Below are 57671 nucleotides of genomic sequence, written 5' to 3'. Positions count from 1 at the left end.
CTGTGTTAATTGCTAATAACTAGTGACTGACAACTAGGAAGTAGACACTTTATTAACGAGCCAATTTCAATCTATAAGTTGCAGGGACCTATGACTAACTTTCGAATTTCAGCGCTTTTACTTGCGCTATCCCCTCTTTGGGTATCTGCATCGGTATCAGCTGAAGAACTGAATCAAGTCGATCCTGTTTCAGCTATCGATGCAAAGCTAACAGAGAAAAACTCAGATATTGAGCGTATTTCAGCAACCAAAGTATCGGCGACTGAAAACCTAAAACAACTACAGAACAAAAACAGTAAGTTGTTACGCGAAGGTGAAGAACTTAAGGCAAAACGTAACAGAGCTAAGTCTGTACTCGACAAACAGTACAGTCGCTTACTTGAAGATCCCGAAACAGATTTGGTCTCTTTCCAGAAAAGTTACCAAGATGCCTGGGCTGCGGTTAAAGATAATCAATCGGCTCAGCTAGACAATGAACAAGCAATCAACGAGAGCGAAATTCACCTTTCTCAAATCAAACAAAAGCAAGCTCGCCTAAACAATGAGCTGGCTAATTTGAGAGAATCAAAAGTTGAAGCTCGTGTTAAACGTATTGCAACAGAACTGCGTGAAAGTGCGGTTCTTGAAACCAGCTACACCACTACATGTGCATCAACAATGACACTGGGTGAGTGTACTGCTCAAGGTAAATACCTAACCAATCAAAAAGCCGTGCAGACGTTCAAGAGTCAGTTACTTGAGCAGCTCACAGAAAGTACGTTGGCGAAGCAAAACTTGCAGGGTGTTCAATTGAATATCCATGTTCAAGACAGCCAAGCAATCAAGAGTGGCTTCTCTGGTAACAACTCTTACTTCATGCAAATGCAGGCTCAGCTTCAAGCAAAACCTGAAGCGGTTGCTGCGTGTAACTTATTGAACGTTTCAACGCGCTACTGTTTAACGGGCAGTGACGCAGCAGTCGTTAAGAAGAGTGACAAACAGTGGGCTAACGTGACGGTACGTTCTGATCAGTACAACGACTCAGTAACGATCAACGGAATTAAATATGGCAGTACACCTCTTGAGGTTGCGCTACCAAGTGGTCGTCACCAAGTAACCATTTCAAAACAAGGTTACGAGTCTTACAACCGCACAGTTACCATCAACGGCAGCGACACGATTTGGGTTAAGCTTCTTCCTAGCAAGGAAAGCTAAACACCCTTTCTACATAGAGCTGAGACGATACAAAACGCTCAGTGCTATATCAGATAGCCGTGCCTATTTCACAAAGTTGAATGAATACTCGCCATTTTGTTGATAGTTATAGAAAGTAGCTGCAGACGAAATGGCGTTTTCGTTTAGAATATTCGATTAACCTAAATTACGATTGAAGTAGCCCATCATGCGCCAAGGTCTTCCTACTCTACTATTTGCACTTGCTCCCTGCCTAATGACTCCTGCTGTTTTCGCTGAGGCAACACCGCCAGCGATCGCGTCTTCTGTCACCGACATTGAAAGCTCACTATTCGAAAAGCATGCCGACTTAACGGCTGTTAAGAAGAAACTGGCTGACAAACAAAATGAAGTCGACAATCAGACGCAGCAAATGGCACGTCTAGCGAAGTTATCCGCTCAAGCAGAGCAGACACTCGCAAAGGCGAAAGCGAGTCTAGAGCAAGATTATACACGCATGATTGATGAGCCTGACTTTGATATCTCGCCAGCTCAAATTCAATTCCAAGACGCTTGGAAAACCGTAAAAGAGAGCAAGCTTACGATTTCAGGATCAGAACAGAAGCAGCAAGGCTTGGTGATGGAACTTGAGGCTATCCTGGCCGAAAAAGCGGCGGTACAAGCTTCAATCGCAAACCTGAACCAAGACAAGCTAAGAGCAAGGGCAGAGCGACTAAGAAACGAGATCACTCAGACGGAAGAGCAGACCGTTAGTTTTACTAACCGTTGCAGCAGCGATATGACACTGGCGCAGTGTTCAGATCAAACGGTGACCTTAGCACTTCAAAAAGCGGTAAAACAGTTCCAGCACAGCTTGGTAGACAACGCGACTGAATCGAACACAGTGAAAGAGCACCTTGCGTCTGCTTCTCTGAATATTCACGTTCTGCAACACAAAGTAAAATCCTCTGGCTTCTCTGAAGATAACCGTTACCGAGCGGTAATTGCGGCGAACCTAGAAACTCGCCCAGATAAGAACACTCCTTGCCGGCTACTTGGTATTCAGTCATCAAACTGTTTCACGCAAAGCGAGCAACAAACCAACGACCAGCAAAAAGAAGTCGCTTGGGTTAACTTGGTGGTGCGTTCAAATCAATACAACGACAATGTTTCTATCAACGGCGTGAACTATGGCAGCACACCGGTTGAAGTGATGTTACCTACGGGCCAACACATGGTCACGATCGAAAAAGAAGGCTACCTTTCTTTCCACCAAGAGTTGAAGATAGCCCGCGATCACAACCTACGAGCGGTATTACAAGCCAAGCAGAACTCATTGAATGTCGGTACCAAGTTTGCCGATCCAATGGGGGGCGACATTCAGAGCCCTGAAATGATTGTTGTCGGCTCTGGTCGCTACCTACTCGGTGAAAACAATGCACAACAAGTGACGATCAAACAGCCGTTTGCATTAGCAGCAACACCAACCCGTGTTCAAGACTTTAGAGCATTTATTAAAAGCACAGGCTACCAGACAGACGCAGAGCTGATGAACACCTGCGATACGTTCGTCAATGCAGAAATCACAACTGTTTCAGACAATGACTGGCAAAACCCTGGCTTTAAACAAGCAGATAGCTCACCCGTTGTATGTGTCAGCCAGAACGATGCAAAAGCTTATACTCGTTGGTTGTCTAAAAACACAGGTTTCACTTACCGTTTACCAACGCCACAAGAGTGGGAAGCCGCAGCAAGAGCTGGCCAAAACACCAATTTCTGGTGGGGCAACGAATTCAGCTCTGGCAAAGCCAATACAGGTTGGGCAGGCACACCTTGGTCAAACGTAAGCACCTCCCCGGTTAAGTCATTCTTACCAACCCCTACTGGTTTCTACGACATGGTGGGTAATGTATGGGAATGGACAACCATTCAGAAAGGCCTAGCGAAGGGTGGCGCGTGGAGCTTCTCTCCAGAAGAAGCGAAAGTGTATAACGAACTGAACGTTGCACCTTCAACCGCAGCCAACTACCTAGGATTCCGAGTATTGCGAGAGCTGTAAGCTCTCCATTAGGTTCTGAAATTTTGAAATATTTACTCTAGGTTCTCAATTCTCACATTGAGCAGCATTTATAGGGGAATTCCCCCCTTATGCATTAGCATTCCTAGGAGTAGATTCGTCGATAGAGTAGTAAGTCACTCTGGGTATCAAATTGATGCCTCAGTTTAATTTACCTGACCCTCGTAAATTAGACTGAAAATCTTCTACATGTCGACAAGGCATATCTTGTCTTTAGCCAGCCCCTCTTCAGGCTGGCTTTTTTTTGCCTATTTATCACTCTTTATGCCTACCCATCCTACGTAATTGAAGTAGTTCGTCAGCAATCCGTTTAACTGTCATTCACCCCTTATTTTTCGCACGGACTACAAACTCTAATTGCCATTGCAGCACTATAAGAAACTGATATCATTACCATACCTCAGCTTACGAGATAAAAAATTGCCCGAACCACTCAACTCCATACATCGTTCTTTATTCGAACAACTTCCAGGCTGCTGGGGCTGCAAAGATACTGACTCGGTCTTTGTGTACGCCAATCTTGCTTACAACCAGTTAATTGGCTTAAAACCCGATGAGACTTGTACTGGCTTGACCGACTTCGATATGCCCAGTCAAACTATTGAATGTGCACAGGATTTCAGAGCCCAAGACAAACATGTGATGGATACACACAGCACCCTTAAGATCCTCGATATTCACCCTTATCCAGACGGACGCTGGCATGCCCATATTTTTACCAAAACCCCTTGGCTTGATGATAATGACAATGTCCAAGGCACTATCTTCTATGGGCAAGAGCTCACTGATACTGCAATCTTAGAGGTCGGTCATTGGGTTTGTCAGGCAACAGGAGCGAAAGGTAATCAAGCATCACTTGCGGGATCAGAGCCGCGTGTGTCTAAGCTGCAAAAGCGGCTGACCTCTAGAGAATCAGAAGTGCTGTTCTTACTGCTTTACGGAAAAAAACCTCAATACATAGCGTCTACGTTAAACATTTCAATCAAAACGGTCGAAGGTCATGTCGCGAGATTGAAGCAGAAATTCGACGCTCGCAGTAAAAGCCAATTGATTGAATATGCATTGGACTCGGGGTTAGGCTCAGTGATCCCAGAAACTCTGCTCAAAAAACAGATCTCCGTTGTTCTGCACAGTGACTAGTTAAGTAATTGAAGGCCCGTTGGTTATTGGTTTGACAAGAGTGCAGACAAAAAAATGCCGTTGATTAGATAAGTATCATCAACGGCACTTTTGGATCTATTAAGCAGCTAAGCGATCAAGCAACCTAAGGCGCTAGTCGATCAATATCCCAGCTGTCGTCTTGGCGTGAGAACAAGAAACGGTCGTGCAAGCGGTGTTCGCCACCCTGCCAAAACTCAATGCTATCCACACGTACGCGAAAGCCACCCCAGAAAGAAGGCACAGGAATCTCGCCTTTGGCAAACTTCTGTTTAAGCTCTAGATACTTACCTTCTAGAATCCCACGCGCTGAGATGCGGCTACTCTGCTTACTTGCAATCGCGGCCAACTGGCTCTCTTTTGGACGTGACGAGAAATACTTCATATTTTCCATAGCTGTCAGCTTTTCAGCCGTGCCCGTAATATGAACTTGTCGCTCAAGTGGATGCCAAGGGAAGTGCAAACTGATTTTGCTGTTGTGCTGAAGCTGGTGCGCTTTACGGCTACCTAGGTTGGTGTAAAAAACGAAACCGTCTTTATCAACATTCTTCAGCAGAACAATTCGTTGGAATGGCTGACCATTTTCATCAACCGTAGCAACTGTCATGGCAGTAGGGTCCGTCAACTTCGCTTCAATGGCTTGCTCTAGCCATAGATTGAATTGCTCAATCGGGTCTGCGGCCAAGTCTTTGCGTCTCAATCCACCCTTAGCGTATTCGCGACGAATATCTGTCAGTTCCATTTGGTTGCTCCTTTCAATTTTTTTGTGATTTTGCGCTGTAATCCTTTGAAACACAAGTCTCAGTCATAGTTTTGTCTCACTGAAGATGCTCTGTGTTAACAAGATCTCGGTACTCTCTCCATCATATTGATAATCTTTACACAAACCGATGACAAGCTGAGAACCGAGTGACCAAAATACTGCCTAACCTAATGACTCCCTTTGTTTTATTCTCATTGCTATTGGGAGCAGCAGGACTGACTGCTACTCATTTTTTGGCCGGTCAATTCCAAGAAAAAATCGTCACTCAGCAACTCAATGAAGCAGCTAATAAAGCCAATCTACAAATCGATTCTGAACTGGATAAATTCAAACAGATCCCTGATTTACTCAGTCATGACCCGCGCCTACTCTCTTATTTTGACTCCTCACCAAAAGCAGACAAAATTTCCGCTGCGCAGCTCAATCAATTGCTGTTTGAGTGGTCGAATCAAAGCCAGGCCGACACCATCTATATTCATGACCCAAGCGGGACTGTGATCGCATCAAGTAATTACCAAAAGCCACGTACCTTTGTTGGTCAAAATTTCTCGTTTCGTCCCTATTTTGCTTCTGCAATTCAAGGCAATAACACGCACTATGTCGCGCTGGGTGCCCGATCTAATGTACGCGGTTACTTTTTATCGTCACCGTTGTATCTAGAAAGTGATATTGTCGGGGTGATCACCGTAAAAGTAAGCCTAGAGAACCTTGAAAACATCCTAACCAGCGACGACTTTGAGATCGTGGTACTCGACTCTAACCAAGTGGTGTTTCTATCAAGCCAAGCTCCGTGGCTTTACCATTCATTGTTGCCATTAACTCAGCAGCAACAAACAGATATCGCACTTCAACGCCAATACGGTCAGAGCAAAATTTCGATCATCGAAGCCTTTCGTTCTTCAAGCTCTCAGTCAGAAGCTAGCAACGCCAATCAACCTAATACAAATCGATCTAGCAACCTTCAATCAAACGAAATCCGAAAAGAACTCACCGCTAACCAATTATTTAAACTCGGGACTTTTAATCTTTACCCTGCAACGGTCAGCAACAACCAGTACCAAGTCGTCGCCCTAAAAGAGACCAGAGCTGAGCTTATTAAGGTCTTGCAGATCGATGTCATCTTCGTGGTGATTTACAGCTTGGTGATGCTCATCGCTTGGTCGTGGCGCCAGACTTATCTCGCGAAAGTGGCGTTGACCCGACTCAACCAAAACCTAGAGCAAACCGTTGATAAACGTACTCACTACTTGAAGCAATCCAATCAACAGCTGCAACAAACCATCTTTCAATACCAAGAGTCGCAGTTGAAGTTGAAACAGACAGAACAAGAGCTGACACAAACCGCGAAACTAGCGGTACTCGGTGAGCTGTCAGCCAGCATTAACCACGAAATCAACCAACCACTTGCAGCGCTGCGAACCTACAGTGAGAACAGCTTAAAACTACTTGATATGGAACGAACCGATTTGGTGAAGAACAATCTTGAGAAAATGATTGGCCTCAACAACACCATTACCGACATCATCGCGCGACTCAAAGTCTTTACTCGCAAAGTCACTAAACAAGAACATCATGTGGCCAACCTACACCAAGCGGTCAACAATGCTACCAGTATTCTCAGTGCGCTGATGATCAAGCAAGGCATTACACTTAGGTTAAGCACGGTGCCCGATGACATCAACATTGCGATTCATCCAACCGAACTTGAGCAAGTACTGGTCAATCTGATTCACAACGCGATTCAAGCGCTTCAACAGCAAGTTCTTGAACAGAAAATCTTGCAGGAGCAACAAAACCTGGAAAACGTTGACCAACAAGCTAGCCCACAGATAGGCATCGAATGGCAACTGCATCATAACTCTTGTCAGCTGATCATTTGGGACAACGGAATTGGCATGCAGGATGACAAACTAGAACAGCTGTTCGACCCGTTTTTTACGACTAAACCGGAAGGCTTAGGGTTAGGGCTTTCAATATCGAAACGGATTATTGAAGCGTATCACGGCACGATCAGCGCAAACCGGTTAGAGCCTTCAGGCATGGTATTCTCGCTAAACATCCCGTTATATAACGATAAAAGCTAACGCGCCATTGTTAACATTGATTAGAAAATGAATTTCACATACTGCTAAGGACTCGACTTTTGCACTCTATGCCTAAACTCTATTTTGTCGACGATGAACCTGCGATTCGCGACTCAGTAGAACAAGCCATGCTCATTGAAGGCATCGATATCGTCTGCTTTCCCAACGCTATTGAGGCATTAAAGAAAATAGATACGTCGCAAGCCGGAATTGTCATCACCGATATTCACATGCCGGTGATGGATGGCATTCAATTAACGCAAAAATTACTGAGCCAACATCCTCATTTTCAGGTCATCGTACTTACCGGGCATGGTGACGTACAAACAGCGGTATCTGCGATGAAAGCCGGCGCTTATGACTTTCTAGAAAAGCCATTTGTGGTCGATGCCCTACTCACTGCCGTTAAGAAAGCCGCGGATAAACTCGCACTGGTTGAAGAGAACAACCTATTGCGTAAAGAGTTGGCAATGCAAAATCAAGTTGGCCCAAAACTGATTGGTCAATCACCATCAATGCAGGCATTACGCCGAGAGTTGATCACCCTAGATACCAAAACCAACCCACTTTTATTATTTGTTGGTGATTTAGGAACGGGGAAAAGGGTCACAGCACAATACACCCATGATCTACACAGTCATCAAACTGCGGAGCTTTGCCCTGTCGCAGCATTTAATTTGCCTCGCAGTGACGAAGCGACATTTCATCAATTTGTTTTGCAACTGTTTTTGAAGCATCAAGGTGGAACACTCTATATCCATGAGACAGAAGCATTAACTCAGGATCAATGGCTGTGGTTCGCCAATCTAAAACCGACTCTACTTCGTGAAAACTCATGCAAGACCAATGCAACTTGTATCATTATCGCAAGCACAATAGTTCCTACTACAATTATAAGTGAGTTCCGCCGATTTGATTTACTCACCTTGGCGCAACGAACCGAAGATATTGGCTCTTTGTTTAAGCACTTTGCTCGTGGTGCAGCAAGTCGATATCAACTACCTCCGCCCGTCATTACAGAAAAAGAGATTCAACGACTCATCGCGACTCATTGGACAGAGAACATTCGTCAGCTTCGCCAACATGCCGAACTCAGAGTGCTGACTCAAATCAAACAGCCATCACTCGATAGCGATACTAATGAGCAGAGCGACGAAAATGAACTTGATGTGAGCATTGAGGTACAACAACTATCGTTAAACCAACGTACCGATAGCTTTGAACAAATTATCTTGATTGAGGCACTACATCGCCATCAAGGTCGTTTAAAAGAAGTACAACAAGAGCTGCAGGTGTCGCGAAAAACACTGTATGACAAACTAAGAAAGCACCAGCTCGATAAAACCGATTTCAAAAACCGATAAGTCTTAAAAAATATATAAATTCAAAGATTTAAAGGAACAAAATCTTAACATTTATCAGAAGTAAGAATACACTCAATAGGCTTGCACTTTTATTTAGCGAACAAGGACTGTTATGAGTCAGAAAAATTTCAGCAAATTGAACGAGACCGAGCTTGAGTATGTCGATGATAAAACAGCGGCACTGCTCCTCAATACGCCCACCAGTGCGCGTATTATGTTGTGGGTAATCGTTCTGTTTTTTGTTGCTGCTATTGGGTGGTCTGCTTGGGCTGAGATCGACAAAGTCACTGTTGGTCAAGGCAAAGTGATCCCTTCCTCTCAAATCCAAGTGGTGCAAAACCTTGAAGGGGGATTGGTTAAAGAGATCTTGGTTAAAGAAGGTCAACGCGTTCAAAAAGGGCAACAGCTACTGTTAATCGATGACACTCGTTTTCGCTCGGATTTTCGCGAACGTGAGCAACAAGTGGCCAACTTAACCGCCAGCGTCTTAATGCTTTCAGCCTCATTAACCAGTGTTGTTATCGACGAAGATTTCTCTGTAGCAGAGTGGAAAAAAAGTGTCTTACTCGACTACGGTAAACTGGCTTTCCCTCCAAAATTTTACGAGCTTCAACCAAAACTGGTGAATCGCCAGAAAGCAGAATATCGTCAGGATCTTAATAATCTAAAAAACCAACTTTCCGTTTTTGATCAACAAGTTGAGCAGAAACAGCAAGACCTTATCGAAATTAAAGCACGTGTTCGGAACCTAAAACAAAGCTACAAGTTTGCTCGCCAAGAACTGGATATCACCAAACCTCTTGCCGATGAAGGGGTGGTACCAAGAATTGAGTTGCTCAAGCTTCAAAGACAGGTCAACGACACTCGCCGAGAAATGACCTCAAGCGAACTCAAAATACCTCTTCTACGCTCGGCAATCAAAGAAGCTATGCTCAGCCGTATTGATGCCGCACTGAACTTCCGCTCAGAACAACAAGAAAAACTCAACCAAGCACAAGATAAGCTCTCTGCAATGACCGAATCGGCGGTTGGCCTTGAAGACCGAGTAAACCGTACTGTGGTGGTTTCTCCAGTAACTGGCACCGTAAAAACACTTGGTATTAATACTGTCGGTGGTGTTATCCAACCGGGTATGGATATCGTTGAAATTGTACCGACCGAAGACTCGCTATTGGTTGAAGCCAAAATCGCCCCGCAAGATATCGCTTTCCTACGCCCAGAATTGACTGCGATCGTTAAATTCAGTGCCTATGACTTCACTAAATACGGTGGCCTAGAAGGCGTGTTAGAGCACATCAGTGCCGATACCACTCAGGATGAAGAAGGCAACAGCTTCTACATCGTGCGCGTGCGCACCGAAAAACACAATTTTGGACAGAACGAAGAGTTGCCAATCATTCCGGGTATGACCGCCTCTGTCGATATCATCACGGGTAAAAGAACCGTGCTGGAGTACATGTTGAAGCCACTATTAAGCGCTCAAAACAACGCACTAAAAGAGTAAGGACGTTTGATGCTTGATGACGCCTTTCAATACACAGCAAACAGACGAGAGCAGAGGCTATGAGATCTCGGATTTCTCTATTGCTGCTGGTCCTCACCTCTTTTACCTCTATGGCGCTCAATAAGAGCGACCAACGATGGATAGACGCGGTTACTGCAACCTACGGGGAAAGAGCAGGAAAACGAGTAGCAACATGGCGCTCAAATATGACGTCATACGAAGGGTTAAGTGAAAAAGAGAAGTTAGATTCGGTAAATCGATTCTTCAACCAAATGTACTTTGTCGATGACAACATACTGTGGGGAAAAAACGACTACTGGGCAACACCACTGGAGTTTCTAGGCAGTAACGCCGGTGACTGTGAAGATTTTACTATCGCAAAATACTTCTCTTTGCTTGAACTGGGCGTCCCAGATAAGAAATTACGATTAGTGTACGTAAAAGCACTTGAGTTAAACCAATTCCACATGGTGTTGGCTTACTACTCAACACCCAGTGCAGAGCCACTAATTTTAGACAACTTAAACCCTGAAATAAAACGCGGTTCTAAGCGCGGAGATCTGCGACCGATATACAGTTTCAATGGTAAAAACCTTTGGCTGATCAAGTCGGCAGCAGGCAGCGGTAAGTTAGCAGGGAAATCATCAAGACTGAGCTTATGGAACGACCTACGTTCTCGTGAGCGCAATCTAAAACTAAACAAACCCATTATCAATTACGATGAGTAGGTACAATGACTTTATATAAACAGCTTGTGGTCGGGATGGTTGCGGTATTCATACTGCTGATGACGTCAGTTTTTATGATCGAATTCAATACCACCCGTGGATACTTAGAAGAGCAGCAACGCTCTGAGGTAAGTAATACCATCAATACTGTTGGACTGGCTCTCGCCCCTTACCTAGAAGAAAAGGATAAGGTGGCAGTGGAGTCTGTTATCAACGCCCTGTTTGATGGCAGCTCTTACTCCGTCGTTCGATTGATCTTTCTTGACAGCGGTGAAGACATTCTTCGCTCATACCCTGTAAAGCCAACCGGCGTACCACAGTGGTTTACCAACCTTAACTTGTTTGAGCCTGTTCATGACCGCCGCGTAATCACCAGTGGCTGGATGCAGCTAGCAGAGGTTGAGATTGTGAGCCACCCAGGTCCGGCCTACGACCAACTTTGGCAAGCATTCATCCGCTTATTAACCATCTTTGGCACGATCTTCTTGTTAGGTTTAGTGTCTATATCTTGGATCCTCAAACGTGCCTTACGTCCGCTCTCGTTGATCATTACTAAGATGGATCAGATCGCTAAAAATCAGTTTGGCGAACCACTGGCTCGTCCGAAAACAAAAGATCTAACTTTAGTTGTCGATGGTATCAACCACATGTCGACTCAAGTTGAACTGGCATTTAAGAACCAAGCGAAAGAAGCTCAAAAGTTACGTGAAAGAGCGTATATCGACCCAGTATCTCAGCTAGGTAACCGTGCTTACTATATGTCTCAGTTAACTCAGTGGTTAGAAGAGTCCAGCTTAGGTGGTTTAGCGGTACTTAAAGCCGAGTTTATTAGTGAAGAGTACGATGAAAAAGGCTATCAAGAGGGTGATGCCTTGGTTCATCAGCTAGCTGAGCAGCTGCAAGCTTCAATTTCATCACCTGATATCACTATCGCCCGCATTTCTAGTGACGAGTTCGGCTTCATTATGCCAAACATTGATGAGAGCGAGCTTAAACTTGTCGCGAGCAGCATCGTAAACTGTATACAAAGCCTAGGTTCAGACCCAACAGGCACTGCAAATCCACATATTGCTCTGGGTGTGACCTACAGCAACAAGCGTAAGACCAGTACTGAAATCATGTCGCTGGTGGATAACGCTCTTTCAAGTGCCAAGGCGAACCGAGAGCTTTCTTACGGCTACGTAACTGCAGACGATCACGGCGCTGTTATGGGCAAACAACAATGGCGCATGTTGGTCGAAGAAGCGATCATCAACGACCTCATTACCTTCCGTCTTCAAGCTGCAAACAATTCCTTTGGCAAAACCTATCACCAAGAGGTGTTCTCTGCGATTGAAAAAGATGGCGTACGTTACGGTGCCAACCAGTACTTATACGCACTAGAACAGCTTGAAATGAGCCACATTCTCGACCAATACGTTATCGAGAAGATGATTGAAAAGCTTAATACAAAAGAAGTAACGAGCCCTGTTGCTATCAACATCTCACCAAGCAGTATTTCTCAACCAAGCTTCATTCGCTGGATTGGTAAAACACTTGAACAAAACGCTTCAATCGCTCACCTATTGCACTTTGAGATTCCTGAAAACTGTTTCATCAACGTTCCGCACTACACGGCACTGTTGTGTAACACCATTCGCAACGCCCAAGCGGTGTTTGGTGTCGATAACTACGGACGTAATTTCCAATCTCTGGATTACATCAACGAATACCGCCCAAGCTATGTGAAGCTAGATTACCTATTCACACATAACCTTGATGACGAAAAACAGAAGTTCACCTTAACGTCGATCTCTAGAACCGCTCACAACCTAGGCGTCACCACCATCGCGTCTCGAATAGAAACTCAGACTCAGCTGGATATCCTGTCTGATAACTACGTAGAAGTGTTCCAAGGCTTCATTGTTGATAAATAGTTGTAAGGGTTATATCACATGCAAGATCCACTATTGAACTCACTGATCTACGTTAGCCGGTATTACGGGCTAGCTAACTCGCCCGAAGCGTTGATCAATGGGCTACCACTATCTGATGGAAAGCTAACCCCTTTCCTATTCCCTCGTTCTGCGGAGCGAGCGGGATTAGTGGCGAAAGAAAACCGTTCCGACTTAGAAAAGATCCCTCACCTGATACTGCCTGCGGTTTTACTGCTTAAACAGGGCGAAGCGTGCGTTCTCAACAGTATCGATTTAGAAAAACAAGAAGCGGAAATCATTACAGCGGAAAGCGGAATGGTGCCAATCATCATTCCTGTCGAAGAGCTGAAAGAACAATTCATCGGCCGCTACTTCTTGGTAAAAAAACAGTTCCGTTATGATGAACGTTCACCAGAGGTTCTAAAAACTCGTAAAGGTCACTGGTTTTGGAGCACCATTTGGGAATCGAAAAACATCTACCGAGATGTGTTGATTGCCTCCATTTTAATCAACATCTTCGCTATTGCCGCGCCCATGTTCACACGTTTGGTGTATGACAAAGTTGTACCGAACCTCGCCTTTGAAACCTTGTGGGTGCTAGCCAGTGGTATCTTTGTGGTGTTCCTATTCGATTTGCTGCTCAAATTGATGCGAAGCTACTTCATTGATGTTGCCGGTAAGAAATCCGATATCCTCATTTCATCCAAACTGTTCAGCAAAGTTCTGGGCATTCGTATGGAAGCAAAACCTGCTTCTGTCGGTGCTTTTGCCAAAAACTTGCAAGAGTTCGAATCAATCCGTGAGTTCTTTACCTCTGCAACCATCGGCTCGTTAATCGACCTGCCCTTCGCACTGATGTTCTTAGCGCTCATTTGGTTAATGGCCGGAAACCTTGTATTTGTTCCTGTTGTCGGCGTGGTCATTCTGATCATCTATGCACTGTTAATCCAAGGGCCACTGCGTCGTACTATTGAAGAAGGCTCGCGTCTTGCTTCTCAAAAGTACGCGAACTTAATTGAGAGTTTAGCTGGTTTAGAAACCGTTAAACTGTTCAGTGCGCAAAGTCAGTTCCAATTCCGTTGGGAAGAAGCGGTTGCTCACATGGCGAATTGGAATATCAAAAGTCGTCGTATTACCGACAGCATCCAAAACACCGCCGGCTTTGTTCAGCAAAGTACTAATGTAGGTATGATCATCTTTGGTGTGTACCTAATAGCGGAAGGCGAGCTTACGATGGGTGGCTTGATTGCCGCAACCATGCTGAGCGGCCGAGCTATTGGCCCTCTTGTTCAACTGTCTTTGCTTTCTACACGTTACAACCAAGCGAAGTCGTCGATGACTCTGATTGAACAAGTAATGTCGATGCCAGATGAACAAGAAGAAGGCAAACGCTACATTCACCGCCCGATTATTCAAGGTCATATCGCGTTAGACAAAGTGACGTTCCACTACCCTGACTCGCCAGTCGCTTCTATCAGAGACTTAACGCTGCATATTAAACCTGGTGAAAAGGTGGCGATCATAGGCCGAATTGGTTCAGGTAAAACAACTCTAGAGCGCCTGATTATGGGCCTGTACAAGCCTACAGAAGGCCATGTTCGCATTGATGACACCGACATGGAGCAACTGCATCATGTCGACGTACGACGCAATATAGGCTGTGTTCCGCAAGACAGTAACCTGTTCTACGGCTCAGTAAGAGACAACATTACCTTGGGTCGTCCATTGGTCGATGACCGTGATGTAATGGATGCAGCGAACCGTGCAGGTGTTACCGCTTTTACTCAGCAAGATCCAGCAGGCTTAGAACGACAAGTGGGCGAAGGCGGTGGTTTGCTGTCTGGTGGTCAACGCCAGTCGATTGCTATTGCTAGAGCCTTCCTAGGCCGCCCTCCGGTGTTATTGATGGATGAGCCGACCAGTGCCATGGATAATCGCTCAGAGATGCACATCAAGCACCAGCTTAACCAATTGCTACCAAGTGAGACGTTAATTCTGATTACACATAAAACGTCGATGTTGGACATTGTAGACAGAGTGATAGTGATGGAGAAAGGCAGCATTATTGCCGACGGACCAAAAGCGCAAGTTCTATCAGACTTGAAGCAAGGTAAGGTAAGAGCTGCAAGTTAAAGCGCTCATGTGACTTAAAGAATCTAACTAAATCAATATCAGTAAAAAGCAAAGGGGGAGCATCAGCTCCCCCTTTTTGTTTATTCGAATATATAGAATACGGTTCGAACCGATCTAGTCAGAATCATTCAGTTTGAGAGTCTTTCAATCACAATGAGATATCTTCTTGTTCCATCTTGAATGAACATTGAATCTCGTATTGATTGAATGAGAAAACACTGCCGCCGTGAGTTCGCTTCGTCGTGACCGTCTCATCACCAAACTGAATCGTCACTCGGGTATACACCTTTTCGTGTGCCTCGACGGTGGACTCGACAAGGTTAGTTTCAAACTCAGCTTCGAGTGTATCTAACTGCGACTTAGTATTTTCAATCGCAAGGTTGTTCTTTTCTCGTTGCTGATCAATTTCCAACGCTTGCTCTTCGCTTCTCTCCGCTTTTGGTCGCTTCTTAAATTCGAGCTCTTGGCGAATCACATCCATGGTTTGCTCTTGAGCGTGTTTATAGATTTCTTTTAGCTCGGCTATCTTTTGTCGGTAGCCGTCGTAGCGGGCAAAACCATGCACCTTGGTTACGGTATCTCCCTCAACACCTAAGAATACACATTCTACTTTTCCACCGACTTTGGCTTCACCACCGCTGAGCGTACCATGCTTCTTCATGGTATCCATCACAATAAGATTATTACCACAACGAATTTCGTTTCCCATACTGTGTACACCAAGTCGAAGATCGTTGGCCGTTTGTAGCTCGGCATTCTGTGCGTAGCTTGCTGTGATAGAGCCTTTGCTAAATACCTTACAACTTTTTGCCTCGCCCTCTTTGGTCGTATGGCCGATAATCCCTTTGGCGACTTTGATATCACCCTGAGCTTGAACTTCTGCCGATTCGATAAAGCCACCAACCGTAACACTACCGGTCGCTTTGACGATCATTCCCGGTTCGATGTTGCCAGAGACAAATACATTGCCTTTGAATTTAACGTGCCCAGTTGAGACATCGACGTTACTAACACACAAGGCATCATCCACTTCAATGGTTCGATCTTTAATGATGGGTAGTCCAGGATATGAGGCGAGTAGTAAGTTAGGGTCGTCAGGGGAGATATAGGTGCCTTTGCCAGGCTTAATTAAACTATCTTGTCCGGGAAGAGGAGGGATAATTCGACCTTGGACGGTAAAGCCAGCGATACCTTTGGTTGCGGGAGTACGTTTCATTAAGTGGTCATTTTGGCCAACGGTAATGGTTTGTCCCAAGTCTCGCATATCGATCTTGCCTTCGTCTTTACTACGAGGCTTCAAGACTTGGCGAGTAATGTCTTCAACCAAGGCGGCAAACTTAGCGTCTTTACCCTTTACTGGTTGTGTCCCCTTAGCGACTGGCTGAATAAACTTTTCGCCAGGCTTAAGTTTGCTACTCATCATCAGAACTTTTCTGAGCGCTAACTTATTAATTCCTTTTGTTATTTGAGCTTGGGATAAACAATGGATGATGTCGCTGCCACGCAGTGGACGTCCATTATATGGACCAGTGACTACAAGACTCGCGAGCATCTCATCATCCGACAGTTCGACCGTAACACTGGCATTTCGAACTTCGGCAATCAAGATTCCTTCATAAGCTTCACCTTTACCTTCTTTAGCAAGAGTGACGAAACGCAAAACCTCTTCTTCGAAAAGAAAATAGTTTGATGCATTCAAAGCTTCCAAGGTTGGTGGCAGTGTCTTATTATCAAAGCTTGTGTCGACCACAAACCCAGTAGGCAGACATGCCATCACTTGTTGCTTGTCTTCCGACAATGTAACGATGTTATCCCACATTCGAATTGAGTATCCCTAATGACTCAGTTGTTATTCAGTCTATATAATTCGTTCTGCGCTTAGAATCACATTATTGGAATAATCAGCGTCACATCACTTACTTTCGATTCTGCAAACATGACTCATAAATAAGACTGACACATTTTATGATCGGCTTCACCTTTACAAATACATTGGTGAATTTTCCAAAATATTTCGTGCGATTAAATGTTGATTCAAGGTTGGGCCAAATAGTAAAGGCGAATAGGTTTGAAAGATTAGAGGCTGTCATGGAGAGATAAAACAGAAAGGATAAAACAGGTAATGCGGGTACAACAGATTTAAATATTGTGCTTCAGTTTACAGTGTAAATCCAAGATTCTAATTTACACTGTAAATCTAGTTCGTAGCGGTAAGTTTATTAAAATGATGGTCTGTCTATTTACACTGTAAATTTGCTAACAAAGCATCGACATCTTTACGAAACTGAATCTCTGCTTGTTTACGGCCAACGAGATTAAACTGTTCGACACAGGCAACCCACTCTTTCTGCTGGACCACCTTTGCGATAAGTAAGTCAGAAATACTGGCTTCTCGAGCGTTACTGAGCAAAATCAAATTCAATACACTGAAGCTAATCGCATCATAACTGTTGCCGCCATTCACATAACTTCTGACTAACTGAATTTCAAACTCGCTAACGGCTTGTACACTATTTGGCAGCAGTACGCGCACCATGTCGGTTTCAAGGGAAGCCAAAGAACCAGAAACAAGAAAACAGAAACTACGCTCAAAATGATTTTGAATTTGTTTCAGCCAGCTTTGAGGGGATGAGTTAAGCGCCTTAACCATAAGAACCGAGTGACAACCACTCGCCTGATCTCGCTGGTGGCCGATATGCACAGCTTGGAATTCACTACCATTCCAAAAAGAAATCAATTCGCTGGTCGCGCCAAAGCTTGTCGCCAAATAATCTGCTTGCTCTGTTTGTACAGCTTCCTCAGATAACCGCTCTAACATCCAACGGCCAATACCTAAACCTTGACGGCGTATCGAGACAGCAATGCGCATCACTCGAAGACAACGGCTAGTTGCCGCTTCAACAGAACCGAGCTGGTTAGCTAAAAGGACTGGAGCTAGGTGACCTTGCGGCCTGCGCTTTCCAGTTTGAATTTGAGCAATCAACTCGCTATCTAAACCGCCCTCCTCCGTCACCAACATACAACCAAGACATTCATCTTTCTGCCAAGCTGCATATAAATGGATAGCTGGATTATTTAAGAACTGCATTAAGTCGTTCGGCGACGTCTGATAATGCGCATCAACGAGAAGAGAAAAACATTGCTGTAGCTGCTCAGGATTAGCCAAGCATTCTGCTTTTGACAACTCGACCAAGTTTAATTGGTTGCTTTCTTCAGCAGAAAAGCTATCTAACTCATGGACTGCGGAGTCACTTAGCGATACGTCGTTACCAAGCAGGAAGCAATCAAACAACCAAGCTTCTAGTGGATCGTTGTTATTCCAACGAATCGGTTGTTCGAGCTTAAAGCCTTTCCATCCAGGGCGGTGCTCAGCAAGCCAAGCTTCAAACTTAATTCCAAAACCTCGTCCACTGCCTTCGTAACCATGAACTGTGGTTGAAAAAACCATGCGATGATAACTACCGACCATAGATTTAAGCATTGGGATTGGAATGGCAGCGGCTTCATCAACCAACAACAGATCGCAATCAGGCTTAGATTTAAGTAATTCATCTGGCGCGACAAATCTTAAACTTCCACCTTGATAACCAATGTGAGTCGCGTTAATTACTTCACACGTATCGAGTCGCTGTAACGCATGAGAAAATACGGGCTCAATCGCTTTCAAAGACGGAGCGGTAACAATAATATTTAAGCCCTGTCGCTCTGCCAAAAGCTGAGCAGCTGCAATACCCAGAGTTGAGCTCTTACCTCGTCCTCGGTCTGCAGTTAAAATCAGTGGGCGTTTTCGATGTCCCGTGACGACTTTCTTAACTAACTCAATCGCCGTTTTTTGCTGTTCAAATCGGTCAGTCAAATTGTCGTCATTAAGTTTTTGAGGAAGCGAATTAACCGCTTCAATCACACCCGCCTGTTCGTCACTTTGCGAAACAGAAAGTAGTTTATCAAAATGTAGCTTTAACCAACGTTGACCAAAGCTCGCGCTATTTTTAGAGTCATCAACTTTTGGCGGCAACACCAACAACAGCCCGCCACCTACTAATGAACCCAGCGCGGCGCTAAAACCATTTGCATCGAACTGCTCTCTAAAATCACAAACAAGAAGTTGGCATTCGCGACCAAGAAGTTGCTGGCCCTTTTTTACTGGCGCGTAAATCGCCCCTTCAAACGAAGTACCGCCAATCTGGAAGATCCTAGGAGTTTGTGAGTCTTGAAGGAAGGTAAAAACAGCAGAGTTTTGCCAATCAAAATCACCATCAAAGACCACGCCGTAACGGTGATCGTTATGTTGAGCAATATTAGAGAGTGTATGCAGAAAAGTGTTGGTTGGGTTTGTCATAGTTAGCGTCCAGATTTATCTAAACACAGTTTATCACAGCCAAATAAAAAGCCGCATAAAGCGGCTTTAGAGTAGTAATGAAAAACTGTCGACTTAGTCGAGCTTCGATTGTACGAAAGCGAGGATTTCTTCCATTGTCGCATCATCAATTTTCTTAAGGTTCAACGCCAAGTTTGAACCCTTACGGCTGTATGATGCGCGCCCTTTAATAAGCTCAACTTTTGGAGACGCTTTCTTCGCTGGCGCTGGCGCCAATTCAAGAATCCAACCTTCCAAAGTTTCTGTCACGTCTTTAGTTAGACGAGTTACGCCTTGAGCTTCACTACGTTGCCAAACAAAACCTTCAGAAGCATCACACTTAATCAGCAATGTTTGTTGTTGTTCACTCGTCAATCCACCAAACTGCTTGTGCAGTTTAACAATCGTTGGACGACCAAGGTCACTCACATTAGGGTAAGCTTGTAGTAATTCAAGTGGCAAAGCCGCCGCTTTTAATGCGCCACTCACCAAAGCTTCACTGCACTGGAACATTTTCGCGAGTGCTTTTTGATCTTCAGCTTCGCCTTTATCTAGCTTCGCTTGCATCTCTTTGCCCTTCTCATACAGAGAAAGTGGTTTGTGAGCGTTTGCAACATCAGATAAGAACTTAGCGTGTTCGCCGTTAATGCTTTCGGCAACGTAGATAAGGAACTCTTTGTCGGCCAAAATACATGACATACGACGACGGCTACCGTCGAGAACTTCAATCTTGCCGTCTTTGTTCTTACGACCAACCGCTGGGTATTGCTGGCCGCGTTCTTTTAACGTAGTCAGTATGTCTGAAAGCGCATGTTCATTTAAGAAAGATTGCTCACGGGCATTCTCTTCAAAAACAACCGTTCGAGTCGCCACTTCAGAAGCAGGAATTCGAACCAATTCAAATGAAACCAATTCTTCGCCCGCAACTGAAAGTTCAATCACTTGAGCCTGTTCTTTAGCAGCAGTTTGCGCCTCTTGAGGCGTTGCTACACGACGTTTGTTAGCTTTACCAAATAGCTTTGCATTTAAGTCAGATGTTTTAATTGCCATTGTTGTTATCCCTGATTAAGTGAAGGCCAGTTGCTGTGTAATACGCGCTCTAATTCTAGAGCACTTTTTTGTACTGCGTCTTGAGCGACAGCCAGAGTTTTCTTACCACCTTCGAAGTCGCTAACCGTGAGATCGAAAACCGTGCTGTAAGTATCGGCACAGGTTTCAAAAGCACGGCTTCTTGGAATCGTCGCCATCATAACTTGGTCATTCAGCAGGTAGTTCATTTCAGTGAGAACCGAAACCTGCTTCTTGTTGTCATCTTCGAACATGGTTGGCATAAGGCGAACAAACTCAAGCCCTTTCCAATCGTCCGGGAACATCTCGTACACCGTTGGTAAGTGCTGGAAGAAGTTAACCGTTGAAGCCCAGTCCAAACGCTTTGCAGCACATGGAATCAGAAGAGCGTTCGACGCGTACATTGCGTTCCACACTAGTGGATCTACGTGTGGGCCGGTATCAATCATAATCACATCAAAATCATCGGCGATTTTGTCGATAAGCTTCTCTTTCAGAAGACGAACGATATCAAGTGACTGATCTTGAGACAGGCTTTGCCACGCTTCAGCGTTAAACATCGCATCTTCTGGGAATGCAGAGATTGTCTTTAGGTTTGGATACTGAGTTGGCAAGAGTACGTTTTTGCGAAGAAACTCTAGGTCAACTTCTTGGCCTTCAGGCACGTTGTCCAACATGATATCAACGGCAGAATAAATACTGTCGTGCTCTGCACCACTGATTTGTGGGTTAAGGAACAGACGCAGAGAGCCCTGTGGATCCAAATCAATCAGACAAATGCGGTAGCGCTTGTCTAAATTCAGAGACAAACAAGCCGCTAGGTGAACCGCTGTCATTGATTTACCTGTACCGCCCTTCTGGTTTTGTACGTTGATAATCCAAGGTTTGTTGTCTGCATGCTGTTTGCGTTGGTGGAACTTTGGCACTTCCGCCGCGTCCATCAGCATGTGAGCTTCAGTCAATGAAATCGAGTAATGATTGGCGTTGTTCTTTGTGAACTGGTGACCATCCGCTTCAAGCTTGGTAATCGCCTCATCCAATTTTCGACGAGTTAAGCCAGAACGAGTCTCCATCATAGCTTTAGACATTGGAGGGAAATGTTCATCACTTCGCTCTTCCAGAATAATCTCAATTCGGTCAGCCTGAACTTGTTGAGTTTGTTCGGCCAGCTGATAGAGCTTATCAATCGTTTGTTCTCTTTTCATTGCCAGTTTCCGTAATGATTAACTAAGTACAAATTGTACAGCGATTAACAACAAACACAACAAAAACATGAACATACATTTATGAGTAAAATCACATAAAATAGACTGTATTTTTACAGTTTGATGAAACAACGGCTAAGACAAACACAAAAAATGACCGTTTTTGTTATGTATAACCATGCTATTTCTGGCTTACATTTGAAATGTTACAGCATCACTTATTTACAATGTAAATGCAATTCCATCAAAAAACCTTCGGAACGATTGAAATACGACCGTAGATTACGGTTCATGTGATTTGCATTCGAAATTGTGAGCTTTTCAACCGAGAAGTAGTCAAAACCCAAAAATAGCATCGCAAATACGAAACCACGACGAGGTGAAGCGTCACTAGATAAAAGAGAGTTGAACCTAACACGGAAGAATGATCATGGAATACATCACGCGTAAGAGAATTGATAAGGCGTCATTACGAAGCATGATCAAGGTGTAAACTCAGCAATATTGATCCGCACGAGTGACTGTTCGAAATGATCAACTTCCGGAAAAATGATCAAGTAAATATAGTTCCGGAAGCATATAATTTAGGAGCTAAGTTACGGACAAATGCTTTTGCAATGGGGATTCAAGGCCTATAAGGCCTCATTGCTTGGAAATTCAATCTGCACAGACTCAGAATACAGAAACATGACAATTTCGTGATCATGCTTCCTAGATAATGCACGTCCGCTTTAATGACATCCGAGCCAGCCGTTAACACTAACTTCAGAACAAACTTTGTACGTAATAGGGTGGGAACGATAGAAAAGAGCACTTACTTGATCATTGTTCCGATAGATAAGCCATTAAAACTATCCACATTGACGAGTTAGAAGTGACTCAACAGACCATATTCAATTATGGACTGTGGATAAGCTGTACAAGTATAATGATCATGCTTTCGAACCAATAATGATCATGCTTACAATGGCTTAATGATCATCGTTCTGATGCTTTGTGATCATGCTTTCTTCTGTTTAATGATCATAGTTTCGGACTCTTTATGATCATGCTTTCCAAGCGGTTTTTTTTTTATATTTTAAATTCAGCAACTTAAGCGCAAGTTTACGTCCAGATCATTAGATCACTTAATCATTTAAGATCATATTAATCAAAAAGATCAGTTATTTAAAAGCCAATAAATTCTCTTTATTTATGATCATTCTTTCTTTATCATTCAGGAACTATAGTGAAATTACGGTTAGTGTGATACGGATCAAAAATGAAACCAGAAGAGAAATTGTTAATTAAGGCACGAAGCCACAAAGATGGTCATTTATTTGAGGTATCTGAAACAGCCGTTGAATGGATAGAACAATATCAACACTTCAAAGGTGTCACCAAAAGCATAGTTGAGCTTCTTAACCTAATTTCACTTCGTGGGTTTAGCAGCAAAGACGGATACGTTTCAACCACCGAGATTATTGAATCAACCGATGGTCAAGTCACTCGCGCGGCCTTACAGCAAAGGCTAAGAGCCGCAGTAAATATTGGATTGTTCAAACAAATCCCCGTTCGCTTCGAAGAAGGCCTTGCTGGTAAAACCATGCTGCACCGCTTTGTGAACCCAAACCAATTGATATCGGTACTGGGTGCCACCAGCTTGGTGACAGAAAGCGTGAAGCAAAATGAAAAGCAGAAGCGTTCTAAAGCACTAGCTCAAACCAAAGTAAACAAACGCTTACTCAATGAGCATGGACTTAATACTCCCCCAACGATGAAAGATGAAGCGGATCAATTCATTGTTTCGCCAACCAATTGGGCGGGGATTATTGATCAAGCGTTAGCGCCACCTAGAACTCGCAAGAGCTATCAAAAATCCATGGTCTCGATCTCTGGCACTCGAGCTGTGATCGAGACACGATCTTCTAAAAATATCATGACAGTTGACGATCTGATGACGCTATTCGCGTTATTCACACTCACGGTTCAATATCATGATCATCATCAAGATGATTACCATCTAGACGCGAAGCATACACCGAACAAAACTCCACTCTACATCACTGATATTTTGTCTTTACGTGGCAAGAAAGACAGTGGTCCAGCACGTGATTCGATCCGCGACAGTATTGATCGTATCGAGTTTACGGATTTCCAACTGCATGAGCTTACTGGCCGTTGGCTTAGTGAGAACATGCCAGAGGGCTTTAAGAGTGATCGTTTCCGATTCTTAGCTAGAACCATTACCGCATCGGAAGAGGCTCCTACAGAGGGCTCTGACGGCGAAATTCGCATTAAACCGAACTTATACATCCTGGTTTGGGAGCCTTCTTTCTACGAAGAGCTACTGACGCGTGATTATTTCTTCCTATTTCCGCCAGAAATTCTGAAACAACATACCTTGGTCTTCCAAATGTATTCGTACTTTAGAAGCCGTATGGCACGCCGTCATTCAGATTGCATGTTGCTCAGCGAGCTTAACCAGAAGTTGGCGCGTAACATCGATTGGCGTCGTTTCTCAATGGATCTGATCCGTGAGCTTAGAAAGCTTGGTGAAGCCGGCGATCAAGAAGATACTTTCCTGGTTAACCTTTGGGGTTATCACTTGACGATCACCGCGTTGATCGAAAAAGGCAAAACGACGGATTATCAAGTAGATATTAAATGTAATGTGGAAGAAGTATTACGATATTCAAGAGCGCGTACTACCAACGCCGGTAAGCGTAATATGGCGCCAACGCTGCCGAATCCACTTCGTAACGAGATGGTGTCTAAGCAGAAGCTGGAAGAGTTGTCTGAGATTATCGACGGTGAGTTTGAGCCCATTCAGCGTAAAGCACCGTCGCCAAGAGGTAAATTAGGACGTCGAGTTAAGCAACGTAAACATTCTGTTGAGATCAACGCTGACGAGATCATGATTACTCTCTCTAAATATACCTCTGCAGAGGCTCTAGAACGCAGTATAACGGCTTTATCCGCAATGACAGGGCACTCACATGCCTCAATCAAAGAAGAGTGCTCAGAGCTCATTGAGAAGCTTGATTGGTTGAGAGTAGGGGAAGACGTTATTCCGTACGAAACACTGAGTCGTTTGATTGAGCTTTACAACGACCGTGATAGCACCAGCAATCGACACTTGTCCATTGAACGTTTGATCTCTGGTTTAGCTGTGCGTCGTAAAGTGTGTAAACAGGTTCACGAAGGTCACCTTGACGAAAACGTGTTCCTTGCGCTCGATGAAATGGCGATTGGCCACTAGTTATTATCCTGTAGCGATAAGCCTGTATTTACCGTTGATGAATGGATAGTTTTGAACACATTAGATACTGATTAAAATCGCACCTAACGCTGACAAAGTGATGACAAAGTAACGCACCCAGTTGATTATTATTTATTCCGAATAGACAACCTTTGTCCTTTCTTATGATTAATAGATTGGCTCATATTTTGTTACATCATACTGAATAGATTTTTGCGAGTTCCTAAGGGACTCGCTTTTTTTTGCCTGAAATTCAGTGAATCATTAAAATTCAATAGCTTATAGAATTAAACTCCGAAGCATGATCAAGGCTAGATCATGCTTTCTACGGATCTAACTTTGATGAGATTTTGATTTGATGTTTGATCGAGAAGGACTTGATCAGTGGAGGTGGCGTTGAATACTACCTTGATCATTGTTTCGGGGATGGGTTGTCATAAAACGCACATGCGATTCGATCAATTTCTCTGACTCTGCTTTCCAACGTGGTTTTTGCTGTTGGTTCGTAAACTCCAAAGCCAATACACACAAGTGTTGTAGCCGTTGTATACACCACTCTTGTAAGGCTGGTTCTGATTTTGGGTCACATGACACGGCTTGCAGCTTGCTATAGGCAAACATCAGGTATTGGTAGGCCTTTTCTTGATGGCTTGAGTTGATGGCCTTCTGTGAAGCCAACTTCGGATTCGATAAGTCAGCGAGGTGGCGATAGAAAGTAAAGATTCTCAGACATCCGTCTAGCCAACATGCGATGCCTTTGCTTTGTTCATCCGTGATCAAAGGCCCCCAGAGTGCATCTGGAGGCGTTAAGATCAAAGGTTCTAACCGTTCCACTTGATCATGCTTTCGGTCTTTGTACCAATCTCCGACTCGCTCTAACCAAGTGTCTAGTTCATTCATGCAACATTATCCCACTGTTTTACAAAGTGATTATCAGCAACTTGCTTGATTTCATGCTGTATTTCGCTGCTCTGCTCTCGAATACGATCGGCGTCTATGGAATAGTTTGGCTCATTTTTTACGAGTTCGCCAAATGGCAGATCAGGATCCGGCACTGCAGAGATCAACAACTTGGTATATGGGTGCTGCGGATTAGTTAAGATCGACTGAGTTGATCCCCACTCAACGATCTGTCCTTTGTACATCACTGCGGTCTCTTCTGCGATGTAATGAGCGGTCGCAAGGTCGTGAGTAATGTATAAGAAGCCTATCCCAAGCTCTTTCTTCATTTTTTGCATGAGATTGAGCACGCCAAGTCGAATTGAAACATCCAGCATCGAGGTTGGTTCATCGGCAAGAATGACTTCGGCCCCAACCGCAAGCGCTCTGGCTAGGTTAACCCGTTGTCTTTGGCCGCCACTGAGCTCGTGAGGATATTTGGCGAGCGTTTCGACGGGTAACTCCACCAGCGTGAGCAACTCTTTAAGGCGTGCTTCTAGAGCTGCTTTATTGGCGACTTGCTTATGAATCTTAAGCGGGCGAGTTAAGTGGTGCTCTATGGTGTGAGTGGGATTAAGTGAGCCAAACGGGTCTTGAAACACCATTTGCACGCGGCTGCGGTAATCCAAGATATCTTTGCGGCTCTTGAGCGTAGAGATGTCTCTGCCGTTGAACAAGATCTCTCCTTCTGTCGCAGGGTAAACCTTGGTCATCAGCCTCGCGCAGGTGCTTTTCCCGCAACCGGACTCACCAACCAGTGCCAGCGTTCTTCCTGCATATAGGTCGAAGCTCACGCCGTGCAGCGCTCTGAATATCTCTTCTTTGCCAAATCCACCGCCAACAGTGAACTCTTTGACGAGGTTTTTTACTTGAAAAATAGGTTGTGACATAGAGCTCTCCTAGCACGCTGTCGCGTGAGCATGTTCGTGAATATTAGGGAAAGAACTCCATAGCTTTTGGGTGTAGGAGTGCTGCGGATTGTTGCGAATCTCGTAGGCTTGATTGACTTCAACGATTTGGCCATGGCGCATGATGGCAATGCGGTCACACAGTTGGCTCATTAACGCTAAGTCATGAGTAATAAAGAGGATTGAGAAGCCAAACTCCTCTCTGAGTTGGTGTATCTGCTGCAGAATTTCACGTTGTACAACCACATCCAAAGCTGTAGTTGGCTCGTCCATAATGATCAGCTTAGGGTTGAGGGCGAGGGCAATGGCAATCACTAAACGCTGACGCATGCCGCCACTGAATTGGTGAGGGTATTCCGTGAGTCGGTTGCGCGGAATGTTTACCAAGTCGAGTAACTTTTCTGCGCGATCTTTGGCTTGTTCATTGCTCATGCCTTTGTGGTGGCGTAGCACATCAGCAAATTGTTCTTCGATGGTTAATACAGGGTTGAGTGAATTCATTGCACTTTGGAACACCATAGCAATCTCGCTCCAGCGCAAGGTATTCAAATGACTGTCTGATAAGCTCAGCAGATCTTGTCCACCAAACAATATTTGGCCTCCGGATATGAACGCGGGCGGCTTATGCAGACGGTTAATGGCAAACGCGATGGTACTTTTGCCACAGCCAGATTCCCCGGCTAAGCCAAAAATTTCACCTTGGCCTATGCTAAAGCTGACGGATTTGACCGCGTTGAAATCACCGTCATCGGTGATGTAATCGACACATAAATTCTTCACTTCGAGAAGTGGTGTATCTGAAATTCCCACAGACATGATAAATACTCAGTTATGATATTGATAACTATTATCATTAACATGTGTTGGATTTAGTGAAAGCGATCAGCACAAAAAGAATGAAGTGCCTCGAAATTTATCTTGGGTTATTTCACGAATTTTCAGCAGAAAAGAAGCATTGAAAGAGGGGAAAATGAGAGTTGGATCAAACCACATTTCTTATGGGGAATCTTTTAAATGTAATTGCAGAAAATGGCTTTGGCAAAGTTTAAATGAGGCATTTATTAATTAGCTTTGTGAAGCGTCGGAATCATCACATTTCAGTACAGATTTTCTTAACAAGCGAAATAGCATTTGCTACAGATTACCTGTCCATTACATGGTGCTTTTCGGAGGAAAACATGTCCATTAATTCTATCAACCATGATGAAATGACAAATATTGCAAACAAGTGGGATGCTGAAGAAGAAGTATCTTTCAAACCAGAAAAGAAAATGAAGTCCGCTGAAGCTCGTCGTCGTATCGAGGCTCTAAGAGAAATTAGAGAAAGCGGTTTGAGTCTGGAAGAAGCGAGGGAGCTAGGTCTTATTCACTAATAATCCCCATTGCATTTAGAAGGGTGGCACCATGCCACCCTTTGATTTATAAGTGCTTTTCCATAATTCCTGTCTATGTAAAATCAATAGCTTGATTCCCTTCTCTAGCTTGCAGCTTCGCTATGCCCTTTTTGATATCACGTCCTTCAGACTAAAAACACGCCCATGGCATACTCTTTACTCAAGTTGTTTGACAGCAATATGCAACGCCACTAATTTTAAAGTTAAAGCAAAAATATGCGATGTCGTTGGTAAGGAGAAGGCTATGTCTAATTCTGTGGCTCAAGCCAAAGAAGTGCTATTTTATGAACCTGAAGATCCAAACGGATACCTATCAAATTTTGCAGCTTGCCCCATCAAGGTTGATGATCAAATTTGGGCAACTAGTGAACACTATTATCAAGCCATGAAGTTTTCCTGCGAAGTACTTCGCAATACTATTCTGCAAGCTAGCACACCTGCTGAAGCATTCTCTTTGAGTCGTGATTACGAAGACCAAGTTCGTGAGGATTGGTATGAGATTCGCGTTGAAGTGATGCAGTTCATCGTCACCGAGAAGTTCAGACAGAATCCGCAGTTTGCGCTGTTTCTTACCAATACCGGAGATTCGGTGATCAAGGAGCATTCACACAAAGACCATTTTTGGGGCGATGGCGGCGATGGAACTGGCGAGAACCATTTAGGCAAGATTCTGATGGCAGTGCGTCAACAGCTTCGTACTCAGCAACTGCATTTGATTGCTGCGCATTAATCCATTGACCTACGGTTGTTCCAAATTAAGTAGGTCGATTACGGGTAAACTCTTTTAGCCCTTAAAGACGAATCGAAAAGGCCGCCCTATTTAGCTTGTGTGCTTAACAGGGCGGCCTTTTAAGTTTAAGAGCGAGCTAGGCATAGAAGAGAGCTAAAGTGCGTTACCTAAGCTATACGGTGACGCTGTGTTTATAGTGGTTCTGATGTTGCTATAAGTAACTCTGTACGATGTCGTTGAGCTGCCCATCGTCTTTCATCTGGTCTAGACGTTGGTTAATGAAGGTTTGCAGTTTAGGGTCCATCTCAGGGTCGAACGCCAAATGGATAGGGTAGTTATTTATGACAGAACCAAACTCTTGCATCTGGTAGTCATCAATACTCAGCTTCTGCTCGTTTAGGTTGTATTTGATTCGTGATTCCATTTCAACAAATACTGTATCACCAGGTGCACGGTTCAGGACTCGAAAAGCCGCGCTGTAATCCTTAACTCGAATCTCGTTGAGCTTGCCTTGTTGGATGTAAGGTTCTAGGTTCGGATACTCAAACCCCACCAGTAATACCACTGCTTTTCCGTCTAAATCATCAATTGTATTGAACTCAAAGGGCTTCTTACCGCTGCTGAGTAACACATGTTTTACATTGTAAATTGGCTCTTCAGATAGGTTAACAGACTGGATGTTCCCCCAACTCGGACTGCCATAGGTTACCCAGTTTGGGTTCTCTCTCGCATCGAGTTTGTCGATCATTCGATTAAATGGGTAGGTGTGGTACTTGATCTCATACTGGCTGTCATCGAATACCGCTTCAACGATATCAGAAACCATTCCTCTGTGAGATGACCCGTCAGTTTCGATCTGAAAAGGTTGCGCTTGGCTCGCAATAATGTAGTAGTGAAGAGGTTCGCTTGCAAGAGCATAACTGCTTGAAAACAAACTGACTATGGATGCAACGATAAGATGTTTTTTCATAACCTTCCCTAGTTATTTGATGAATGACTACTATTATACTAGTTGAGTAATTGTAGTTTGCTAGGATAACAATAATGGTAATTTGTGTATGGTGAAAAAAGGAAAACGCTATATTGGACTCTCCCGACAGTTGATCGGGACTATCATCGCAATTAGTACCTTATTCACAGTTATAGTGACAGGTCTCGGGTTGTATGTAGAGTATCAAAGTCGAGTTTCTTTTATTAGTTCTCAGATCGAACAGGTTAAGGCTGGCTATCTTTCTGGCTTAACAGCGAGTTTGTGGGTTGAAGATCGAGAGCAGTTGCTTGTGCAAGCTGAAGGCATCTCTCGCCTCCCCTCAGTTAGCTATCTTCTTATCGAAAGCCCTGATGAAAAAATTCTAGAATTAGGTAAAAAGACTGAAGGTCAGTCTTATTCTCAGTCTTGGGAAATGGTTCACCAAATGGCGGGGACAGATTTCCCATTGGCGACGCTCACGGTGCAATCTGATTTGAGCATGATCCTCAATGACTTTGAAGAACGCGTACTATTACTACTCGCCTTCGAAGCCGTTAAAATCTTCTTGTTGTCTCTGGTGTGTCTAACGATAGTGTATCGCCTCGTTGTGAAGCGTTTAATGACCATGTCTTCCCAGATCAATCAGCAACGAGTAGAAGACAACAAACCGCGTTTTTTAACACCAACCGATTCGACTTACAAAGATGAGATCTCGACGCTAGAAAGCAGTTACAACCAGTCAATTGAACGCATTCGTCAACAGTACCAAGAACTGGAAAAAGCCAAAGATATCGCCGAGGTGGCTAACCGTAACAAAAGTGAATTCCTGGCTAACATGAGCCACGAGATCCGTACCCCAATGAATGGGATTATCGGGCTGTCGTCTCTGCTTTCTGAAATGGATATGCAGAAAGAGCAGAAAGAGTATGTCAATATGCTCAACACCTCTTCACTTACCCTGCTAGACCTGATTAATGACATTCTCGATTATTCGAAGATTGAAGCGGGGCGACTAGAGCTTCAGCAAGAGCCGATGAAAATGATGGGCATTGCGGCCGACGTTGAGTCAACCTTCCGAGTAAAAGCGGAACAGAAAGGACTTCGATTCCAATTGGCGATCGACCCTAAGATCCCAACCATGGTGATCGGTGATGGTACTCAACTAAGACAAGTCCTAAATAACTTAGTCGGCAACGCAATTAAATTTACTGAGCATGGTCATGTCACGCTCTCGCTTCGTTTGGAAGAAGTGGTTGAGCCTGAGCAAAAACTCAGAGTGAAGTTCGAGGTTGTCGACAGCGGCATCGGTATTGCAGAAGACAAACAGCAATCGGTATTTGATAAGTTTCAACAAGCCGACGGCAGTACCACGCGTATTTACGGAGGCACTGGGCTTGGTCTAACAATATGCGAGAAGATAGTGACATTGATGGGCAGTAAGCTTGAACTAACCAGTGTTGAAGGTCAGGGCAGTACATTCTATTTTACGGCTGACTTTGACCCATGTTTAGAAGCCGACGAAAGCAATATCGATTTCACTAAGGTTTCGGTTTTGCTAGTGGATGATAGCCAGCTGAACATGCGTATAACGTCTACACAGCTTCAATCCTTCGGCGTTAAGTCTGAGTGCTGTGAAACGGCAAACCAAGCGTTAGAGTTGGTTTCAGAGTCTGTGGCTAAGTCATCGCCATACGATTTAGTGCTGATTGATAAAGTGATGCCGTCGGTTGATGGCTTCCAACTGGCAAGAAGCTTGGTCGAGCGCTTTGGTAGCGAGTGTCCTAAGTTAGTGATGATCTCCGCCGACCCAAGAAAGCAAGATGAAGTTCGCGCGAAACAAGTCGGCTTTGTCGCTTACATCGCTCGCCCTTATCAAGACAATCAACTTAAGTGGACCATCAGTGAGGTGCTTGCGAGAGCCGCTGATACTTCAACCTTCACCTATCCAAATCGAGGCGAGGTGGCGTTTAAAGACAATGAACCGGTACCAGTCACCAAACCTGCGACTGTTGCTAAGCCAGCACAACCAGAGAAAACGGCTTTAAAAGAAGAACCAAAACCTGCGGCGGTCACAACCTCTTTTAGTGGCAAAGTCTTAGTTGTGGAAGATTCGAGAGTGAATCAACAAGTGGCCAAGATGATGCTTAAGAAGCTCGGGTTTGAAGTCGACATTGCCGACAACGGTAAAGTTGGAGTCGATAAATTCAAATACAATGAATATGTGATGATATTTATGGATTGTCAGATGCCGGTTCTTGATGGTTTTGAAGCAACCAAACAGATCCGAGCACTCGAAGAGGGGACGTCGAAACATATCCCAATCGTAGCGCTGACAGCCAATGTAGTGCAAAGGGATAAGCATTTGTGCTTTGATGTGGGCATGGATGAGTTTTTACCTAAACCGGTTAACCAAGGCAAACTGAGAGAGATCGTAGCGAGTTTTTTGTCGGATAAGAGCGAGTTAGCGGGAGAAGGTGAACAGAAGATTGTTTAGTCTGTGCGCCATTACATCCGATTGTTAAACCTCAAAACTCCGACCTAATCCGTCGGAGTTTTTGTATATGCTAGCTTTACTTCCTCCCTTATTGCGAGACCTAAGCCATACGGCGTTACCCGATGCTATCAATGTGGATCACCACAGAATCTGGTCGCCAGTATTCCAATTCACAGTCCATTAGCTCGCCATCTTGTTTGTAGTTTACACGGCAGATCTTCAGCACTGGCTGACCTTCAGCTAGGTTTAACGCCTTAGCGACATGCGCAGGAGCGGAAGTGGGAATGACATCAAAGCGTGATCGTTTGGTCTCGTAGCCGTATTTTTCTCGGTAGATTCCCGTCAGCGACATGGTGAGATTTTCCGACAATACTTTCTCAAATAGCGGTGCTTTCAGTACGTTTTCAACGAACAGTACCGCTCTACCATCAATAAAGCGTAATCGCTCAATCACGTGTATTGGCGTTATCTGCTCTATCTCTAATGCTTTGGCGTAGTCGCCAGCCGCCATCTCTGTGCGAGTGCTCAGCAGTCGTGTTTCTGCAATGCGATCTTGTTCGCGAATCATTTGATGAAAGTGAGAACGAGACAATGGATTGTAGCGAATACGTTCGGGTGACACATACCAGCCTCGGCGCTCCTCTCGGTATATTAGACCTTCAGTTTCTAACGACACCAATGCATCTTTGAGCGTGATTCGTGTGGTGGAAAACAGTTCGCTGAGCTCTCGTTCGGATGGCAGTTTTTGTCCCTCGGTGAAGATACCCGATTGAAGTTGTTCTCTGATGCTCGCCTTAATTCTACCTAGCTGTGTCCCTGATTGCGCTGTTGCCAATGTTCTCATTGCTGATCTAGTCCATAAGTTCGTGTGCTCAATAAGGTAAACCATGGAGTTAACAGGAATGTGACAGTAAACAAAGGCTTACTGTCATATGAGTGAAATATAACTGCCACGAAAATACACTCTAACTGTCAAATAAGTTGCGCGAAAGCGTCACACTTTGGCGATAGCATACAAAACGAACTTACTGACCTAGTCCAGAGGGATAGAGACAATGAAAACTTTGCTTAGCCGTTCAACTGTATCGCCAGCCAAACTGATTGGCGCAACGCTAATAACGGCAACACTTTCAATGCCAGCGATGGCGAAGGATGCCGATCTTGAGTCACTGATTGAAGCTGCTCAAAAAGAGGGTGCGGTTTACAGTGTGGGCATGCCAGATAGTTGGGCAAACTGGAAAGGCATATGGGCTGATCTGAAAGCGAACTACGGTTTGAAGCATCAGGATACTGACATGAGCTCAGCACAAGAGATCTCGAAATTTGAAGCGGAGAAAAGAAACGCAACCGCAGATATCGGTGACGTTGGCTTCGCCTTTGCACGTGTTGCGGTGAAGAAAGACGTGACTCAGCCATACAAGCCAAGTACTTGGAATGATATTCCGGACTGGGCGAAAGACAAAGATGGTCACTGGGCTCTGGCTTATACGGGCACTATCTCGTTTATATCAAACAACAACCTTGTTAAAGACGCACCAAAATCTTGGAGTGACCTACTCGAAGGCGATTACAAAGTCACTGTAGGTGACGTAGGTGTCGCAGCACAAGCTAACAACGCGATTCTAGCGGCGGCATTTGCGAATGGCGGTGACGAGTCGAACCTAAAACCGGCGATTAAGTTCTTTGGTGAACTAGCGAAGCAAGGTCGCCTATCTTACACAGATCCAAGTATTGCGAACCTTGAAAAAGGCGAAGTGGAAGTAGCGATCATGTGGGATTTCAACGCACTGAACTACCGCGACAAGATTGACCGTGAGCGCTTTACCGTAAACATCCCACAAGATGGTTCAGTGATCTCTGGTTACACCACCATCATCAATAAATATGCAAAGAACCCGAATGCGGCGAAGTTGGCTCGTGAATATATCTTCAGTGACCAAGGCCAGATCAACCTAGCAGAAGGTTACGCGCGCCCAATCCGTAGCAACGTTACGCTTCCTCAATCAGTACAAGACAAGCTGATCTCGAACGAGCAATACAGCAACGTTCACCCAGTTACTGATTTCTCAGCATGGGAAAAATCAGCACGTCGTCTGCCGCGTCAATGGCAAGAAAGCGTCTTGATTCACCAGCAATAACCCCCGCTTAACACGCTACCTGTAGTCGGTGGCTTATAGAAACAAGCAATAGAGAATAGACCATGAGCAATAAGGTTATCCTTGTTGTTCTAGATGGACTGAATTATCAGGTAGCCCGTGATTGCATGGGCTACCTGAACGGTCTTCTAGAGCAAAGTGATATGTATGAAAAGCTGGGCAATTTGCATGAAAAACAGGGCGATTCGTACAATAAACAGAGCACGCAAAAAAACAAGCTGCGCGCCACACTTTACCCAATGCAGTGTGAACTGCCGTCTATGTCACGACCACTGTATGAGTGCATCTTAACCGGAGTTCGCCCGGTTGAGAGCGGCATCGTTAACAACCAAGTCGTACGTTTGTCGAATCACGAATCGATTTTTAGTTTGGCTAAATCACAGGGCAAAGTAACGGCCGCTGCGGCGTATCACTGGGTGAGTGAGCTGTATAACCGATCGCCATTTGATGCGGTGCGTGATCGCTTTACCAACGACGAAACCATGAACATTCAACATGGCTGTTTCTACCACTGGGACCACTACCCAGATGAAGCCTTGTTCTTGGATGCTGAGTATTTGCGTGTAACCCATCAGCCGGACTTCTTGCTGATTCACCCAATGAACATTGACGACATGGGCCACAAGCACGGGTTGGACTCTCGCCAATACCGTAATAGTGCACGTGGCGCCGATATCTACCTATCGAACTACCTTGAGAAATGGGTGGACGAAGGTTATCAGGTGATCATCACCAGTGACCACGGCATGAATAATGACTTATCACACGGTGGCATTCTGCCTGAAGAGCGTGAAGTGCCATTCTTTGTGATTGGCGATAAGTTCACACACCAAGCCTGTTCAGTGAAACAGACCGACATCTGCGGCAGCGTGTGTCAGCTACTCAACCTTGAACACGATAAATCTTACACTCAGGAATTGTTGGCCCTATGAGCAGTTCTGTAATCATGCAGAGCGATGGCTCTGCCCTTAAACCTCAAACCAAATCTTGGTTCAAACGCTTCAAGCCCGCTTTGTGGTTTGCGCCTTTCGCCCTGTTTTTCTACCTGTTCCAACTGGCTCCTATGGTTTGGGTGTTGATCAACAGCTTCTTCTACGACGATGAGCTTTCTTTAGAAAACTACTCTGAAATCTTCGATTCAGCCTTCATGATGCAGGCCTTTGGCAACAGTTTATGGCTGTCGATTTGGTCGAGTATCTTTGGTTTGGCGATTGCGACCCTGCTCGTTTCTTCACTGCGCCGTGTCGACTCTAAAATCCGCGACGCGGTGATTGCCTTTACCAATATGAGCAGCAACTTCTCGGGTGTCCCTCTGTCGTTCGCCTTTATCATCATCTTAGGCACCAATGGTGCAATTACCTTATTGCTCAAGCAGTACGGATTGCTGGGAGACTTCGACTTGTACGGCAAGTGGGGCTTACTGGCGATTTATATCTACTTCCAGATCCCATTGGCGGTGCTGTTGCTGTATCCAGCGTTTGATGCCCTTAGCGACGACTGGCAAGCCGCCTCAGCGCTGCTTGGTGCGAAAACCTGGCAATACTGGACTAAAGTTGCGCTTCCTGTGCTGTCGCCGGCTTTATTTGGCACCTTCATCATCTTGATTGCTAATGCGATTGGCGCCTATGCAAGCGTGTATGCGTTGACCTCGGGTAACTATAATGTGATTACGATTCGTATCGCGAGCTTGGTATCGGGCGATTTGTTCCTAGAACCTAACCTAGCTGCGGCAATTTCCGTGATTCTGATGGCGATGCTGGCCTTTATCACTGTGATTAACCAATGGCTGATCAGCAAAAGCTACGCAGGGAAGAGAAAGTAATGAACACCGTAAATACTCACTTTCATAAAACCGTGGTCTATTCGATCGTTGGCATCATGATGATCCCGATCTTAGCGACCTTCATCTACTCGATCTCTTCGCGTTGGGGCGCCACGATCCTGCCGGATGGTTTTACTCTGGATTGGTACATCAACCTACTGACGGATCCTCGCTTCTTACAAGCCTTTGGTCGTTCACTGTTTATCTGTGTGGCGGCGCTGTCATTGAGTGTGGTGTTGGTTCTACCTGCGATTTTCGTGGTGTTTTACTATTTCCCGAAACTCGACAAGGTGATGAATATCCTCATCTTATTGCCGTTCGCAGTACCGCCAGTAGTATCGTCTGTTGGCTTGCTTCAGCTGTATGCTGATAGCGAAATCTCCTTGATAGGCACGCCATGGATTCTGATTGGTACTTACTTCACTATCGCGCTGCCATTCATGTATCGCGCGATTGCCAACAGCTTTGAAGCTATTAACTTACACGACTTGATGGACGCTGCTCACCTGCTTGGTGCAAGCACTACTAAGGCGTTCTTATTGATTATTCTGCCAAACCTTAAGAAAGGCTTAATGGCGTCGCTGTTCTTGTCGTTCTCGTTCCTACTGGGTGAGTTCGTGTTCGCCAACATCTTGGTCGGTACACGCTACGAGACACTGCAAATTTACCTATACAACATGCGTCAAACCAGTGGTCACTTCACGTCAGCCCTTGTGATGACGTACTTCCTGTTTATTTTCTTACTGACTTGGTTGGCAAGTCGTTTCAGCCAGGGAACAAAATAATGAGCTATGTAAATGCGAAAAACCTCACCAAGAGCTTTGGTGACAACACAGTATTTGAAGACATTGAATTTTCCATCGAGAAGGGAGAGTTCATCACGTTGCTTGGCCCAAGTGGTTGCGGTAAATCAACCCTTCTGCGTAGCTTGGCTGGTTTAAATCCGGTCGATGGTGGCGAAATTTGGGTTAATGGTGAGGAGATTACTCACCAAGTGCCGCAACAGCGTGGCATCGGCATGGTGTTTCAATCTTATGCGCTGTTCCCGAACATGACGGTTGAGGGCAACATTGCGTTTGGCCTCAAGATGAAAAAGCTTGCTGCTGACGAGATTAAGCGCGAAGTCGCGAAAGTGATTGGGCTGGTGGACTTAACGGGCAAAGAGAAGTTCTACCCGCATCAGCTATCAGGCGGTCAGCGTCAGCGTGTGGCTTTGGCAAGAGCCTTGGTGGTTAAGCCTCGTATATTATTACTCGATGAGCCGCTTTCAGCGCTGGATGCGAAGATCCGTAAGCATTTGCGCCAGCAGATCCGAGACATCCAAAAAGATATGAACCTGACCACGATCTTCGTGACTCATGATCAGGAAGAAGCGATGATCATGTCTGACCGCATCTTCTTGATGAACAAAGGCGAGATCGTTCAAGCAGGTACACCAGAAGATATCTACACTCAACCTGCCAATGAATTCGTGGCGGGGTTCATGGGTCACTACAATCTGGTGCAAGCCAACAAAGCTAAGCAGCTGTTTAATATTGAAACCGAGTGGAAGGTGGCGATTCGACCTGAATCTATCTACGTTAAAGAGCAAGGCCGACAATATGGCGAACATATCTCTGCGCCGAAAACCGGTACCATTCGCAATCACCAGCTATTAGGCAATGTGATTCGCTACCAAGTGGACGTTGATGAGTGTGAACTGACGGTCGACCTGCTTAACCGTTCTTCTGAACGACTGTTGGCAAACGGCAGCCAACTTGAACTCCTGTTTAACCTTAACGAAATTCAACCTGTGAGAGCCTAAGATGTTCAAACCTTTGTATGTATTTGATATGGATGAAACGCTGATCAATGCCGATGCAGCGATGCTCTGGAATGCGTTCTTGGTTGAAAAGGGCATTGCCACTGCGCCTAACTTTATTGAAGAAGATAAGCGCTTAATGGGCCTGTATTCGGAAGGTAAATTGAACATGGAAGATTACCTAACATTTTCCATGCAGCCACTGGCCGATATGCCAACAGAGCAAGTCAGCGCATTGGTGGAAGAGTGTGTCGAGCAGCATATTTTGCCTAAGCAGTTTAAACAGTCTAAACCTTTGATTGAACAGCTTGAGAATGATGATATCGACATGTTGATCATTTCAGCCAGCGTGACTTTCTTAGTGGAAGCGGTCGGTCGTCAGATAGGTATTGAGAACGCACTCGGTATCGATTTAGTTGAAAACCAAGGCCGTTTTACTTCTCAAATATCAGGTGTGCCAAGCTACCGTGAAGGTAAAGTAACCCGTTTAAAAGAGTGGTTGGATAATCAAGAAACCAACTACTCAGACATTCACTTTTATACCGATTCAATCAACGACTTACCTTTGTGTGAACACGCTGATTTTGCATATTTGGTCAACCCGTGCCCGCGTTTGAAAGCGTTAGCTGATCAACCGAATTGGTCGATTCTCAACTGGGATTAACGCTTAACCCATCTCTGAATCATGTTCGTCTTAGAACTCATCAAGCCGCTGACTACAGCGGCTTTTTTGCATCATCAGGCTAATGTTTGATTTATCACCGTAGCTGACAAAAGGATGTGCGTAACAATTTAATAACATCTCTTGCTCTGCTGTAAATCAAACCACCATCTTTCAATCCCTTGATAGCACTCATTTTGTTGTTGTGAGGCTCTTTGTGTAACAAATATTTTACAACTTGACGGGTTTTTAGCGTTATTGCCCATTTCCTTCCATCCATTCCAATCTTTCCGCTTGTGGGCCAAATTTAATTAAGGACAAAAATTTCACAAAAAGCGTAATACAAAACCAATAGGTACAAGGAGAAAGTTCATGGTGGATACATACAACCCGCTTGGCACGGATGGATTCGAGTTTGTTGAATACACGGCCGTTGACCACAAGGGAATAGAGCAACTTAAAGCGCTGTTTGTGTCACTTGGTTTTGCTGAGATCGCCAAGCACCGCTCAAAAGAAGCTTGGCTGTATCGACAAGGTGACATCAACTTTATCGTTAATGAACAACCACACAGCCAAGCGGAAGCGTTCGCCAAGGTGCATGGGCCATCGGTCTGTGGCATGGCTTTTCGTGTCAACGAGGCAACGGCTGCTATGGAGCAAGCATTCAAGGGCGGTGGTGAAGAGTACAAAACAGAAATAGGGCCGATGGAACTGAGCATTCCTGCCATTTACGGCATTGGTGAAAGCCTGCTCTATTTTGTGGATCGCTATGGCAAGCAGAGCATCTATGACGTCGATTTCCGATTCTATGACGATGCGGAACAGCGCATGGCCGAAGCTAATGTTGGCTTGTATGAAATCGACCATCTCACGCACAACGTGAAACAAGGCAATATGGACCTGTGGTCTGGCTTTTATGAGCGTATCGGTAACTTCCGTGAGATTCGTTACTTCGATATTGAAGGAAAGCTGACAGGCCTTGTGAGCCGCGCTATGACCTCACCTTGCGGAAAAATCCGCATTCCTATCAACGAGTCTTCAGACGACAAATCACAAATCGAAGAGTTCATCCGCGAATACAATGGTGAAGGCATTCAACACATCGCACTTGCGACAGATGACATCTACAAAACAGTGAAAACTCTGCGTGATCGCGGCATGGACTTTATGCCAACCCCAGACACCTACTACGAGAAAGTTGATGAGCGCGTTAAAGGCCACGGAGAAGACACTGATCTGCTGCGTGAGCTTCGAGTTCTGATTGATGGCGCACCGACGAAAGACGGCATCTTGCTGCAAATTTTCACACAGACGGTTATCGGGCCTGTGTTCTTTGAAATCATTCAGCGTAAAGGCAACGAAGGCTTTGGCGAAGGTAACTTCAAGGCGCTGTTTGAATCGATCGAAGAGGACCAGATTCGTCGAGGAGTATTAGACGATGCATAAATGGATCTCGTTTCCTCATCGGGAGGGGGTGTGCTCTAAACAAGCGCATGCTGATTTCCCCGAAGAGGCCATCTATGAGCGAGAGGCGGGCCGAAGTGGTTTCTTCGGCCCTGCCGCTCACTTCCATCACCAACATGCGCCGACAGGTTGGTCTGAGTGGGAGGGCGACTTACGCCCTCGCGCTTTTGATTTTACGCTGGTAGAAAAAGCCAGCCAGATAACCCCTTGGGCTGTGCCTCATCTTTTGCATAACGCGGACTGCAAAATTCGCGTATGGCGCATGGATGAGAAGATGGATTTCTTGGTACGTAACTCCGATGGCGATGAGCTCCTGTTCATTCACCAAGGCAGGGCTGATCTCTATTGCGACTATGGTCATTTAGAGGTGAGTGAAGGGGATTACGTGATGATCCCGCGTTCAACCAATTGGCGCTTGGAGCCAAGTGAGCCGATGTTCATCCTAATGATTGAGAACACCGACGCCGCTTATTCCTTGCCAGAGAAGGGCATGGTTGGTAATCACGCGGTGTTTGATCCGGCGGTTCTTGAAATCCCATCGATCAACGATCAATTCCGCGCTCAGTATTCAGAAGATCAAACTCAAGTGCAGGTGAAACGCCACGACAAAGTCAGTGTGATCACTTATCCGTTCAATCCTTTAGACGCGGTTGGCTGGCATGGTGATTTGGCTGTGGTGAAAGTGAACTGGCGCGATATCAGACCGCTGATGTCACATCGCTACCACTTGCCACCGTCTGCACACACCACTTTTGTTGGCGCGGGCTTTGTGGTGTGTACCTTTGTGCCCCGTCCGATAGAGAGCGATCCTGGCGCATTGAAAGTACCGTTTTATCACAACAACGATGACTACGACGAAGTGCTTTTCTATCACGCTGGAGACTTCTTCAGTCGCGACAATATTGAAGCGGGCATGGTGACTTTCCACCCTGCGGGCTTCACTCATGGACCTCACCCGAAAGCCTTTAAGGCTGGGCAAGCGTATAAGAAAAAGTTTACCGACGAAGTGGCTGTGATGATCGATACCCGCCATGCACTGCAGTTCTCTGACGAGCTCGATAGCGTTGAGAACAAAGAATATGTCTACAGTTGGCAAGAGAAGTAAGGGGCAACAAGGATGAAATTAGCAACCAAGAAAAATGGTACTCGCGATGGTCTGTTGATGGTCGTGAGTCGAGATCTCAAACAGTGCGTGCCTGCGACGGAGATTTTCCACGCGATGCACCTGGCGCCAACTATGCAAGTCGCCCTGGATAACTGGGACAGTGTGGCACCTCAATTAGAGGAGCTATACACCTCGCTCAACACTGGTCATGTGACGGGCAGTGAAGTATTTGCCCCTCAATATTGTGAATCGCCTCTGCCACGCGCTTATCAATGGGCAGATGGCAGCGCGTATGTAAACCACGTCGAGCTGGTGCGTAAGGCTCGTGGTGCTGAAATGCCAGAAAGCTTCTGGGTTGACCCGCTCATGTATCAAGGTGGCTCAGATGCCTTTATTGGCCCACGTGACAATATTGAATTTGCCAGTGACGAGTGGGGTATCGATTTTGAGGGCGAAGTCGCGGTGGTTACCGGAGATGTGCCAATGGGTGCCAGTGCCAAGCAAGCGCACGATTCGATTCGTCTGCTAATGTTGGTGAATGATGTGTCGCTGCGTGGTTTGATTCCGGCCGAACTCGCCAAGGGCTTTGGTTTCTTCCAGTCTAAGCCCTCTTCAGCGTTCTCTCCGGTTGCCGTTACGCCTGATGAGCTCGGTGAACAGTGGAAAGGGAGCAAGGTACATCTGCCACTGACTTCAACTTACAACGACCAGCCTTTTGGTTGTCCGAATGCGGGCGTCGATATGACTTTCAATTTTGCCGAACTAGTTGTCCATGCAGCGAAAACTCGGCCGCTGTCGGCTGGTGCGATCATTGGCTCGGGCACGGTTTCCAACAAGCAAGGTACTGACCACGGCACCTCAATTGCGGAAGGTGGTGTCGGCTATTCATGCATTGCTGAAGTTCGCATGATAGAGACGATTAGAGATGGTAAACCCTCGACTCAATTCATGTCGTTTGGTGACTCGATCAAGCTTGAGATGTTTGACGCGGCAGGTGACTCGATCTTTGGCGCGATTGATCAGAAAGTCAGTCAATATAGACCACGCTAGTGATAGCGGCAAAAGTAAGGCGAGAGAGGCATATTATGGACAAGGGCTCTTTATGAACAAGAAGGTCACACTCTATGGTTATTGGCGCTCTTCGGCAGCCTATCGAGTGCGTATTGGGTTGAACCTAAAGCAACTTAGCTTTGAGTCGAAATCAGTGCATTTGGTGCGTAATGGCGGCGAACAGCATGATCCACAATATCGCGAGCTCAATGCCAGTGAATTAGTGCCTGTGCTGGTGGATGGTGATGTTCAACTCAATCAGTCGCTGACGATATTGCAATACTTGGACGAAAACTATTTGTGTGAGAGCAGCCCAGACTCCTTGTTGATTCCAGAGCAATCACCACTGCGCTATCAAGCGTTGGCGATGGCTCAGGATATTGCGATGGAAATTCACCCTCTGAATAATCTGCGTGTGCTGCAGTATCTGGAGCGAGAGTTGTCGTGTGAACAAGAGGCGAAAATGGATTGGCTTCATCATTGGATGAGCCAAGGTTTCCATGCTTTAGAAGAGAAGCTAGCGAAGCACAGAAAAGCGCACGGCGACTCGGTATATAGCCTCACGGATTCACCTTGTATCGTTGATATTTGCTTAGTGCCGCAAGTTTACAATGCCTTGCGATTTGATCTTGATATGTCGCCCTATCCGCTGATTAACTCGATTGTTGCAGCGTGTAACAAATTGCCCGCGTTTATTGGTGCGATGCCAGAGAATCAAGGAGATGCAAATGAGCCCATGTAGAATAACTGATGTAAACGAAAATACTCGTCCCTTACACTACCAAAACCGTTTCTTGAAAGAAGCGGTTTCCAAAATTAAATATTAGCTATTATTGAATAAATACAGGTATGGAAAGTTATTCTTTTAGTACTCATAACTACCAGAGATGAAGAACAAAACTCGTATTTATAATGTTAATTAAATAGATTAAATGCAGTAAGTGTATGAATATTTATCCCGTTTAGTACTAATATGACCTTAATAAAAAAGCCTCGTTATTAAATAAGAGGCTTTAACCAAGTTTTTATATTGGTGGTGATTCTCATTCGAGAATATTAATAATAAATAATACCTTCGCCTTTCGTAATCAGAGTACCAGCTTCATTGGTAATTATTTTATCTAAATCAAATAATGAACCAATCGCCGCATTGCCTAATCCAGCTTCAACGAATTTACAAACGGCATCAATTTTTGGCCCCATAGAACCTGCAGGGAATGAAAATTCAGCTAAACCAGCAGGCGTTGCTTGCTTCATTTCTGCTTGGTCTTCTTTACCATAGTTACGGAAAATCGAACCATCGGTTAAGATAATAAATAAGTCGGCATGGATTTTTTCAGCCAGTAATTCAGCCGTAAGATCTTTGTCAATCACGCACTCTACGCCACTACTCTTACCCTGTTCAATACTCACGGGAACACCGCCGCCGCCACAAGCAATAACAAGGTTTTCTGTATCTAGAAGTGTTTCAATTTGCTGAATTTCCACAATGTTTTTTGGCATAGGAGAAGGCACAACACGACGGTAGTATTCGCCATCAGCTTTAAACTGCATTGTGCTCTGAGCCATCAACTCTTTAGCTCGTTGCTCTGTATATACAGGGCCAACAAATTTAGTCGGGTTAGCAAACGCAGGGTCTTTTTTGCATACTTCAGTTTGTGTGACTAGCGTCGCTACGTCTAATTCAGGATCAATGTTTCTGAGCTCTTGCTGTAACATGTAGCCCACCATGCCACAGGTTTGAGAGCCTAGTACATCCATTGGGTACGGGGTCGTCTCTGGTGAGTATTCGCTATAAGCTGCGTTTTGTTCCATCAATAAACCTACTTGTGGGCCATTACCATGAACGATAACAATCTCATGCTCGCGTGCGATCGCGGCAATACTCGCCGCTGATTTTATTATATTTTCACGTTGGTTCTCAGCCGTTAATGCTTGGCCTCTTGCTAAAAGAGCGTTACCGCCTAAAGCTAATACTATGCGCATGATAATGTCTCCGATCATTTAATAATGATTTTATTTTACGTAGGGGTGAACCGCTTGTTATTTCTAATTGAATTAAAGCTTATTAATAACAATGAATAGGTTTTTAATTACTCTTAGGTAATTAACATGCCGAGATAGTATGGGAAAATAACCGTTCTAAATGTGATAGCTATCAAATTATCATTTCACTAGAAATGGGCCTGTGTAAACGGAAATTGTTATAATCCGATTAAATATCCATAAGCTTGAATACAACCCAGTGGTGGACTCTTTTTTTGTATAAATGATTCGTCTTTAGTGAATATTATCTCAGGCTATAAAATGATTAATTTTCTATTTTTGTTTTAAATATGACGAGCAGATCGCATTAAGAGCTTTAGAAAAGGCAGGGGGCCATACTGAGGCGAGGATTCTCGAGCTTAAATAGTCGTTTAGATTCGGTTTTTATCGACCAACCAAGGGCTGCTTAAAGTGTCCAGTATTTATACTTCTCCTGTTGTTTGTTTCATTCAGTCATCGGTTTTCAATCGGTTGCCTTTACTCCAGATGTTATCTGACAGCCAAGTGAAAATTGGAGATAGTTAGCCACTTTCTAAGGCTCTACGTTAAAGCGAAACAGCGTGTTTTATCTCTTCCAAGACCTCTGCGTTAGCGATAGCCCCTAGGTTTTCTACATTCTTGCCATTTACTACCTGTTTCACCGCTAGCTCCACCAGTTTTCCTGAGCGTGTTTTTGGCACATCGCTGATCGTAAATATCTGGCTTGGCACATGCCTTGGTGAGCATGATGATTTGAGCTTACTCTTGATGGTTGCTAATAACGTTTCATCTAGATCTACACCTTGCTGTAGTTGAACGAACAGCCATATCTGCTCATTACGGTCGATGTCTTTACCGACTGCGATGGAATCGATGATGCCCTCTATGGTGTTCACTTGTTGATAGATCTCGGCCGTACCAATCCTTACTCCTCCAGGGTTGAGTGTGGTGTCGCCTCGCCCGTAGAACAGATAGCCGCCATGCACGCTCTGTGCGACTTCGTCCCCGTGATGCCACACATTATCGAACTTGTCCCAATAAGTGCTGTGATAGCGCTCTCCGGTGTCATTCCAAAAGCCTGCGGGGAAGTTGGGTAGTGAGTTTGTACACACTAATTCGCCACGTTCGTGATTTACCTTATGACCCGATGAATTGAACACCTTGATGTCGACTCCAAGCCCTGCTTGTTGGCACTCACCGCGATACACAGGTGAGATAGGGTTACCTAAAACAAAGCAGCCACAAATATCCGTGCCGCCAGAAATGGACGCTAAATGCAGATCTTGTTTGATGTGTTTGTAGACGTAATCGAACTGCTCAGGGTAGAGCACAGAGCCCGTCGAGCACAGTGTTCTTAATTGAGGCAGAGAATAGCTGTCGATAGGTGAGAGTTCCGCCTTCTCAATCGCTTCTAGGTACTTGGCTGAGGTACCGAACAGCGACACATTCGCGCGCTGTGCCAAGTCCCACAGTATATTGGGTTGCGGATAAACCGGGCTACCATCAAAGATCACCAAACAGGCACCGCTCGCGAGTGCAGAGACGTGCCAGTTCCACATCATCCAACCACAAGTGGTGTAGTAGAACACGCGATCTCTCGGTTTAATATCGCAATGAAGCTGATGCTCTTTTAGGTGATTGATGGTAGTGCCACCAACCGAATGCACAATACACTTTGGCTTTCCTGTCGTACCGGAAGAGTAGAGCACAAACAGTGGTTCATTGAAGCCGACACGAGTAAATCGCACAGGTTGTGGCTGATAATTATTGATGATGCTGTGCCAGCTTCGGGTCGACACAGCATGTTCAACGTTGTTCTTCTCTAAATCGCTCTTCTCTAAGTCATTACTCGGTTTCAAATAACCGATCTCACACACCTGTTTCAATTCGTTTAAGTGTTCGATGATTTCACGGTTCTTGTCCGTCATATCGAACGTTTTGCCATTGAAGGTGTAACCATCACAGGTGAACAACACTTTGGGTTTCACTTGGCCAAATCGCTCAATTACACTCTCGACGCCAAAGTCAGGTGAGGTTGATGTCCAAATCGCCCCTAAGCTGGTGGTCGCTAGCATTGCGACCACGGTTTGTGGCAGATAAGGGGTATAAGCGGCAACTACATCACCTTGCTCCACGCCACAATCCAGGAGCCACTGTTGAACATTAGAGACTTCCTCACAAAGGGTTTGCCATGTGTAGCTTTGTTGCTCGCCACGTTCATTCTCAAACCAAATCGCAAGCTCGTTTGGCAACGTTTTTGATGAATGCAGCAAGTTTTCGGCGTAGTTAACTTGAGCATTGGGAAACCACACCCCATCACGATTTGATTTCGGCTGCTGCCAACGGCTCTCACCTTGAGTTTTGATGGTCTCGCTTTCTACTTTATTAATAGAGTCTTGCGAACCAACCATTCCACAGAACTGCCATACGTTTTGCCAAAACGATTCCGGCTGATCCACAGACCATTGATGGAATTCCGTGTAGCTTTTTACGTCCCTATCTAGGTTTAACCCAGATTGTTCAAGGCTATCGATAAATCGGGTTAAGTTGGCATCGTCTATACGCTGCGCGCTTGGCTGCCAAATGGGCTTATTGCTTTCGTGCATTCCTTCACCTTTAACAAAAAGTTAACGTTTTCAGTCTGGTATTTAGGTTTTACAAAGTCAAAAGTTCAGTAAAATAAGCATTTGGTGGAATTGTGTAAATAAAATGTTACACGCCCGACTGTTTCGAAAAATCGCTCAAATTGGCGGATATAAGGAGTGGAGATAGGCTTAAAGTGAGACATTCGAAAGGAGGTGTGTAATGACTCAATATCATTCTAAGCCCGTGAGCCAAGAGGGATGGGTTGAGTGGAGCCTCGAAGAAGATGCCATTTGGCACGACTTGGTGAAAAGGCAACTGGACGTCATTAGTGACCGCGCTTGTGATGCCTATTTGCACGGTTTGACTCTACTGGATCTGCCATTAGACAGAGTTCCCCAGCTTCCAGAGATAAACAAAGTGCTAATGGAAACAACAGGTTGGCAGGTTCAGCCTGTTCCGGCGTTAATTGATTTCGACCGTTTCTTTGATTTGCTCGCCAATAAGAAATTCCCCGTTGCGACATTTTTGAGAACGCGAGACGAGTTCGATTACTTACAAGAGCCTGATTTCTTTCATGAAATTTTCGGCCACTGTGCCATGCTCACTAATGCTGATTTCGCAGCATTCACTGAGCATTATGGAAAACTAGGCCAAGCGGCGACATCCAAACAGCGCGCTTATCTTGCCCGTTTGTATTGGTTTACGGTCGAGTTCGGTTTAGTAAAAGAAGGCCAACAACTGAAAATCTATGGCGGTGGCATTCTTTCGTCTCCAGCGGAAACTATGTATGCGTTGGGAGGGGATTTGGCCGTTCGCGAACGGTTCGATCTGCAAACGGTTTTAAGAACGCCTTATCGCATCGACATCATGCAGCCGAAATACTATGTGCTCGATGAGCTATCTGAGCTATTTGAAATCAGTCAGGAAAATCTATTACAGCAAGCTGATCTCGCGATTGAAGCGGGATTACTACCACCACTTTTTGAACCTAAGGAACCCACACATGTTGAATGAACAAAAATGCGAAGCCTGCAGTATCGATGCGATTGCACTCAGTAAAGATGAGCAACAATCTTTACTGTTGGAGTTGTCTGATTGGCAGATCATCGAAAGAGACGGCATCCCGCAGCTTGAGAAGGTGTTCAAGTTTAAGAACTACAAACAAGCATGGGCATTCAGCAACAAAGTGTCAGAGTTGGCAGAAGAAGAATTCCACCACCCTTCGATCTTATTGGAGTGGGGTAAAGTCACCGTCACTTGGTGGAGTCATTCAATCAAAGGCCTGCACAAAAATGATTTCATCTGCGCCTCACGTTGTGATGTGTTAGCGGTGAGTGAATAGTCTTTTTGGGCTGAGAAGCTTTCTACAGCCCTTGCGATGCAATTACCTTATTATTCGGCTCATTCGGTGAGTCGAATAATGGCTTAAACGGCTCATAGTATGAGTTGAATAAGTGATACTTTCACATCAAGGGACATAAGTTCTCTCAAACTAGCTTGACCTGCATCAGTGACTTGCTTGGTTTCTTGTCTCATAAACCCTTTCTGTTACTCATAGTATTGGTTTTATGAGCCTGCTCTATGATATATTTCTCGGCCAAGTGTATTACAGACGAAGGCTAATAATGTCTATCAACCTTTCACTCCTTCCACCCAGCGAGAAAAATAAAATCGAACTGGATAAGCAAGCATCGTTTCTTGTATGGAAACTGAAGCAAGCGAAATGTGGCCCTGAAGCCATTGTTGAAGAAGCAATGAAGCTAGGTGACCCAGATGAAAAGGTGTGGTTTGAACAGTCTGTAGAAAAATACAAACGGGTAATGGGTGTCGCATAAACGCAGACAAACCTTGCCCAGCAATGCTGTAGAATTGAAATGACACAGTAATTTGCTAGAATTTGCACCGTTAATTGAATCAGAGAGAAGATCCCGATGGGAAGAAGTTTTGAAGTGCGCAAGGCCTCAATGGCGAAAACTGCAGGCGCAAAAATTAAAGTTTATTCTAAATACGGTAAAGAGATTTACGTACTGGCTAAGAACGGCAGCTCTGACCCAGACATGAACCTACCTCTTAAGCACCTGATTGCTAAAGCGAAGAAAGACCAAGTACCAGCTCACGTTATCGACAAAGCGATCGATAAAGCGAATGGCGGCGGCGGTGAAGACTTCCAACCTGCTCGTTACGAAGGTTTTGGCCCAGGTGGCACAAGTGTGATCGTTGACTGTCTAACTGATAACGGCAACCGTACTTTCCAAGACGTTCGTCAATGTTTCGTTAAGACTGGCGCGAAAATCGGTGTTGAAGGTACTGTTTCTCACATGTTCGCTCACCAAGCTGTATTCCAGTTCAAAGGCGAAGATGACGAGATCATCCTAGAAACGCTTATGATGGAAGACGTAGACGTGACTGACGTTGAGCTAGAAGACGGTGTAATCACTGTATTCGCTCCAACGACTGAGTTCTTCAAAACGAAGACTGCACTAAACACTGCGTTCCCAGAGCTAACTCTAGACGTTGAGGAAATCACTTTCGTTCCTCAAACAACTACACCAGTAGCTGAAGAAGATTCTGAGAAGTTCCAGAAGTTCTTAGACATGCTTGACGACTGTGATGATGTTCAGCAGGTTTACCACAACGCTGAGCTGTAATCTTTACAGTAACAACAGTTATAAAAAACCGAGCCTAGTGCTCGGTTTTTTTATGGGTCTAGCTAAAAGGTTAGAGGAGTGTATTGCAAAATGGTGTGTATGTTTCTAAAGATAGTATTGTCAGTCGCATTACACCCTTCTTCCCTTGATCATCGTTCCATGATCTATAAATTAGCAAAGCGTTCCCGGGCGACAAATCCATGCTGATAGTTTTCTAATCAAAGGAAGCACGGTCAGGTTGAGCACGATGGCACACGGCCAAGCAAGGAAGAAGCTTTGTAGCCAGATTGGCGGCCATTCGTGGCTAAACCCCATTTTGTAGCCAGAAATTAATCCAGACATGATCGTCGCCATGGTGAGTGAGGATAAAATCGCGGTTACCCAAAATTGTTTGTTGTTCATAGTATGTTCTCCCGTGATTTTCTGTTACTGATGGGATAAGGTTACATCTATCCATTAATGAGAAAAATAGGCACATATAGAAGTATGAATTCCATATTTGGAAACATTGATGATCTGTTCTTATTCTGTGCAGTGGTTGAAGAGGGCTCTTTGCTATCGGCTTCGAAACGGCTGCAACTGCCTGTGTCGACTATGTCACGTCGGTTAACCGCATTGGAAGATCGCCTTAATATCCGACTTTTGGAAAAGAAAGGTCGTGAGCTGGTGGCCACTAAAGACGGTGAGGCGGCCTTTGCTGCACTGAGCAGTGGCATGGAGTCTATCCACCAAGGCTTTAATAGTTTGTTGGAAGAGCGTGATGCTATCCAGGGCAAGATTAAGCTCGCAGTGCCTCATAACTTCTACAGTGGTTTTCTACGCTCGACGGTAGAGCAATTCCTAACTCAATATCCAAACGTTCAACTCGACCTAACTCTGAGCCAGCAGCAGCTTGTTCCACAGACCGATCGTGACTTACTGATTACGTTTAAGATCTCGGACATGGAAGGCATGATTGCTCGGCCACTTTTCAAAGCCAAACACGGATTTTTCGCGAGTCGGGAATACTTAGATTCACGTGAGATAATTGAAAAGCCGGACGATTTAGAGCTTCAAGACTGGATTAACGTCGATGATGTGTTTGATATGCCGCTCTACAAATCTGACCGCTTAGAGCAGATGATCACGATAAAACCCAAGTTCATCGTTAACGATATTCATGCAGTGGCGGCCGCGGCGCAAAAAGGCTTGGGGCTTGCCTCATTGCCTTTTCGTCATGTATCCCCAGAGATGAATCTAGTTCAAGTGCTTCCTGAATATCATCGGGGTGATCGCCAAGCGTATTTAGTGTACAAAGAAAGAAAATATCAGCCAAAGGCTTTGACCTTGCTTATTGATGCATTGATTGAGAGTGTTCGATCTTTTCATAGCGATGACTTGGTCAAATAAAAGGAGAAAGAAATGAAAGTAAGTTTTATCGGGCTAGGCGTTATGGGGTTCCCAATGGCAGGTCATCTAGTCAAAGCCGGTTTTGAAGTCACGGTATTTAACCGTACTCATAGTAAAGCGCTAGACTGGGCTGATAAACACCAAGGTAAAGCGGCAGAGTCTGTGGCTGAGTGTGTAGCCGAAGCTGATGTAGTATTGGTCTGTGTTGGTAACGATGATGACGTACGCAGCATGACAACCAGCGAAACAGGCGCATTGGCTGCAATGAAGCCAAACGCGATTCTTGTCGACCACACAACAACGTCTGCAATCCTGTCTGAAGAGCTTGAAGTAGCTGCAAAGGAAGCAGGTGTTCGCTTTATGGATGCACCAGTGTCTGGTGGTCAAGCGGGCGCAGAAAACGGCGTACTAACTATCATGTGTGGTGGTGAACAGGAGCTATTCAACGACCTTCAACCTGTATTTGAAGCTTACGGCAAGTCGTCAGTTCTAATGGGTAAAGTCGGCCAAGGCCAACGTGCGAAAATGGTTAACCAGATCTGCATCGCGGGCGTACTGAATGGCCTTTCTGAAGGTTTGGTACTTGCTGAAAAATCAGGTTTGGATATCCCAACTCTGGTTGATTGCCTTAAAAACGGCGCGGCAGGCTCATGGCAGATGGAAAACCGCGCTACCACAATGGCGCAAGATAAATTCGATTTCGGCTTCGCAATTGATTGGATGATCAAAGACTTAGGCTTCTGCTTAGATGAAGCAGAACGCCAAGGCATCCAACTTCCGTTGACGGAAAAAACCAACAACGCATACAAGACATTGTCTGCCGAAGGACAAGGCCGCATGGACACATCAGTATTGATGAAAGCTGTAGTTGAAGAGACGAAGAAGTAGCAAGACAGAAGTAATTGAAGCTTCGTTTAGATAACTAAAAGTAGCCGCTGATTAGCGGCTATTTTTTTGTTTGTGTTAGCTAACTTTATTTAGAACTTTCAGGTGTGTTGGTGGCTTTAATCCCTAGATGTGCTAAAGGCAGAAGTAGCTCATTTGACATCACGTTGTGATAGTTACCTTTATGAACCAAATCTTCATCACTTTCATCAAGAACCAGTTCGATATTGCTTGCCAGATCCGGAAGCAATAAACGAAATGTGTATTCCTTTACACGATTTAAGAAATCAGCCCCTAATTGCGTCAGTTCATCACCAATTACCACTAAATCAGGGTTTAATTGGTTAATATTGTTCACTAATCCATGTGCTAAGCACTTAGCTAAGTAATCAACCGCGTTTATCGCAGCAGATTCTCTGTCATGAAATGCATTTACTACCATTTCAAAGTCCGCGGATACTAATGAGGCCTCTTCCTTGTAACGTTCAATCAAGGCCGTTGTTGAACTATACAGCTCAAGGCAACCTAGATTGCCACACTTACATTGCGGCCCTTGAAAATTGATCGATGTGTGACCAATTTCTCCAGCCGTCCCTAAACTACCGTGATAAACCTGCCCTTCAATCACTAAGCCCGAACCTACACCTTGCCCAAGAGAGACATACAGTAAAACGCTTGCTTCATAAGTGCTTTGTAGCTGGCGCCAAACCGCGAGTGCAGCCAATTTTGCATCATGGCCTGCATAAATTGGATAGTCTGGAAATTGCTCTCGCATGTGGGAAATAAAATCAACATCTTGCCAATTTTTTGCGTCGGTCATCAGTATAATTTTATTGTCTTGCTCTAAGAATGGGCCGGGCATCGCAACAGAGATCCCTAAAATATCACCTTTCTGATCATTCAGAACATCGCTCACTTGCTTGGTCAAATACTCGATCAGCTCTTCTGGGCTATTATCTGTATTAATTGGTTTGACTATGCTGGTTAGCGAAACACCATTGAGATCGTAGGTATCAATTGAGAAGTTAGTACGCTGTATTCGAACGGACACAATTCGCAGATGTTGGGTATTGAACCCCAAATAGATAGAGCTTCGACCACGTGCCGCTTTTCGCACACCAGTTTCAACAATAAGTCCTTGTTCTATTAGAGGTTTTATCGCTCTAGTTACCGTCGCTTGGTCAAGTCCAACCAATTGGCTGATCTCTTTTCTGGAGCAACTACCACTATTGTGAAGTGCATTAAGAATGACGCGCTTATTATGATTTTGTACATCATCTAACGAAACGCCCAGTCCGCTTCTCATAGGCTTATTCATAGTTCTCCTGACCAATTTGATCTGCAATAACGTTCCAATGGATCTACACAATATATAGAAAAAGTTAAGTTTCAATAAAATCATATAGTTAGAAATTGAGTCTACTTTACTTATGTGAGCGCAATCTCAAGTTCATCATACTATATTTGTTAGCTGCAATTAAATGAAATATATTTGATTGCAGGTTGCAATTAAATATATTTCGATAACATTGGAGGTCCTTGTGGTATTCGATAAGAAGAAGCATCAGGCAATTATTGATCAAGTTGAAGAATACATCGCTGAGCATAAAGATACGGTTAAGCAGCACCATTGGCGTGAGCATTACCATTACCAAGCACCGGTAGGCTGGATTAATGACCCGCATGGACTGATTCAATATCAGGGTAAATATCACCTTTTCTATCAACACCATCCTTTCACTGGCAAGTGGGGAACCATGCACTGGGGACATGCAGTCAGCGAAGATCTCATTCACTGGGAAACACTGCCAGAAGCTTTAGCACCAAGCGAAGAATATGACGGCTGGGATGGCGGAGGTATCTTCACGGGTAGTGCTGTGAATAACGATGGTGTGATGACTCTTTTCTATACGGGATGTGCACAAGCTCGCCAAGTTCAATGTATGGCAACGTCGACTGATGGCGTAAACTTTGACAAATATGACGGGAACCCAATCTTATCTGATCCACCAGAGGGAATTAACCTACATGACTTCCGCGATCCAAAGGTTTGGAAGCATGAAGGTTCATGGTACATGGTGACCGGTGTAACAGATGGCGTGAGCGATCTAATTAACCCATCAAACTACGAGACCAATGGATTCGGTAAAGTCTGCCTTCACAAATCAGACAATTTAACCGATTGGGAATTCGTAGGTTATTGTGTAGAGAGTATGGGCGAACTCGGGACAATGCTTGAGTGCCCAAATATCTTCAAATTGGGTGACAAACATGTCCTTATGTATTCACCTATGGGTATGCAGCAACGCCAAGTAGTTTACCTTGTTGGTGACCTTGATTACCGAACCGGTAAGTTCCATTGGTCAACAATGGGCTCATTAGATTGGGGCTTTGACTACTACGCACCACAAGTATTTGATGATGAAAATGGGCGTACCCTAATCCAAGCATGGATTGGTTCATGGCCATTCATGCCATGGTGTGATGGCACTTACGATACCAGTGAACTGGGTTGGTACGGTAGTATCACTTTGGCCCGAGAAGTCTCTTTATGTCACGATGGGAAACTGAAGTTCACGCCTGTGCAAGAAGTTGAAAAATTGCGCCATTCTCCAAAAAGACATACAGAGCTCCAGTTAAACGATGGTGAAAAATTCGCATTTGAAGCTGGTGATAATGTTCACTGTGAAATCATTGCGGACATTGACCTAGCTGCAAGCGATTGTGACAGCGTTGTATTTGAAATTCGCAGTAAAGGTGAGCAGAAAACACTGATTGAGTTGGATCTAAAGAAAGGCGAACTGGCTTTTGATCGCACTCAATCGGGCAGTCGTTCAGCCTTACGTAGAACATGTCCACTAGAGTGTGCGAGTAAAGATCGAGCAAACATCCGTATCTTTATGGACAGTATTTCTGTTGAAATCTTTACCGATGGCGGCCGTACTGTGATGACCAATAACATCTTCTCTGATGAAGACAGTGCAGGTCTCTATGTATACGCTAAGAACGGTAATGCAAGAATTGAGACACTAAAAACATTCGGTATGAAAAGTGTTGCTGAGTAACTGATTCAGCTTTCTCCTTCTTCTTTTTAGCCCAGCTTATTGCTGGGCTTTTTTGTACCTCAAAAAGTATCCCCTAAAAAAAAGTCCTTTTTATCCAACTCAAATAACGATCCTCAAAACAAAAACACGATCCTTTTCACATTCTAAATTCTATTTAATTGTTTCTTGCAATTAAATTAAGTAAATTTAATTGCAAGAAACAATTAAATCACTTTGGAGAAGAAAATGGCTATCGTTACACTAAGACAATTACTGGATCACGCAGCAGAAAATGGTTACGCAGTTCCAGCATTCAACATCAGCAACATGGAGCAAGGGCTTGCTATTGTTCGCGCTGCAGCAAAATGTAATTCAGGTGTCATTCTGCAGGCGAGCATCAATGCTCGTAAAAGCTACGCTGGTGACGTGATGCTTTATAAGATGGTTTGCGCTCTCGCTGAAATGTTCCCGAAAACACCAATCGTTCTTCACCAAGATCATGGCAATAGCGAAGAAACATGCTTGTCAGCAATTCGCCACGGTTTTACATCGGTAATGATGGATGGCTCATTGGAGCGTGATGCTTCAACACCAAGCAGCTACGATTACAACGTAGATATTACTTCTCGTATCGCTCAATCTGCGCACTGGGTAGGTGCTTCAGTTGAAGGTGAGTTGGGTTGTATTGGCTCTTTAGAAACTGGTGAAGCGGAAGCTGAAGATGGCGTTGGTGCTGTTGGTATCCTTGAAAAGAGCCAATTGCTAACAGACCCAGATCAAGCCGTTGATTTTGTGAAAAGAACAAAGGTTGACGCACTAGCTATCGCTTGTGGTACAAGCCATGGTGCTTACAAGTTCACTCGCAAACCGGATGGCGATATCTTAGCGATGAACGTTATCGAAGAAATTCACTCGAAGCTCCCAACGACTCACCTAGTTATGCATGGTGCCTCATCGGTTCCTCAATACCTTCAAGATATGATCAATGAGAATGGCGGTGAAATGCCTCAAACATATGGTGTGCCAATCGAAGAAATTGAGCGCGGTATCAAACATGGTGTTCGTAAGGTAAATATCGATACTGATTGTCGTATGGCGATGTCTGGTCGCTTTCGTGAACTCGCGATGAAAAATCCGCAAGAGTTTGACCCACGTAAGTTCCTGTTAGCTGGAATGGACGAATTAACGAAGCTTTGTTTAAACCGATTTGAACGATTTGGTTGTGCTGGTCACGGTGACAAGATTACACCAATTTCTATGGATGATATGGCTGCACGCTACGCTAGCGGTGAGCTGTAATTCAAAGGAGTTCTACGTATGGGAAATTGTGTATTTATAGGCAGAAGCACGATTGATTTGATGAGCTTTGTTGAAGTGATGCCTGAACCTGATCAAAAGGTGAATGCAATTGCTGATTTTATTGGTGGTGGTGGGTCCGCACTCAATGCTGCCATTGCATGCAACGCATTAGGCTCTGATGTACACCTTTGGACATGTTTAGGTAAAGAGCACCTCTATAAATCGATAGTGACAGCAGAGCTTAATGAACACGAAATTTCGGTTGTGGATTTAAGTTTAGACGATGAATACCAGCTACCACTATCGAACATTATCTCTGCAAAGCAAACGGCATCTAGGCTCATCGTCAACGCTAGTCAGCCCGATTGCGAAAAGGTGATGAGTTTAGACCCGAAATGGCTAGATAATGCAAAGCTCGTATTACTTGATCAATATGAGCATCCGTTTGTTAGCGCAAACGTACAAGCTTTGGCTGAGTTTACTGGGGATATTGTGTTAGACGCTGGTACTTGGAAATCGCACAGCGAACAGTTTTTATCTCTCTGTACTATTCCTATTGTTTCAGAGGAATTCACCAATGGTGACAAAGATAAAATGCAGGCACTTTGCGACCAACACGGGATCAAAAAGTGGGCAATGACGCTGGGCGACAAAGGTGTTTTTTATAGTGATGAGTCCGGTAGCGGGTTAATCCCAGCACCTAAAGTGGATGCTATCGATACGCTAGGTGCTGGAGATATTTTCCATGGGGCTTTTTGCCATTACTACTTGGAGAGTCAAGATTTCCGTGACTCTCTGAAGAAAGCCAGTCACATAGCGGCATTATCATGTACCGAATTAGGAACCAGATCATGGCTAAAACACATTCGTTAACGGTTGATGACATTGCAAGCGTTCCTCAACTGGTCGCCAACACCTACCAAGAGTCTGGGAAACAAATTCTTGTCATCGGTATCTCTGGTGCTCCAGCGACGGGTAAATCAACATTGTCTGAATCCCTACTGTCTGGACTGTCACTGTTAGGATTTAAAGCCCAACTGTGTCCAATGGACGGCTTTCACTACCCCAATTCGGTACTGAAAGAGAAAGGACTGACGTCAGTCAAAGGTAGCATCGAAACATTTGATGTAACCTCATTAGCACATTTGCTTTCCAAAGCGGTGACGCCAAACACTGACGCATTCTTTTGGCCGAAATACTGTCGTGAGTTACACGATCCCATTGCAAAAGGTTTTTTAATTGAGCCAGACACTCAAATTATTTTACTCGAGGGCAATTACATCTACTCAACCGACGAAGACTGGCGACCAGTCAGCGATTTAATTGACTTGAAGATCTTTCTCACAGCAAGTGAAGAAGTACTCAGAGAGCGATTAATATCAAGACACCTAGCTGGTGGAAAGTCGAAAAAAGAGGCGCTCGATAAAACCGAGCGCGTGGATCTAGTTAATGCGTTAAAAATAAAACAATACGAATCAAACGCAGACTACGTAATCCAGACGCACTAGAACAGCGTCCCATGTACCCTACAATTCTCATGGAGAGATCAAA

49 protein-coding genes (1 of these 49 only partly in view) are annotated in these 57671 nt (G+C 44.8%); 34 read left to right on the top strand and 15 right to left on the bottom strand.

The genetic code is table 11. From position 1 onward, the window contains the following. Positions 1–90: 90 nt before the first annotated feature. The 3 genes from QQ041_RS07145 to QQ041_RS07135 all read left to right on the top strand — a co-directional run bounded on the left by QQ041_RS07145 (position 91) and on the right by QQ041_RS07135 (position 4369). The gene (locus QQ041_RS07145; protein ID WP_146492685.1) at positions 91–1194 is read left to right on the top strand and encodes a PEGA domain-containing protein; all 1104 of its coding nucleotides are present in this window, start codon (positions 91–93) and stop codon (positions 1192–1194) included. A 187-nt stretch (positions 1195–1381) separates the two neighbouring features. Beyond that, positions 1382–3211, top strand: a complete 1830-nt coding sequence (locus tag QQ041_RS07140; RefSeq protein ID WP_285953432.1) for an SUMF1/EgtB/PvdO family nonheme iron enzyme — start codon at positions 1382–1384, stop codon at positions 3209–3211. A 375-nt stretch (positions 3212–3586) separates the two neighbouring features. Beyond that, positions 3587–4369 carry a helix-turn-helix transcriptional regulator gene (locus QQ041_RS07135; RefSeq protein WP_285953431.1) on the top strand — a complete coding sequence of 261 codons (783 nt, stop codon included), beginning with the start codon at positions 3587–3589 and terminating at the stop codon, positions 4367–4369. A gap of 124 nt (positions 4370–4493) precedes the next feature. Here the strand turns inward: QQ041_RS07135 and pdxH are convergent, their stop codons facing one another. Then, complete coding sequence (gene pdxH / locus QQ041_RS07130; protein ID WP_061015981.1) at positions 4494–5129, bottom strand: pyridoxamine 5'-phosphate oxidase; 636 nt, start codon at positions 5127–5129, stop codon at positions 4494–4496. 167 nt (positions 5130–5296) lie between these two features. Here pdxH and QQ041_RS07125 point away from each other — a divergent pair, with 167 nt between their 5' ends. From QQ041_RS07125 to QQ041_RS07100, 6 genes are all read left to right on the top strand, one after another. Beyond that, positions 5297–7234 carry an ATP-binding protein gene (locus QQ041_RS07125; protein WP_285953430.1) on the top strand — a complete coding sequence of 646 codons (1938 nt, stop codon included), beginning with the start codon at positions 5297–5299 and terminating at the stop codon, positions 7232–7234. Between the two features lie 68 nt (positions 7235–7302). Next, complete coding sequence (locus QQ041_RS07120; RefSeq protein ID WP_285953448.1) at positions 7303–8598, top strand: sigma-54 dependent transcriptional regulator; 1296 nt, start codon at positions 7303–7305, stop codon at positions 8596–8598. Positions 8599–8710: 112 nt separating this feature from the next. Continuing rightward, the gene (locus QQ041_RS07115) at positions 8711–10102 is read left to right on the top strand and encodes an HlyD family type I secretion periplasmic adaptor subunit (protein ID WP_146492681.1); all 1392 of its coding nucleotides are present in this window, start codon (positions 8711–8713) and stop codon (positions 10100–10102) included. 59 nt (positions 10103–10161) lie between these two features. Then, positions 10162–10830: a transglutaminase-like cysteine peptidase gene (locus tag QQ041_RS07110; protein WP_186728107.1), complete on the top strand. Its 669-nt coding sequence runs from the start codon at positions 10162–10164 to the stop codon at positions 10828–10830. A gap of 5 nt (positions 10831–10835) precedes the next feature. Further along, the gene (locus QQ041_RS07105) at positions 10836–12746 is read left to right on the top strand and encodes a LapD/MoxY N-terminal periplasmic domain-containing protein (RefSeq protein ID WP_285953429.1); all 1911 of its coding nucleotides are present in this window, start codon (positions 10836–10838) and stop codon (positions 12744–12746) included. Between the two features lie 18 nt (positions 12747–12764). Beyond that, positions 12765–14879: a type I secretion system permease/ATPase gene (locus QQ041_RS07100; RefSeq protein WP_060980817.1), complete on the top strand. Its 2115-nt coding sequence runs from the start codon at positions 12765–12767 to the stop codon at positions 14877–14879. Between the two features lie 148 nt (positions 14880–15027). Here the strand turns inward: QQ041_RS07100 and QQ041_RS07095 are convergent, their stop codons facing one another. The 4 genes from QQ041_RS07095 to QQ041_RS07080 all read right to left on the bottom strand — a co-directional run bounded on the left by QQ041_RS07095 (position 15028) and on the right by QQ041_RS07080 (position 21509). Further along, on the bottom strand, positions 15028–16698 hold the full coding sequence (locus QQ041_RS07095; RefSeq protein ID WP_146492678.1) for a DUF342 domain-containing protein: 1671 nt from the start codon (positions 16696–16698) through the stop codon (positions 15028–15030). 417 nt (positions 16699–17115) lie between these two features. Then, positions 17116–19218, bottom strand: a complete 2103-nt coding sequence (locus QQ041_RS07090; protein WP_285953428.1) for a GNAT family N-acetyltransferase — start codon at positions 19216–19218, stop codon at positions 17116–17118. Between the two features lie 93 nt (positions 19219–19311). Next, a complete protein-coding gene (locus tag QQ041_RS07085) occupies positions 19312–20286 on the bottom strand; it encodes a ParB/RepB/Spo0J family partition protein (protein WP_285953427.1) in 975 nt (324 codons plus the stop codon). Positions 20287–20291: 5 nt separating this feature from the next. Next, on the bottom strand, positions 20292–21509 hold the full coding sequence (locus tag QQ041_RS07080; RefSeq protein WP_285953426.1) for a ParA family protein: 1218 nt from the start codon (positions 21507–21509) through the stop codon (positions 20292–20294). A 1261-nt stretch (positions 21510–22770) separates the two neighbouring features. Here QQ041_RS07080 and QQ041_RS07075 point away from each other — a divergent pair. Next, entirely contained in the window at positions 22771–24750 is a 1980-nt protein-coding gene (locus QQ041_RS07075) for a replication initiator protein RctB domain-containing protein (RefSeq protein ID WP_086714653.1), read from the top strand. A gap of 381 nt (positions 24751–25131) precedes the next feature. Here QQ041_RS07075 and QQ041_RS07070 read toward each other — a convergent pair whose 3' ends face one another. Genes QQ041_RS07070 through QQ041_RS07060 form a run of 3 tightly spaced genes read right to left on the bottom strand, consistent with a single transcriptional unit; the run spans position 25132 to position 27413 of the window. Then, entirely contained in the window at positions 25132–25650 is a 519-nt protein-coding gene (locus QQ041_RS07070) for a transcriptional regulator (protein WP_285953425.1), read from the bottom strand. Further along, positions 25647–26579: an ATP-binding cassette domain-containing protein gene (locus QQ041_RS07065; RefSeq protein ID WP_285953424.1), complete on the bottom strand. Its 933-nt coding sequence runs from the start codon at positions 26577–26579 to the stop codon at positions 25647–25649. The genes QQ041_RS07070 and QQ041_RS07065 overlap by 4 nt, the downstream gene beginning before the upstream one ends. A 9-nt stretch (positions 26580–26588) precedes the next feature. Next, positions 26589–27413: an ABC transporter ATP-binding protein gene (locus QQ041_RS07060; RefSeq protein ID WP_146492671.1), complete on the bottom strand. Its 825-nt coding sequence runs from the start codon at positions 27411–27413 to the stop codon at positions 26589–26591. A 362-nt stretch (positions 27414–27775) separates the two neighbouring features. On the opposite strand from QQ041_RS07060, the gene QQ041_RS07055 reads away from it, so the two are divergent. Then, positions 27776–27970, top strand: a complete 195-nt coding sequence (locus QQ041_RS07055) for a PA3496 family putative envelope integrity protein (protein WP_004736928.1) — start codon at positions 27776–27778, stop codon at positions 27968–27970. Between the two features lie 190 nt (positions 27971–28160). Next, positions 28161–28721: an NADAR family protein gene (locus tag QQ041_RS07050; RefSeq protein WP_261886730.1), complete on the top strand. Its 561-nt coding sequence runs from the start codon at positions 28161–28163 to the stop codon at positions 28719–28721. A 211-nt stretch (positions 28722–28932) separates the two neighbouring features. On the opposite strand, the gene QQ041_RS07045 is transcribed toward QQ041_RS07050, so the two are convergent. Then, a complete protein-coding gene (locus QQ041_RS07045; protein WP_285953423.1) occupies positions 28933–29691 on the bottom strand; it encodes an ABC transporter substrate-binding protein in 759 nt (252 codons plus the stop codon). An 88-nt stretch (positions 29692–29779) separates the two neighbouring features. Here QQ041_RS07045 and QQ041_RS07040 point away from each other — a divergent pair, with 88 nt between their 5' ends. After that, positions 29780–32185, top strand: a complete 2406-nt coding sequence (locus QQ041_RS07040) for a response regulator (RefSeq protein ID WP_285953422.1) — start codon at positions 29780–29782, stop codon at positions 32183–32185. Positions 32186–32300: 115 nt separating this feature from the next. Here QQ041_RS07040 and QQ041_RS07035 read toward each other — a convergent pair whose 3' ends face one another. Continuing rightward, the gene (locus QQ041_RS07035; protein ID WP_146492667.1) at positions 32301–33029 is read right to left on the bottom strand and encodes a UTRA domain-containing protein; all 729 of its coding nucleotides are present in this window, start codon (positions 33027–33029) and stop codon (positions 32301–32303) included. Positions 33030–33240: 211 nt separating this feature from the next. Between QQ041_RS07035 and QQ041_RS07030 the strand changes: the two genes are divergently transcribed. The 6 genes from QQ041_RS07030 (at position 33241) to QQ041_RS07005 (ending at position 38628) form a co-directional block, all read left to right on the top strand. After that, entirely contained in the window at positions 33241–34323 is a 1083-nt protein-coding gene (locus QQ041_RS07030) for an ABC transporter substrate-binding protein (RefSeq protein WP_285953421.1), read from the top strand. A gap of 62 nt (positions 34324–34385) precedes the next feature. Beyond that, a complete protein-coding gene (locus QQ041_RS07025; protein WP_285953420.1) occupies positions 34386–35273 on the top strand; it encodes an alkaline phosphatase family protein in 888 nt (295 codons plus the stop codon). After that, complete coding sequence (locus tag QQ041_RS07020) at positions 35270–36163, top strand: ABC transporter permease subunit (protein WP_285953419.1); 894 nt, start codon at positions 35270–35272, stop codon at positions 36161–36163. The genes QQ041_RS07025 and QQ041_RS07020 overlap by 4 nt, the downstream gene beginning before the upstream one ends. Next, positions 36163–36948 carry an ABC transporter permease gene (locus QQ041_RS07015; protein ID WP_285953418.1) on the top strand — a complete coding sequence of 262 codons (786 nt, stop codon included), beginning with the start codon at positions 36163–36165 and terminating at the stop codon, positions 36946–36948. The genes QQ041_RS07020 and QQ041_RS07015 overlap by 1 nt, the downstream gene beginning before the upstream one ends. Further along, the gene (locus QQ041_RS07010; protein WP_285953417.1) at positions 36948–37967 is read left to right on the top strand and encodes an ABC transporter ATP-binding protein; all 1020 of its coding nucleotides are present in this window, start codon (positions 36948–36950) and stop codon (positions 37965–37967) included. Before QQ041_RS07015 ends, QQ041_RS07010 begins: the two co-directional genes overlap by 1 nt. A gap of 1 nt (position 37968) precedes the next feature. Then, complete coding sequence (locus tag QQ041_RS07005) at positions 37969–38628, top strand: HAD family phosphatase (RefSeq protein WP_285953416.1); 660 nt, start codon at positions 37969–37971, stop codon at positions 38626–38628. A 94-nt stretch (positions 38629–38722) separates the two neighbouring features. On the opposite strand, the gene QQ041_RS07000 is transcribed toward QQ041_RS07005, so the two are convergent. Next, on the bottom strand, positions 38723–38905 hold the full coding sequence (locus QQ041_RS07000) for a hypothetical protein (RefSeq protein WP_285953415.1): 183 nt from the start codon (positions 38903–38905) through the stop codon (positions 38723–38725). A gap of 92 nt (positions 38906–38997) precedes the next feature. Here QQ041_RS07000 and hppD point away from each other — a divergent pair, with 92 nt between their 5' ends. The 4 genes from hppD to maiA are packed head-to-tail and all read left to right on the top strand — an operon-like array spanning position 38998 to position 42986. Beyond that, positions 38998–40071 carry a 4-hydroxyphenylpyruvate dioxygenase gene (hppD, locus tag QQ041_RS06995; RefSeq protein WP_239718609.1) on the top strand — a complete coding sequence of 358 codons (1074 nt, stop codon included), beginning with the start codon at positions 38998–39000 and terminating at the stop codon, positions 40069–40071. Beyond that, on the top strand, positions 40064–41194 hold the full coding sequence (locus tag QQ041_RS06990) for a homogentisate 1,2-dioxygenase (RefSeq protein ID WP_285953414.1): 1131 nt from the start codon (positions 40064–40066) through the stop codon (positions 41192–41194). Before hppD ends, QQ041_RS06990 begins: the two co-directional genes overlap by 8 nt. A 12-nt stretch (positions 41195–41206) precedes the next feature. Continuing rightward, positions 41207–42244 carry a fumarylacetoacetate hydrolase family protein gene (locus tag QQ041_RS06985; protein WP_285953413.1) on the top strand — a complete coding sequence of 346 codons (1038 nt, stop codon included), beginning with the start codon at positions 41207–41209 and terminating at the stop codon, positions 42242–42244. Between the two features lie 52 nt (positions 42245–42296). Continuing rightward, on the top strand, positions 42297–42986 hold the full coding sequence (gene maiA, locus QQ041_RS06980) for a maleylacetoacetate isomerase (protein WP_285953412.1): 690 nt from the start codon (positions 42297–42299) through the stop codon (positions 42984–42986). Positions 42987–43300: 314 nt separating this feature from the next. Here maiA and QQ041_RS06975 read toward each other — a convergent pair whose 3' ends face one another. After that, entirely contained in the window at positions 43301–44230 is a 930-nt protein-coding gene (locus QQ041_RS06975; protein WP_285953411.1) for a carbamate kinase, read from the bottom strand. A gap of 605 nt (positions 44231–44835) precedes the next feature. Further along, the gene (locus tag QQ041_RS06970; protein WP_285953410.1) at positions 44836–46875 is read right to left on the bottom strand and encodes an acetoacetate--CoA ligase; all 2040 of its coding nucleotides are present in this window, start codon (positions 46873–46875) and stop codon (positions 44836–44838) included. A gap of 199 nt (positions 46876–47074) precedes the next feature. On the opposite strand from QQ041_RS06970, the gene phhA reads away from it, so the two are divergent. The 4 genes from phhA (at position 47075) to QQ041_RS06950 (ending at position 49503) form a co-directional block, all read left to right on the top strand. Next, complete coding sequence (phhA, locus tag QQ041_RS06965) at positions 47075–47869, top strand: phenylalanine 4-monooxygenase (protein WP_146492655.1); 795 nt, start codon at positions 47075–47077, stop codon at positions 47867–47869. After that, complete coding sequence (locus QQ041_RS06960) at positions 47859–48197, top strand: 4a-hydroxytetrahydrobiopterin dehydratase (RefSeq protein WP_146492654.1); 339 nt, start codon at positions 47859–47861, stop codon at positions 48195–48197. The genes phhA and QQ041_RS06960 overlap by 11 nt, the downstream gene beginning before the upstream one ends. A gap of 283 nt (positions 48198–48480) precedes the next feature. Further along, on the top strand, positions 48481–48690 hold the full coding sequence (locus QQ041_RS06955) for a DUF3283 family protein (RefSeq protein ID WP_008216860.1): 210 nt from the start codon (positions 48481–48483) through the stop codon (positions 48688–48690). A 96-nt stretch (positions 48691–48786) separates the two neighbouring features. Continuing rightward, positions 48787–49503: a YebC/PmpR family DNA-binding transcriptional regulator gene (locus tag QQ041_RS06950; RefSeq protein WP_017057670.1), complete on the top strand. Its 717-nt coding sequence runs from the start codon at positions 48787–48789 to the stop codon at positions 49501–49503. Positions 49504–49674: 171 nt separating this feature from the next. Here QQ041_RS06950 and QQ041_RS06945 read toward each other — a convergent pair whose 3' ends face one another. Next, a complete protein-coding gene (locus QQ041_RS06945) occupies positions 49675–49905 on the bottom strand; it encodes a DUF2798 domain-containing protein (RefSeq protein ID WP_146492653.1) in 231 nt (76 codons plus the stop codon). 84 nt (positions 49906–49989) lie between these two features. Here QQ041_RS06945 and QQ041_RS06940 point away from each other — a divergent pair, with 84 nt between their 5' ends. Both QQ041_RS06940 and QQ041_RS06935 read left to right on the top strand, forming a co-directional pair. After that, a complete protein-coding gene (locus tag QQ041_RS06940) occupies positions 49990–50892 on the top strand; it encodes a LysR family transcriptional regulator (protein WP_285953409.1) in 903 nt (300 codons plus the stop codon). Between the two features lie 12 nt (positions 50893–50904). Then, positions 50905–51780, top strand: coding sequence for an NAD(P)-dependent oxidoreductase (locus QQ041_RS06935; RefSeq protein ID WP_285953408.1), 876 nt, complete (start codon positions 50905–50907; stop codon positions 51778–51780). 85 nt (positions 51781–51865) lie between these two features. On the opposite strand, the gene QQ041_RS06930 is transcribed toward QQ041_RS06935, so the two are convergent. Further along, positions 51866–53095 (bottom strand): ROK family transcriptional regulator, encoded by a 1230-nt coding sequence (locus QQ041_RS06930; protein WP_285953407.1) that lies wholly within the window; start codon positions 53093–53095, stop codon positions 51866–51868. A 223-nt stretch (positions 53096–53318) separates the two neighbouring features. Here QQ041_RS06930 and QQ041_RS06925 point away from each other — a divergent pair, with 223 nt between their 5' ends. From QQ041_RS06925 to QQ041_RS06905, 5 genes are all read left to right on the top strand, one after another. Further along, complete coding sequence (locus tag QQ041_RS06925) at positions 53319–54842, top strand: glycoside hydrolase family 32 protein (protein ID WP_048660550.1); 1524 nt, start codon at positions 53319–53321, stop codon at positions 54840–54842. A 225-nt stretch (positions 54843–55067) separates the two neighbouring features. Further along, positions 55068–56120: a class II fructose-bisphosphate aldolase gene (gene fba / locus QQ041_RS06920; RefSeq protein WP_123287164.1), complete on the top strand. Its 1053-nt coding sequence runs from the start codon at positions 55068–55070 to the stop codon at positions 56118–56120. An 18-nt stretch (positions 56121–56138) separates the two neighbouring features. Further along, complete coding sequence (locus QQ041_RS06915) at positions 56139–56993, top strand: PfkB family carbohydrate kinase (RefSeq protein WP_123287162.1); 855 nt, start codon at positions 56139–56141, stop codon at positions 56991–56993. Next, the gene (locus QQ041_RS06910) at positions 56972–57628 is read left to right on the top strand and encodes a hypothetical protein (protein ID WP_123287160.1); all 657 of its coding nucleotides are present in this window, start codon (positions 56972–56974) and stop codon (positions 57626–57628) included. The genes QQ041_RS06915 and QQ041_RS06910 overlap by 22 nt, the downstream gene beginning before the upstream one ends. 42 nt (positions 57629–57670) lie before the next feature. Beyond that, position 57671 carries a 1-nt sliver of a sugar porter family MFS transporter gene (locus QQ041_RS06905; protein WP_285953406.1) on the top strand. 1445 nt of this gene lie beyond the right edge of the window, so only 1 of the gene's 1446 nt is visible here; the start codon is cut by the window's right edge — 1 of its three bases falls inside, at position 57671; the stop codon falls past the right edge of the window.

This window comes from Vibrio sp. TMPB1044, assembly GCF_030442075.1.
In the GTDB taxonomy this organism is placed as follows: Bacteria; Pseudomonadota; Gammaproteobacteria; order Enterobacterales; family Vibrionaceae; genus Vibrio; species Vibrio satsumensis.
This window is presented reverse-complemented; position numbering and strand designations above follow the sequence as displayed.

What these genes read in the sequence shown, in the direction of transcription:
- QQ041_RS07145 (WP_146492685.1), top strand. Translation starts at nt 91, where the DNA reads ATGACTAACTTTCGAATTTCAGCGCTTTTACTTGCGCTATCCCCTCTT.
- QQ041_RS07140 (WP_285953432.1), top strand. Translation starts at nt 1,382, where the DNA reads ATGCGCCAAGGTCTTCCTACTCTACTATTTGCACTTGCTCCCTGCCTA.
- pdxH (WP_061015981.1), bottom strand. Translation starts at nt 5,129, where the DNA reads ATGGAACTGACAGATATTCGTCGCGAATACGCTAAGGGTGGATTGAGA.
- QQ041_RS07120 (WP_285953448.1), top strand. Translation starts at nt 7,303, where the DNA reads ATGCCTAAACTCTATTTTGTCGACGATGAACCTGCGATTCGCGACTCA.
- QQ041_RS07115 (WP_146492681.1), top strand. Translation starts at nt 8,711, where the DNA reads ATGAGTCAGAAAAATTTCAGCAAATTGAACGAGACCGAGCTTGAGTAT.
- QQ041_RS07110 (WP_186728107.1), top strand. Translation starts at nt 10,162, where the DNA reads ATGAGATCTCGGATTTCTCTATTGCTGCTGGTCCTCACCTCTTTTACC.
- QQ041_RS07105 (WP_285953429.1), top strand. Translation starts at nt 10,836, where the DNA reads ATGACTTTATATAAACAGCTTGTGGTCGGGATGGTTGCGGTATTCATA.
- QQ041_RS07100 (WP_060980817.1), top strand. Translation starts at nt 12,765, where the DNA reads ATGCAAGATCCACTATTGAACTCACTGATCTACGTTAGCCGGTATTAC.
- QQ041_RS07095 (WP_146492678.1), bottom strand. Translation starts at nt 16,698, where the DNA reads ATGTGGGATAACATCGTTACATTGTCGGAAGACAAGCAACAAGTGATG.
- QQ041_RS07090 (WP_285953428.1), bottom strand. Translation starts at nt 19,218, where the DNA reads ATGACAAACCCAACCAACACTTTTCTGCATACACTCTCTAATATTGCT.
- QQ041_RS07085 (WP_285953427.1), bottom strand. Translation starts at nt 20,286, where the DNA reads ATGGCAATTAAAACATCTGACTTAAATGCAAAGCTATTTGGTAAAGCT.
- QQ041_RS07080 (WP_285953426.1), bottom strand. Translation starts at nt 21,509, where the DNA reads ATGAAAAGAGAACAAACGATTGATAAGCTCTATCAGCTGGCCGAACAA.
- QQ041_RS07075 (WP_086714653.1), top strand. Translation starts at nt 22,771, where the DNA reads ATGAAACCAGAAGAGAAATTGTTAATTAAGGCACGAAGCCACAAAGAT.
- QQ041_RS07070 (WP_285953425.1), bottom strand. Translation starts at nt 25,650, where the DNA reads ATGAATGAACTAGACACTTGGTTAGAGCGAGTCGGAGATTGGTACAAA.
- QQ041_RS07065 (WP_285953424.1), bottom strand. Translation starts at nt 26,579, where the DNA reads ATGTCACAACCTATTTTTCAAGTAAAAAACCTCGTCAAAGAGTTCACT.
- QQ041_RS07060 (WP_146492671.1), bottom strand. Translation starts at nt 27,413, where the DNA reads ATGTCTGTGGGAATTTCAGATACACCACTTCTCGAAGTGAAGAATTTA.
- QQ041_RS07055 (WP_004736928.1), top strand. Translation starts at nt 27,776, where the DNA reads ATGTCCATTAATTCTATCAACCATGATGAAATGACAAATATTGCAAAC.
- QQ041_RS07045 (WP_285953423.1), bottom strand. Translation starts at nt 29,691, where the DNA reads ATGAAAAAACATCTTATCGTTGCATCCATAGTCAGTTTGTTTTCAAGC.
- QQ041_RS07040 (WP_285953422.1), top strand. Translation starts at nt 29,780, where the DNA reads ATGGTGAAAAAAGGAAAACGCTATATTGGACTCTCCCGACAGTTGATC.
- QQ041_RS07035 (WP_146492667.1), bottom strand. Translation starts at nt 33,029, where the DNA reads ATGAGAACATTGGCAACAGCGCAATCAGGGACACAGCTAGGTAGAATT.
- QQ041_RS07030 (WP_285953421.1), top strand. Translation starts at nt 33,241, where the DNA reads ATGAAAACTTTGCTTAGCCGTTCAACTGTATCGCCAGCCAAACTGATT.
- QQ041_RS07025 (WP_285953420.1), top strand. Translation starts at nt 34,386, where the DNA reads ATGAGCAATAAGGTTATCCTTGTTGTTCTAGATGGACTGAATTATCAG.
- QQ041_RS07020 (WP_285953419.1), top strand. Translation starts at nt 35,270, where the DNA reads ATGAGCAGTTCTGTAATCATGCAGAGCGATGGCTCTGCCCTTAAACCT.
- QQ041_RS07015 (WP_285953418.1), top strand. Translation starts at nt 36,163, where the DNA reads ATGAACACCGTAAATACTCACTTTCATAAAACCGTGGTCTATTCGATC.
- QQ041_RS07010 (WP_285953417.1), top strand. Translation starts at nt 36,948, where the DNA reads ATGAGCTATGTAAATGCGAAAAACCTCACCAAGAGCTTTGGTGACAAC.
- QQ041_RS07005 (WP_285953416.1), top strand. Translation starts at nt 37,969, where the DNA reads ATGTTCAAACCTTTGTATGTATTTGATATGGATGAAACGCTGATCAAT.
- QQ041_RS07000 (WP_285953415.1), bottom strand. Translation starts at nt 38,905, where the DNA reads ATGGATGGAAGGAAATGGGCAATAACGCTAAAAACCCGTCAAGTTGTA.
- hppD (WP_239718609.1), top strand. Translation starts at nt 38,998, where the DNA reads ATGGTGGATACATACAACCCGCTTGGCACGGATGGATTCGAGTTTGTT.
- QQ041_RS06990 (WP_285953414.1), top strand. Translation starts at nt 40,064, where the DNA reads ATGCATAAATGGATCTCGTTTCCTCATCGGGAGGGGGTGTGCTCTAAA.
- QQ041_RS06985 (WP_285953413.1), top strand. Translation starts at nt 41,207, where the DNA reads ATGAAATTAGCAACCAAGAAAAATGGTACTCGCGATGGTCTGTTGATG.
- maiA (WP_285953412.1), top strand. Translation starts at nt 42,297, where the DNA reads ATGAACAAGAAGGTCACACTCTATGGTTATTGGCGCTCTTCGGCAGCC.
- QQ041_RS06975 (WP_285953411.1), bottom strand. Translation starts at nt 44,230, where the DNA reads ATGCGCATAGTATTAGCTTTAGGCGGTAACGCTCTTTTAGCAAGAGGC.
- QQ041_RS06970 (WP_285953410.1), bottom strand. Translation starts at nt 46,875, where the DNA reads ATGCACGAAAGCAATAAGCCCATTTGGCAGCCAAGCGCGCAGCGTATA.
- phhA (WP_146492655.1), top strand. Translation starts at nt 47,075, where the DNA reads ATGACTCAATATCATTCTAAGCCCGTGAGCCAAGAGGGATGGGTTGAG.
- QQ041_RS06960 (WP_146492654.1), top strand. Translation starts at nt 47,859, where the DNA reads ATGTTGAATGAACAAAAATGCGAAGCCTGCAGTATCGATGCGATTGCA.
- QQ041_RS06955 (WP_008216860.1), top strand. Translation starts at nt 48,481, where the DNA reads ATGTCTATCAACCTTTCACTCCTTCCACCCAGCGAGAAAAATAAAATC.
- QQ041_RS06950 (WP_017057670.1), top strand. Translation starts at nt 48,787, where the DNA reads ATGGGAAGAAGTTTTGAAGTGCGCAAGGCCTCAATGGCGAAAACTGCA.
- QQ041_RS06945 (WP_146492653.1), bottom strand. Translation starts at nt 49,905, where the DNA reads ATGAACAACAAACAATTTTGGGTAACCGCGATTTTATCCTCACTCACC.
- QQ041_RS06940 (WP_285953409.1), top strand. Translation starts at nt 49,990, where the DNA reads ATGAATTCCATATTTGGAAACATTGATGATCTGTTCTTATTCTGTGCA.
- QQ041_RS06935 (WP_285953408.1), top strand. Translation starts at nt 50,905, where the DNA reads ATGAAAGTAAGTTTTATCGGGCTAGGCGTTATGGGGTTCCCAATGGCA.
- QQ041_RS06930 (WP_285953407.1), bottom strand. Translation starts at nt 53,095, where the DNA reads ATGAATAAGCCTATGAGAAGCGGACTGGGCGTTTCGTTAGATGATGTA.
- fba (WP_123287164.1), top strand. Translation starts at nt 55,068, where the DNA reads ATGGCTATCGTTACACTAAGACAATTACTGGATCACGCAGCAGAAAAT.
- QQ041_RS06915 (WP_123287162.1), top strand. Translation starts at nt 56,139, where the DNA reads ATGGGAAATTGTGTATTTATAGGCAGAAGCACGATTGATTTGATGAGC.
- QQ041_RS06910 (WP_123287160.1), top strand. Translation starts at nt 56,972, where the DNA reads ATGGCTAAAACACATTCGTTAACGGTTGATGACATTGCAAGCGTTCCT.